We start from the raw sequence: 55,226 nt of genomic DNA, 5'->3' as shown, positions 1-55,226 counted from the left end.
GCCGAGAGCGGGGCCCGCGGGGCCGGCAGGCCCGGACCCACCGGCCCGCCGGCCCCGCCGGGGGCGGCGGCGGGCGGGACCCCGGTGATCTCCTTGCCCCACACCCACAGCACGAGGATCAGCACCGACCAGGCGGCGAAGGTCAGCAGCCGGCCCCCCGGGGAGGCCTTGGCCTCGCTCATTCGCCGTTGCGGCGGCGGCGCAGGGCCAGGGCCCGACCGGCGACCGCCAGGCTGGCGGCCGCGGCCAGCACGGCGCCGATCACGGTCTGCGACAGTCCGGGCCCGTCCCCGCCGTGGCTCTTCTTGGTGGCCGCGGCGAGCCGGGTGGTCTCGGCGACCTGGGCGGCCATCCCACCGCCGCCCGCGTGGACGGGCCAGACCGGCGAGTGGTGGGGGTCGGGACGGTGGTCGCGCTCGCGGATCTGGATGGAGCCGCGCAGTCCGTCGTCGCGACCGCCGTCCCGGCCCCCGTCACGGCCGTCGCCGTCACGGCCGTCGCGGCCCGCGCACTTCACCTTGATCTCGTGCCAGCCGGGCCGCGCGTGCGAGCTGATCATCGTCTCGCCGTACAGCGCGCGGCGGTCGTCGCGGCCCCCCGTCAGGTGGGCCTCGGAGACGAAGACCGGGGAGAGGGCGATCGCCCGGTCGCCGTCACAGCCACGGACGCGGATCTTGACCTGCGTCCCCGGTTCGGCCGGATTCGGGTCCGCCGAGACGCCGCCGCGGTCCCACTCGTTCGCGAGCGCGGCGGGGACGGTCACGGCGGTGCTCGCCGTCAGGACGACGGCCACCCCGGCGACACGGAGTGCGATCAGAGAACTGCGCATGGTGAACCTCCTCGACAAGGAGATTCACGCGCGACGCGCCGCTCCGCATCCGGAGCGGCGCTCTCTTGGCCCGTATGTGTCAGCCGTTCGCACCAACGGACCGCCCGGCGGGCCCTAGACCAGGTCCACCAGGTCGGCGATGGAGTTCACCGTCTTCGTCGGGCGGTACGGGAACTTCTCGGTGTCCTCGACCGAGGTCAGGCCGGTCAGCACGAGGAAGGTCTGCATGCCCGCCTCCAGCCCGGCCAGGACGTCGGTGTCCATCCGGTCGCCGATCATCGCGCTGCTCTCGGAGTGCGCGCCGATGGCGTTCAGGCCCGTGCGCATCATCAGGGGGTTGGGCTTGCCCGCGAAGTACGGCTGCTTGCCGGTCGCCTTGGTGATCAGCGCGGCGACCGCGCCCGTGGCCGGGAGCGGGCCCTCGGTGGAGGGGCCGGTCTCGTCGGGGTTGGTGCAGATGAAGCGGGCGCCGGCGTTGATCAGCCGGACGGCCTTGGTCATGGCCTCGAAGCTGTACGTGCGGGTCTCGCCGAGGACCACGTAGTCGGGCTGGTGGTCGGTGAGGATGTAGCCGATGTCGTGCAGCGCGGTGGTCAGGCCCGCCTCGCCGATGACGTACGCCGTACCGCCCGGCCGCTGGTCGTCGAGGAACTTGGCGGTGGCCAGCGCCGAGGTCCAGATGTTCTCGACGGGCACGTCCAGACCCATGCGGCTCAGCCGGGCCTGGAGGTCGCGCGGGGTGTAGATGGAGTTGTTGGTCAGCACCAGGAAGGGCTTGCCCGACTCGCGCAGCCGCTTGATGAAGGCATCCGCGCCGGGGATCGGGGTGCCCTCGTGGATGAGGACCCCGTCCATGTCGGTGAGCCAGGATTCGATCGGCTTGCGCTCTGCCACGGGACTGTTCTCCGCTCTGCGGGGCCTCTGACCTCGGGGGCCTCTGGTCTGTACCACCCTAGCGGCCGGGGGCCGTGGACGCGGAGGGCGTCCACGGCCCGGACGGCCGTCCCGCGGCGCGGGCCGGGCGGGTCAGCCCAGGGTGACGTCGTCGACGGTCCAGAACCAGTTGTTGGTGCCGCTGTAGCGGAAGCGGACCTGGACGTCGGTGGCGCCGGCCGGGACCTGGAGGGCGATGGACTCGCCCTTGGCCACGGCGTCGGCGGTGTAGTTCTTCACGACGGTCGCGGCGCCGCCGTTGTAGGAGACCAGGACCTGCGCGGTCTGGCCGGCCTCGTGACGGTAGTGCGTCTGGAAGGCGAGGGTGCGCGTGGTGCCGCCGGTGACCGCCCACTTGGGGGTGACGAGGGTGGAGTCGAAGGTGCCGGTGTGGCTCTTGTCGTCCCACTCGTCGGAGTCGGCGACGGCGAAGACGTCACGGGAGCGGACGTTCAGCTCGCGCCACTGGTCGCGCTGCGACTGGCTCCAGAACTCGTCGGTGGCGAAGGCCCATCCGGCCCACTCGGTGACACCGCCGGTGCCCATCTTCGAGTTGTCGATCGACCAGCCGGCGGGCGGGGTGTGCGTGAAGCCCTTGGTGGTGGCCGGGATGCCGGTCTCGTCCACGCGGGCCTGGAGGTTCGGGCGCAGGGTGTCGAAGGGGTCGTTGCCGGGGGTCGTCAGTGGGACGCCGTCGGTCCCGGCGGCGCTGACCCCGACCTGGGCGAGCGCGGTGGCGGCGACGTCGACGAGCTTGACGTCGGTGCGGACCGAACCGGCGGGGATCCCGGCGCCCTTGGCGATGACGAAGGTGCCGCGTTCCTGGATCGTGGAGCCGCCGTGGCCGCCCGCGTCGGTGTGGCCGTGGTCGGTGGTGACCAGGACCTTCCAGTTCTCCTGGGCGTAGGTCGGGCGGTTCTGGACGGCGGTGAGGAGCTTGCCGACCAGGGCGTCCACGCGGCCGATGGCGTTCAGGTACTCCTGGCTGGCGGCGCCGGAGGTGTGGCCCGCGTGGTCGATCTCGCCGAGGTAGACGAAGGCGGCGTCCGGGTTCTGGTTCTGGAGCTCGGCGGCGGCAGCGGCAGCGATCTTCGGGTCCTCGCTGCCGTAGCCGTCGCGGTCTCCCTTGAGGCTGAGGCGCTTGTCGACCTTGGCGGAGAAGATCGGGCCGTTCTGGTCGGTTGAGGTGATGGGTTCCCAGTCGGCGGCGGCGTAGGTGTTGAGCGCCGGCTTGGCGTTCTCGATGCGGGTCAGGAAGTCCGGGTAGGCGCCGTAGTTCTTGCCGGTGAAGGAGTTGTCCTTGACGCCGTGCTTGTCGGGCCAGACGCCGGTGGCGATGGTGGACCAGCCGGGGCCGGAGGAGGTGGCGGCCATCGGGCTCGCGTAGAGGGTGCTGCGGGCGGTGAGGCCCTGGGCCATCAGCCCTTGCAGGTTGGGGGCGTTGGCGGCCTTGACGCGGTCGAGGACCGTGCCGTCGATGCCGATCACGAGCACCTTGTCGGTGGTGGCGGCGGCCTTGGGGGCTGCGGCGGCGTCGGCGGCGGCGGCCTCGGCCGCGGCCCTGGGGGTGGCGGGGGGCTGGGGGGCGGCGAGGGCGGTGGTGGCGCCGAGTGCGGTGGCGAGCAGGGCCGTGGCGGTGGCGGCCACGGCGAGGGTCCGTCCGGACAGGACAGGGGACACGTACTCCTCCAGGAGCAAGTGGGCAGACGGGGGCGCGGAGCGTGGCGCGGGGCGGTGCGGTGGCGTTGCGCGGCGCGGCGGTGACGGGTGGTGCGGTGTGCCGCGCGGTGCGGTGCGCAGGTCGCGGTGGTGCGTGGTGCGAATACGCGGGTGCGGTGCAGCGCGGTGGTGCGGGTGCGCGGGTGCGGTGTCAGCGGTGCGGTGCAGCGCGGTGGTGCGGTGGTGCGTGGTGCGGGTGCGGTGTCAGCGGTGCGGTGGTGCGCGGGAGGCGACGGCGCCGCCGCTCGGTGGTGCGGAGGGGCGGGCGTGCGGAGGGTCCGGGCCGAGGGGCCTCGTGGGCGCCTTCGGTCCAGACCCGTTACGCACTCGTCACTCTCGCGGTCGTGGGTGACCGGGAGGTGTCGGATCAGCTGCCGGTCGCCGACTTCCACGCGTCGACGTAGGCGGTGAGGTTCTTGTCGATGTCGGCCCAGTCCGGCTCGAAGACCTCGACCCCGCCCATGATCTTGGTGAGTTCGACGGCGTTGGCGTCGGTCGGCTTGACGTCCGTACGGGCCGGGAAGCCGCCGCCGACCTCGCTGACCAGCTTCTGGGCGTCCTCGGAGAGCAGGTAGTCGAGGAGCTTCTTGCCGTTCTCGGTGTGCGGGGCCTTGTCGACGAGGCCGGCCGCGTACGGGAGGGCGAAGGTGGTGGGCTTGCCGCCGTCCTTGGCGGGGAACCAGATGCCGAGGTTCGGCATGGCCTTGGACTGCGCGAAGTTCATCTGGACGTCGCCGTTGGCGACGAGCAGCTCGCCCTTGTCGGTCTTGGGCGCGAGCTTGCTGGTGGAGGAGGACGGGCCGACGTTGTTGGCCTGGAGCTTCTTGAGGTACTCCATCGCCGGCTCCTTGCCGCCGAAGTCGTGCATGGCCTTGATCAGCACGGCCGTGCCGTCGCCCGCGACGCCCGGGGTGGAGTACTGGAGCTTGCCCTTGTACTTGCCGTCGAGCAGCTCCTCCCAGGTCTTGGGGGCCGCGGTCAGCTCCTTCTTGTTGTAGACGAACCCGAAGTAGTTGTTGACGACGGAGGTCCACTTGCCGTCGGCGGACTTGTCCCCGCCGTTGACCTTGTCGGAGCCCTGCGGCTGGTACGCCTGGAGGAGGCCCTTGCCGTCGGCCTGCTGGATGAAGGGGGGCAGGGTGACGAGCACGTCGGCCTGGGTGTTGGTCTTCTCGCGGACGGCGCGCTGCACCATCTCGCCGGATCCGCCTTCGACGTACTTGACCTCGATGCCGGTCTTCTTGGTGAAGTCGGCGAAGACCTTGTCGTACCAGCCGTCGCCCTTGTCGCTCTTGAGTCCGTCGGCGCTGTAGACGGTGACGACCTTCTCGCCGCCCTGGGAGCCGGCGGTCGCGGCGCCGCCGCAGGCGGTGAGGGAGACGGCGAGGGCGAGGCTGCCGGCGGTGGAGGCGGTGGCGCGGAGCAGGAGCTTGCTGGGCATGGAACTTCCTTACGGGGAAAGGGAGTCGGCGGGGGTGGGGGTGGGGCGGGGATCAGCGGTAGGAGGCCCTGGTGCGGATGCGGGAGACGGCCAGCAGCACCAGGAGGGTGGTCGCCATCAGCACCACGGCCACGGCGGAACCGCCGAAGAGCGAGCCGCGGTCGGTGGCGGTGAACACCCGGACCGGGAGGGGCATCCAGTCCGGCGGGTAGAGCATCATCGTGGCGCTCAGCTCGCCCATGGAGAGGGCGAAGCAGAGCCCGGCGGCCGCGGTGAGGGACGGCAGCAGGAGCGGGAGCCTGACCCGCCACAGCACGTGGGCGGGGCGGGCCCCGAGGGAGGCCGCAGCCTGTTCGTACGCGGGGTCGAGACGAACGATGGCGGCCGAAACCGACTGGTAGGCGAACGCCGTGACAAGGATCGTGTGCGCCAGGATGACGATGGAGCCGGTGCCGTTGAGGAGCACCGGCGGCCGGCTGAAGGCGACGAGCACGGCGAGGCCGACCACCACGGAGGGCACGGCGACCGGCAGCATGAACAGGGCGTCCAGGCAGCGCTTCCCGCGCTTGTTCAGCCCGGCGGCGGCCAGCGCGGCCCAGGTGCCGACGGTGAGCGCGAGCAGGCTCGCGGTCACTGCGGTGACCAGGGAGGTGGTGAGGGCCTGGAGGGATTCGCCCCGGACGGCGGACGCGTAGTTCGCGGTGGTCGGGCCGGAGGGGAAGGCGCCGGACCAGTGGGTGGCGAAGGAGGCGGCCACCACCACGAGGAGGGGCAGGGCGAAGAGGGGCAGGAAGAGGAGGCCGAACAGGCCCCACGCGGCCCAGCGGCCGCCCTTGCTATGCACCAGCACGCTTGCCCACCACCCGGTAGAGGCCGAACAGGCCGACGGAAATCGCGATGTTGACGACGGCGACCACGCAGGCGGCCGCGTAGTCGGATTCGAGGATCGCCTTGCCGTAGATGAGCATCGGCAGGGTCGTGACGTCCTTGGCTCCGGTGAACAGGACGATCCCGAACTCGTTGAGGCACATGACGAGGACGAGGCTGCCGCCCGCCGCGAGGGCGGGGAGGGACTCGGGGAGGATCACCTGCCGGACGATCCGGGCGGGGCGGGCGCCGAGGCCGGCGGCCACCTCCAGCTGTGCGGTGTCCAGTTGGGAGAAGGCGGCGAGCAGCGGGCGCATCACGAAGGGCGTGAAGTACGTGATCTCCGCGAGCAGGACGCCCCAGGGGGTGCCGAGGAAGTGGAAGGGGCCGTCGGCGACGCCGAAGAGGTCCGTCCAGACCCCGTTGGCCATGCCGACCGTTCCGTAGATGAAGAGGAGGGCGAGAGTGATGAGGAAGGAGGGGAAGGAGAGGAAGACGTCGATGAACTTGGCGACGCCCTTGGCTCCGGGGAAGGGGACGAAGGCGATGATCAGCGCGAGCGTGAAGCCGAGCAGGAGGCAGCCGGCGGTGGCGCCGACGGCCAGCCAGACGGTGGTGCCGAGCGCTTCGCGGAACGACGCGGAGGCGAAGACGGAGGCGTACGCGTCGAAGGCGCCGCCGCCGTTCTCGGGGGTGAAGGACTGCTGCACGACCAGCGCGAGGGGGTAGAGGAACACCAGCGCGAGCACGGCCACGGGAGGCAACGCCCACAGCGCACGCCGGGCCCCCTGGGGGGTGGCTTCCCGGAGCCCCCGCGGCGCCGGTCCCCCGGCGGCGGGGGCCCCGCCGGTCCGGCGGCCGGAGGTCCCACCGGCGTACGGGGCGGGCGCGGGCGGCCCGGCAGGAGCGGGAATCCCCGCAGCGGCCGACTGCCCGGCAGGGGCGGGAATCCCGGTAGCGGCCGACTGCCCGGCAGGGGCGGGAATCCCCGGAGCGGCTGGCTGCCCCGCAGGGGCGGTCGTAGCGGCCGACTGCCCCTCAGGGGCGGGGTTTCGGGTGGCGGCTCGCCGCGAGGCGTCAGGCATCCGACACCCCGGCGGCCAGCAGCACCCCGTCGCGGGGTTCGAAGTGCAGGGTCACCTCGTCGCCCAGCGCCGGGGTCTCGCGCAGTTCGGGGAGGTCCGCCTTGACGCGGTGGCCGTCCACGTCGACGTAGAGCCGGTGCGTCGAGCCCCGCCACTGCACCTCGGCGATCGTGCCGCGCAGGGCGTTCGGCCCTTCGCCGAGCCCGAGCAGGTGCGGGCGTACGCACAGGGTGGCCGTGGAGCCCGGCGCGGCGCGGCCCGGGTCGAGGGCCAGCGGGCGGCCCGCGAAGACCGCGCCGCCGTCGGCCACCGTCACCGGGAGCAGGTTCGCGTTGCCGACGAAGGACGCCGTGAACTCGGTGCGCGGCGCCCGGTACAGCTGCTGCGGGGTGCCGCAGTCCTGGAGCCGGGCCCGGTCCATGACGGCGATCCGGTCGGCCAGGGTGAGCGCCTCGACCTGGTCGTGGGTGACGTAGAGGATGGACACCTCGGGCAGTTCGCGGTGCAGCCGGGCCAGTTCCGCCAGCATCCCGGAGCGCAGCTGGGCGTCGAGGGCGGAGAGCGGCTCGTCCAGGAGGAGGACCCCGGGGCGGATGGCGAGGGCGCGGGCGATGGCCACGCGCTGCTGCTGCCCGCCGGAGAGTTCCCGGGGGTAGCGCTTGGCGTAGGCGCCCATCCCGGTCATTTCCAGGGCCTCGGCGACCCGGGCGGGGATCTCGGCCCGGGGGGCCTTCTGGGCTCGCAGGCCGAAGGCCACGTTGTCCTCGACCCGCATGTGCGGGAAGAGGGCGTACTGCTGGACGACCATGCCGATGCCACGCTTGTGCGGCGGCAGGGCGGTGACGTCCCGGCCGCCGATCAGGACCCGCCCGGAGAGCGGCCGTACGAAGCCGGCGACCGCGCGCAGCGCCGTGGTCTTGCCGGAGCCGGAGGGGCCCAGCAGGGCCATGACCTCGCCCGGTTCGACGGTCAGGTCGAGGGAGTCCAGGACGGTGGTGCCGTTGTAGGCGACCGAGACGGAGTCGAAGCGGATGCCGCTCACACCGGCTCCGCGTCGTGCGGCGCGAGCAGGGCGGGCAGTTCGGCGACGGAGCCGAGGACGTGGGTGGCGCCGGCTCCGGTCAGCGCGGCGCGGTCGTGGGCGCCGGTGAGGACGCCGGCCACGATGCCCGCTCCGGCGCGGTTGCCGCTGAGCACGTCGTAGGCGGTGTCCCCGGCGACGACGGTGTGGCGTACGTCGGCCACCGCGCCGGTGCGCAGGAAGGCGGTCAGCACCATGTCCGGGTAGGGGCGGCCGCGGCCGCCCGCGTCGGCGGGGCAGAGGGTGAGGTCGGCGAGGTCCCGCCAGCCGAGGGCGTCGAGGATGGCGTCCTGGGTGACGCGGGCGAAGCCGGTGGTCAGGACGACGGTGCGGCCGTCGGCGCGGAGCTCCTCGATGGTCTCGCGGGCGCCGGGGAGCGGGGCGACGAGGCCGCCGTCGACGAGTTCTCCGTAGGCCTGCTCGAAGGCGGAGTTGGCGCGCCGGGCGAGTTCCTCCGTGCCGAAGAGGTGGCGGAAGACGGAGATCTTCGACTCGCCCATGGTGTCGCGTACGTACTGGAGCTTCGCGGCGTGGTCGGCGCTGCCGGGCTCGACGCCGAGCCGGCCGGCGGCGTGCTCGAAGGCGCGCTCGACGAGGCCGCCGTCGGCAACGGTGGTGCCGGCCATGTCGAGGACGATCAGGTTCTTGGCGGGGGTGCGGTCGGTCATGGTGTTCACCAGCCCAGTTCGTTCGCGGTGGTCTCGGCTATGGCGGGCGAGCAGGTCATGCCGCGTCCGCCGGGTCCGGTCACCAGCCAGACGCCGTCACCCACCTGCTGGCGGTGGACGACGCGGCTCGTGTCGGTGCACTGCGCGTACACGCCCGCCCAGCGGTGCCTGATCTTCGGCAGCGGGCGGCCCAGGAAGGCTTCGACCACCCCGGTGAGGTGCTCGTAGGGGTCTTCGAGGGTGTCGAACGCGAACGGGTGCTCGTACTCGTGGGTGTCGCCGATGGTCAGTCCGCCGTCCAGGCGCTGGACCATGAGCAGTTGCATCTTGTGCGCGGCGGCGACCGGCGCCTGTTCCTGTTCGGCGTTGAGGGCGTCGAGGGCGGGGGACGCGTAGGCCGGGTAGTAGCGGAAACTGTCGGCGTCCGCGACGGAGGTGGTGAGCCGCTCGCCGAGCGGGGCGGTCTGCATCATCTGGAGGCGGACGCGGCGGACGGGCAGGTCGGGGGCGAGTTCGCGGACCAGGCCGGACAGCCAGGCGCCGGTGGCGAGGACGACGGCGTCGCCCCGGTGGACGTCGCCGTGGTCGTCGCGGACGGCGCCGGGGCCGGTGACCTCGCGGACCTCCCGTCCGGGGAGGAAGGTGTAGCGGCCGGAGGCGCGCAGGGCCTCGCGCAGGTGGAGCTGGGCGGTGCGCGGTTCGACGGCCGCGTCGCGCTCGCACCACAGGGCGGCCTCGAAGTCGCCGCGCAGGGCCGGGTTGATCTCCCGGGCCTCGGCGGCGGTGACCAGTTTGTAGCCGCGGGCGGCGGCGTCGGGGCGGGCCACGGCAGCCTCGGCGACGGCGTGCTCGCGGGCATTGCGCACGGGGGTGAGGGAGCCGATGGCGCGGAAGCCCAGGCCGGGTACCTCCGCGCCGATCCGCTCCCAGAGCTCGCGGGCCCGCAGGGCGGTGTCGAGCTCCTCGCCCCCGGCCCGGCCGCTGACCCAGATCTGGCCGAAATTGCGTAGTGACGCGCCGCGAGCCTCGGCCTCGCGCTCGATCTGGACGACCTCGTGGCCGCGTTGGACTGCTTGCCAGGCGTGCATGGTGCCGACCACGCCGCCTCCGACGACTATGACTCTCACGTCGACCAAGGTGGTGGGGGCCCGTGTCCCGGGGAGGTCCGTCCGGCGACGGGCCGGTGAACAGCCCTCGACGCTTGGACTAGACCCGTTATCGTTCCGTGATCTAAATAGGTCCTGTTTGGGGCTTTTGAGGTGACCCCTCAGGGGCTATTCGGGCCGCAGGCGGGTCGTGAAGCTGAACCGGTCACCACGGTAGAGCGAACGCACCCGCTCCAGCGGACGCCCGTCCCGGTCCCGCGAGAAGCGGTGGATGAGCAGCATCGGCAGCGCGGGCGGGGTGCCGATGAGCAGGGCCTCGCGGGGGGTGGCGAGCACCGTCTCCAACTTCTCGTCGGCGTCCCCGAAGGCGATGCCGAGGCGGTCGTGGAGGTATCCGTAGAAGGAGGAGTCCGGCTGGAAATCGACGTCGAGGCGGGGTGCGCGCGAGACCCGGACGTACGTGCTCTCCAGCCCGACGCGCTCGTCGTCGGCGAGCAGCACGCGCTCCAGGTGCCAGACGGGCTCACCGGCTTCGGCGCCGATCCCGCGGGTGAGTTCGGGCGGGCAGGGGAAACGCTCCAGGCCGATCAGGCTGCGCCCGGGACGGCGGCCCTGGCGGCGCACGCCCTCGGTGTAGCTGGCGAGCGAGAGGGGCTGCTCCAGCTTGGGTCCGGCGACCACGGTGCCACGCCCGGAACGGCGGAGCCGGCCCTCCAGCAGCAGCTCGCGCAGGGCCTGGCGGACCGTCTCCCGGGACACCTCGTAGCGCTCGGCGAGATCGCGCTCGGTGGGGAGGGTCCCGCCTTCGCCGAGCTCGTCGAGCAGCTCGGCGACCCGGGCCTTGACGGCGTAGTACTTGGGGACGCGGCCGTGCTCGGGGATGCCGGAGCGGACGGGCGAGCCGGGGCGGTGGGCCGGGTACGGGGTCTGTTCTTCCACGGTCGGACTGTACGTGGGGCAGGTGTACGGGGATCGGCGCGCGGGGGGTGCGGGCTGCTCAGCGGTCCCGGCGTTCCCTGGATTCGGGAGCGTCGGTCGGCACGTGGGTGGCGGGCGTCCCGTGGGGGGCGCGCAGACGGCGGGGTTCACGGGGGGCGCGCAGACGGCGCGCGCCGAGCAGGAGTCCGGCTCCGGCGAGGAGCGCGGCGACGGCCCCGGCACCGTAGATCCACTCCCGGGGGCCGGTGTGCGCGAGGGAGCCCGCCTCGACGGCGTCCTCGTCCTGCGGCCCCTGCACCGAGAAGCGGTACCCGCCGGCCTCGCCGACCCAGTCGCCGTCGTCGCCGTGCTCGCCCTTGCGCTGGACCAGGGCGGCGTCGGCGAGGACGTCGCCGTGGGGGGCGTCGGGGGCGAAGGAGAGCCGGACCTTGACGGTGGTGGTGCCGCCCGCCGGGACGGAGAAGCCGGCGAACGCGTCGCCGCCGCCGTCGAAGACGGCGATGGTCTCGTCGCGGTCGCTGCGCTCCAGGCTGACGGGGTGGGTGCCGCCGGGCGCGTCGAACTCCATCCGCAGGTGGGCGGGGCGCAGGGCCCGGGCGGTGTCCGTGAACACGATGACGGGATGGATGGAGGTGCACACGCCGCCCGTGCTGTTGGTCAGGTCCAGCAGCCAGGTCTGCGGCTCGGCGCCGGCCCGGTAGACGGCCGGGCCGCCGCGGATGCGGGCGCCGATGGGGAAGGCGCTGCTCTTGCCGTCCCCGCAGCTGGCCTGGATGCGGGAGGGCGGCGCGGGCGCGGGGCGGGCGGGGCTGCCGCCTCCGGTGTCGGCGGCGGCGGTGGGCGCGCCGGCGGCGAGGAGCAGGGCGGTCATGGCGGTGACGGCCGCCACGGCGGTCTTGGCACCCGGGGGGAGGGCCGTACGCAGTCGCTGTCCCATGGAAGACCTTCGCGGCTAGCCGGACGGGATGATGATCGGACGAGGCGACAATCACCCCGGCCCTGCCCGCACCCTCCCACGCGCGCGAAATCCCCTTCACACCGCCGCGCCCGAGCCCTCCCGGTTTACGCCCGAACGGCGGCCCCGGTCAACCCACCCCCACCCCACCCGAACCACCCCGGCCCGCCCTACCGGGACCTGCGCCGCAAACCCCGGCAGGCGGGGGGCGGGTACGGGGGTCGGCAGGCCGGGGGGTACGGGGGCCGACAGGCCGGGGGGGTAAGGGGGCCTACATACCCGGGGCGAGGGCGAGAGCCCGGCAAGCCCGAGGGCGGGGACGAGGGCCCGCCGCCGGGGGCAGGTAAGGGCCCACCAGGCCGGGGGCGGGGACGGGGTGGGGTGTTGGCCGGGACGTAAAACGTGATTTGTTGGCGCGCGGTACCCAGTACGACTGGAGGCTCGGACAGGGCGCCATAAATCATGCAGTCCCGGACGACACCCCACCCCGGCACCGACCCCGGCCACCCCCGACCCCGCCCGGCCCCGCCCCGCCCGGGCAGGGCAGGGCAGGGCAGGGCAGGGCAACGGCCCGGCCAGGGCAAGAGCCCGGCCAGGGTCACCCCGAGACCCCGAAAGCCCCCCGCAGGGGTCAGGCGTGGCCGAAGAGCGGCCCCAGCGCCAGCGCCGCCGCCCCCTCCGCCACCCCCACCACCGCACGTTCGACCGGCGGCAGATCACCCGTCACCGACCGCCGGGCCGCCAGGACGGCCCGGACCCCCTCCACGAACACGTCCGGATCGGCGGCCACCACCCGGCCGCCCAGCAGCACCCGGTCCACGTCCAGCAGCGCCACCAGGTTCGCGGCCCCCTCCCCCAGCAGCCGCGCGGCCCCCGCGAGGTCCCCGCGGGCCACCGCGTCCAGGCAGAGCACCTCCAGGCAGCCCCGCCCCCCGCACCGGCACGGCGGCCCGTCCAGCCGCAGCACCTGATGGCCGAACTCCCCCGCCGCCGAGCGCGCCCCCCGGTACACCGCGCCGTCGAGCCGCAGTCCCGCTCCGAGCCCGGTCCCGACGTGCAGGTACACGCAGGAGCCGGTCCCACCGGGCCCCCCGGCCGCCGCGACCGCCGCGACCGCCGCATTGGTGTCCTTGTCCAGCACCACCGGCAGCCCCAACCGCACCTCCAACACCTCCCGCAGCGGGTACCCCGCCCAGCCCGGGAACCCCGTCACCGGGCCCAGGACCCCGCTCCGCCAGTCCAGCGGACCCGGCGCGGCCACCCCGACCCCGACCGGCGGCGCGGCCGGCCCGCGCGCGCGGACCCGTACGACCGCCGCCAGGACCGCCTCCACCACGAGGTCCGGGCCCGCCCCGAAGTCCAGGGGTCCGCTCCACTCGTCGACGACGCCGCCCGCGAGGTCGACCCGTACCGCCCGGATCCGGTCGCGGTCCAGGTGGACCCCCACCGCGTACCGGGCCTGTGGAACGAGCCGCAGCAGCGTGCGGGGCTTGCCGCCGGTGGAGGCGCCGCGGCCGGCCTCGGCCACCAGGCCCTCCGCCGCGAGGCGAGCGGTGATCTTGCTGACGGCCTGCGGGGTGAGGCCCGTACGGGCGGCGAGTTCGGCGCGGCCCAGGCCCGGCGCCCCCGCCGAACGCAGCAGGTCCAGCAGCAGCGCGTCGTTGTGCCCGCGCAGGGCCGGCAGGTTCGCCCCACCACGCCCGCCCCCGCCGCCGCTGACGTTGCCCCTGCCCTTGCCCCTGTTCACCCGCCCATTGTCCACCCTCCTTGCACTTACGCAACGCTGTTGCCAAAGTGGAGCCATGAACACCGCCCCCACCAGCCCCACCACCCCCACCGCCCCACTACGGGTCGCACTCATCGGATACGGACTCGCCGGCTCCGTCTTCCACGCCCCGCTGGTGTCCGCGACCGAGGGCCTCGTCCTCGACACGGTCGTCACCTCCGACCCCGGCCGTCGGGCCCAGGTCCGCGAGGCCTACCCCGACGTCCGTGTCGCGGCCTCCGCCACCGAGCTGTGGGACCGCACCGGCGAGGACTCCCCCGCCCCCGGCCTGGTCGTGATCGCCTCCCCCAACAAGACCCACGTCCCGCTGGCCACGGCCGCGCTCACCGCCGGCATCCCGGTGGTCGTGGACAAGCCGCTCGCGGCCACCGCCGCCGAGGCCCGGGAGCTCGCCGCGCTGGCCGACCGGACCGGCACCTTCCTGTCCGTCTTCCAGAACCGCCGCTGGGACAACGACTTCCTGACCGTGCGCCGGCTCCTCGCCGACGGCGAACTCGGCGAGGTCCAGCGCTTCGAGTCCCGCTTCGAGCGCTGGCGCCCGCAGCTCAAGGGCGGCTGGCGCGAATCCGGCGCCCCGGAGGAGATCGGCGGGCTGCTGTACGACCTCGGCAGCCACGTCGTGGACCAGGCGCTGGTGCTGTTCGGCCCGGCCGTACGCGTCTACGCGGAGGCCGACCTGCGCCGCCCGGGTGCCGAGACCGACGACGACACGTTCATCGCGATCACCCACGCGAACGGCGTCCGCTCGCACCTCTACGTCAGCGCGACCGCCGCCCAGCTCGGCCCGCGCTTCCGCGTCCTCGGCTCCCGGGCCGGCTACGTGAAGTACGGCCTGGACCCGCAGGAGGCCGCCCTGCGCGAGGGCATGCGCCCCGACCGCGCCACCGACGGCACGCTGTGGGGCGAGGAACCGCCGCACCTGTGGGGGCGGCTCGGCTCCGGCGAGTCCCCGCTGACCGGCGGCGGGATCTCGGTGCCGACGGAGCACGGCGACTACCCGGCGTACTACGCGGCGGTCGCGCGGGCCCTGCGCACGGGCGGCCCGGCACCGGTCACGGCGCACGAGGCGGCCCGGTGCCTGGAGGTGCTGGAGGCGGCGCGCAGGTCCTCCCGCGACGGGGTGGCGGTGGACATCGCCGCCTGACGACCCACGGGCCCAGGCCCAGGCCCGCCACGCCAAAACGCGGAAGGGGCGGGTCCGCCATCGGCGGCCCCGCCCCTCGTCCCCCCGTCGGCGCTACGCGCCCTTGAACTCCTGGCGCTGGCGCCCGAGGCCCTCGATCTCCACCTCCACGACGTCACCGGCCCGCAGGAACGGCTTCGGCTCCGGCTGGCCCGCGGCCACACCGGCCGGCGTGCCGGTGACGATCACGTCGCCCGGGTACAGGGTCATGAAGTGGCTCAGGTACCGCACGACCTCGCCGACCGGGAAGATCTGGTCCGAGGTGTGACCGTCCTGCTTGAGCTCGCCGTTCACCCACAGCCGTACGTCCAGCGCCTGCGGGTCCGCGACCTCGTCGGCGGTGACCAGCCAGGGGCCGAGCGGGGTGAAGGTCTCGCAGTTCTTGCCCTTGTCCCAGGTGCCGCCCCGCTCGTTCTGGAAGGCGCGCTCGGTGACGTCGTTCGCCAGCACGTAGCCACCGACGTGCGCGAGGCCCTCCTCGGCGGAGTCCAGGTAGCGGGCCGTGGCGCCGATGACGACGCCGAGCTCGGCCTCCCAGTCGGTCTTCACGCTGCCGCGCGGGATCAGCACGGTGTCGTCCGGGCCGACCACGGTGTCCGGGGACTTGAGGAAGACGATGGGCTCCGGCGGAGCCTGCGCCCCGACCTCGGCCGCGTGCCCGTGGTAGTTCAGCCCGATGCCCACGATCTTGCCGATCCGGCCGACGGGAGAGCCGACGCGCAGCCCTTCCGCGTCCAGGACCGCGAGCTCGCCGGCCGCCGCGGCGTCCCGTACGCGGGACAGTACGGAGTCGTCGGCGAGCAGGGCCCCGTCCACATCCGTGATCAGGCCGGACAGGTCGCGCAGGGTCCCGTCCTGGTCGAGCAGCGCGGGGCGCTCCGATCCGGCAGGTCCGACACGCAGCAGCTTCATGGACATTCTCCCGTGGTCGAGGGTGGTCGGCCCATGGGCATGCCCCGGGCCGGACGATGGGTTGCGGCCATCGGAGGATTGGTCGATCCTCCAAGATGACCGACCAATCCGCAAGACCCTGTTCACAGACTGGAACGCACCCCTCCAGCACCCGCCCCGGACCACCGGCAGGACGGCCGCCCCGCGACCAAACCTGCCGCCACCTACTGTCCGGCCGGTTGGACGGCCCGGTCCTTGCGGCGCTGCAGCCAGGCCCGCTCCGCGACGGACCACGCCGTGGTGGTCAGCAGGTACAGCCCGGCCGCCAGCGGCACCACGGCAGCGGTGATCAGCGTCCCGAACGACAGCAGGGGCAGTACGCCGCCCAGCTTGCGCATCGCGGCCTGCTGCTCGGCACTCAACGCGGCCGGCACCCCGGCACGACCCACGCCGCCCCCCTCCTTCGCCCCACGCGAACCACCCTTCGCCCAACCCTTCGCCCCGCCCTTCGCCCCGCGCGGACCGCGCTCCCCCTGACCGGACACGGCCTTGCCCCCGCGCGAACCGGCCACCGGCAGGACCGGCGTGACCGGCCCGACCGGCACCGCGGGCGCGGCCGCGGCGGCCCGCCGCCCGCGCACCGCGCTCCACGCGGCCACCACCCCGACGGCGGCGAACAGCCCCAGGAACACCAGCCCCTGCGGCCCGAACGGCCCGCCCTCCCCGAGGGCGTCGGCCCACCGGGATCCGAGCGGAGCGGCGAACAGCCGGTGCCCCAGCAGCTCGTTGGCCGCACCGGCCACCTCCGGGGAGGAGAACGCCCGGTACATCACGAAGAACACCGGCAGCTGCAGCAGCGTCGGCAGGCAGCCGGCCACGGGCGTCGCCCCGCGGAAGGCGGCACGGCTCAGGGGGTGCAGGGCGAGCCGTACGAGCACGGTGAACAGCACGATCGCGGCAGCGGTCGCGGACTCGGCCAGTACCGGCTCCATGAGCCGGCCCAGCTCGGCAACAAGATGGGTGAAAACGGACACGCGGGCCCTCCGAGGGGTCTCGTCGAACGTCGAAAAAAGGTGCATTTCGGCGCGACGACCCGCGAGGGGCGACGACAGTGATCAATAAGCAGAAGGCGAGGAGAGTACTGCGCGCCCCTACGCGGCCGTCAGGACGGGACGGCCCGGAGCCCTGGGCCGCGACCGGCCCGAGGCGTCGGGATCGCGCTGCGGCAGGAAGGCCGTGCGCTGCTCGCGATCACGGATCGCGGTGCGTATTCGGTGCGGCGGCACGGACCGCACGAGGGAGGCCGCCAGCACGGCGGCTCCGAAGGCGACGGCCGCGGTCAGCGCCACCACGGCCGCGGCCAGGGCGTTCTCCCCCGACATCAGGCCGAGGATCCCGCCGAACACCAGCAGGGCGGCCAGCAGGGCACCCGCCCGCGAGTAGACCAGGAAGGACAACAGGGGCCGCGCGTCGCCTCGTCGAGACATCCGGACCGCCCCCTCCCCTTCCACGAGCCCCGAACCTCCGTACGAGATCGGGTACTCACGACCGATAATAACGGGCCCCACCGACAACGGCCCGGCCCCTAGGACTTGAGGGTGCCCCAGACCACCAGCCGGTACCTGGAGGTGTACTCGGGCGTGCACGTCGTCAGCGTGATGTACGAACCGGCCTCCGCGTAACCGGCGTCGGGGCGGACCGTGCTGTGCGGCACGGGGGCGATCACCCCGGTGTCCCGCTCGGTGGTCTCGTTCAGCACCTTGCCCACCACGTACGTGTACCGCCGCCCCCGGACGTCGACGAACAGCTCGTCGCCCGCCCGGAGCCGGTTGATGTAGCGGAAGGGCTCCCCGTGCGTATTGCGGTGCCCGGCCAGCGCGAAGTTCCCCGGCGCCCCGGGCTGCGCCGTCCCCGGGTAGTGGCCGGCGTAGCCCTTGTCCAGCACGGTCCGCTTGTCGACGCCCTGGGCGACGGGCACGGTCAGGCCGAGGCGCGGAACGCGCAGCACCGCGTACGCCTCCTCGCGCGCCGGCGCAGCAGCCGGCACGGGCCGCTCGCCGCCCCCCGCGGAACCCCCGGGCGCCGGAGCACTCCCGCGCCCCGCACCGGGCCCGGTACCGGGCCCGCTCGACGCCCCCTCGACCACGGGCACGTCCGGCTCGCCCCCACCACCTCCGCCGACCTCCGCCCCACCACCCCCGCCGGCATCCGCCCCACCCCCCGGGCCGGGCTGCCGCCCTCCCCCCGCACCCCAGGCGTGCTCCAGCTCCCGCACCTGCTCCCGGGCGGCGGCGACGGCCTGCCGGTTCGTCCACCACACCTGGTGCACCACCAGCAACGCCACCACCACGCCCACCGTGGTGATCGCCTCGGCACCCACCCACAACAGCCGCGCGAGAGCGCCCCGGCGCCCGCGCCGGCCGCCCCGCTGCACCACCACACGCACGCGATCCCGCACGGCCCGCACCTTAAGACCTCCCCCCTCAACTGACCAGCGGCAGTACGGTGTGAACCATGCGCCCCGACACGCCTGCCGAGCACATCGCCGAAGCCGAGCGCCTCATCCGCACGGCGACCCGCTATCCCGAGGACCAGGAGCCCTTGCTCCTCCAGGCCGCGGCCCACCTCGAACTGGGCGACGCACGCGAGCGGGCGAGCACCCTTTACGACCAACTCCTGGCCGACGCGCCCGCGAACCCGCACCTCATCAAGGCCCTGCAGGCCGCGAACCTCTGGGAGTACGGCCACGAGGCCGAGGCCCGCGCCCTGATCTCGGGCATCCGCGCCGCCGCCCCCGCGGACCCGGCGCCCTGGGAGGTGATCGCGGAAGCCCTTGAGTCCCACGACGAGCTGGAGGCCTCGCACGAGTGCTTCACCGAGGCGGCCACCCTCCTCACCTCCGAGGACACCCCCCTCACCCGCTCCACCGCGGCCCTCCTCACCGGCCGCCACCGCGTTCGCCGCCTCCTCGGTCTCCCGCACGACGACTGGGACATGGTCGCCGACACCCGCCACTCGGGACCGATCCCCCTCGACGAACTCCACGACCCGAAGCGCATCTGGGCCCTGGGCTCCGACGACCCGGCGGAACTGCGCGCCGAGATCGCCCGCCTGCGCGCCGAACTGGGCGACCGCCGCGCCGCCCTCTCGCGCCCCTTCCCGGTGGCGATCCTCCACTGGCCCCAGCGCGAGCTCGCGGAACTCGTCGCCTCCTACCCCACGCTCGCGGCGGAGTACCCGTCCCACGCGGCCCACCTCGCCGCCACCGAGGCCTCGCTGCGCGCCCTGGCCGCCTCGGGCACCACCAACCTCGGCATCGTCACGGGCAGCGTCCCCTCCTACGAGGCCTTCGCCGCCTCGGAGAAGACCTCCCCGGCCTCCCCCTCCCTCCTGGCGGAATACGCCACCACCCTCGCGGCCCGCGGCAAGGCCACCCCCTGGCCCCCCACCCCCACCACCCCCTGCTGGTGCACCTCGGGCAAGCCCTACGCGGAATGCCACGGCACCAACAGTTAGGCGAACCGGCCACTCCTCGTCTGAAATCGGATCCTCTCGGTCACTGCTGCGTCACATCCGAGCAGATGCTGTCCGTCCCCCTTGGTACAAACGAGGCTGCGATGATCCATCTGACGAGGAGATTCCGTGGCGTCTGGACCCCACCCGAACACCCCGAAGCCGGTTGCCGGCCTTCACGAGACGCTGATCACCAGCGCGCTCGAAAAGCAGCTGCAGGAGCTGATCACCGCCGGGTCCCTCGTCATAGAGGCCCCGGTGGGCAGCGAGTCCTCACAGCACGTCCTCACCCGACACGTGGCGCACGCGGTCAGTGAGGTCCTGAAGAGGCTGCCGCCGGGTGATCGGGTGGACGCCACGAACGAGATCCTCCGCTCGCTCAGCGCCTTCGAGGGTGCCCGGGGACAGGTGGAACCCATCGCCGAGGGACCGCGCCAGCTCCTGGCCGTAGACGGGCCGACCCATTCGGGTGCGTACACCACCCGTCCCTCTACCCCGCTGTCCGAGACCGCGCTGATCACCAATTCCCCGGAGGATCCGAGCCTCGGTTCCGAGCTCCGCGCCGAATTGGCGACGGCCGATCGCATCGACCTGTTGTGTGCCTTCGTGAAGTGGCACGGGCTCCGCGTACTGGAGCAGCCGTTGAAGGCGGCGGCCGCACGAGGCGTACCCATTCGTGTCATCACCACGACCTACATCGGCGCCACCGAGCGCCGCGCCCTGGATCGACTCGTGCGTGAGTTCAACGCCGAGGTGAAGGTCAACTACGAGCTGCGCTCGACCCGGCTCCACGCGAAGGCCTGGCTCTTCCGACGTGATTCGGGCTTCGATACGGCTTATGTCGGCAGCTCCAACCTCTCCAAGGCGGCCCTCCTCGACGGGCTGGAGTGGAACGTCCGCCTCTCTGGCATCGCGACGCCCGACGTCTTGAGGAAGTTCGAGGCGACCTTCGACTCCTATTGGAGCGAGCGCGCCTTCGAGTCCTACGACCCGGAGCGTGACGCACAGAGGCTGGACGAAGCCCTCAGGACCGCCGGCAACTCTGGAGGTGTGGCCGCCGCGCGGGTCATCAGCCTGTCGGGCCTGGAGGTTCGGCCGTACCCTCATCAGCGGGACATGCTGGAGCGCCTCGAAGTCGAACGTTCCGTGCACGACCGACACCGGAACCTGCTGGTGGCAGCGACCGGTACGGGCAAGACCGTCATGGCGGCCCTCGACTTCAAGCAGCTCCAGCAGAAGATGGGACGCAAGCTCCGCCTGCTGTTCGTCGCTCACCGCAAGGAAATCTTGGACCAGTCCTTGCGGACCTATCAGGACGTGCTGGTCGACGCGAACTTCGGCGAGCAGCTCTGCGAGGGAAAGACTCCCCAGTCCTGGGATAGCGTCTTCGCCAGCGTTCAATCACTGAACTCGCGCGCCTTGGACCAGCTCCCTCCGGACCACTTCGACGTGGTCGTCATCGACGAGTTCCACCACGGCACCTCCCCGACCTACCGCAAAATCATCGATCACTTCGCCCCGCACGAAATGCTGGGCCTTACGGCCACGCCGGAGCGGATGGACGGGCTCAACGTTCAGGACGAGTTCTTCGACGGTCGTATCGCTGCCGAGATGCGACTGTGGGAAGCCCTGGAGAACGAGCTGCTCTGCCCCTTCCACTACTTCGGGATCACCGACACCACGGACATGACAGCCGTCGCGTGGAAGCGGGGAGCCTATGACACCACCGCACTGAGTGAGGTCTTCACGGGCAATGAGGCCCGGGCCCGCCTCGTCGTTCGGGCGCTTCAGGAAAAGCACGGGAACCCCGAAAGCATGCGCGCCTTGGGGTTCTGCGTATCGGTGGCCCATGCCCAGTTCATGGCGGACTTCTTCACACGGGCGGGGTTCCACGCCGTCGCACTATCGGGCGAAACGGCCCGTACTGACCGTAAAGCCGCACTCGATGCCCTGCGGGCGGGGCAACTCAACGTCATCTTCTCTGTGGACCTGTTCAACGAAGGACTGGACGTCCCCGACGTCGACACACTCCTGCTCCTGCGTCCCACCTCCAGCGCCACCGTCTTCCTCCAGCAATTGGGCCGAGGGCTACGACGGAGCGAGAACAAGCCGGTCCTCACCGTCCTCGACTTCATTGGACAGCACCGCAAGGAGTTCCGCTTCGAAGAGCAGTTCCGTGCACTCACCAACCTGACCCGCAACCGCCTCCTCAACAACATCGAACATGATTTTCCGCAGCTTCCCTCCGGCTGCCAGATCATCCTTGAGGCCAAGGCCAAGGACCTGATCATCGAGAACATCCGCAACCAAATGAACGTCAACGTCACACAGCTCGCGCGCGAGGTCGCGGCGTACGCCGAACCAAGGCTCTCGAACTATCTGCGGGAAAGCGGACGGGACATCCAGGAGCTGTACCGCGGGAACGGGAACTCCTGGACCGGCCTCCTGCGCCGGTCCAAGCTGCTCACGACCGCCGTTCCCCTGGGGGAGGAAGCACTTCTCAAGCGCGTCTCCGCCTTCCTGCACGTCGACGACCCGGCGCGCGTGGGCGCTTATACGGCCCTGCTCGAAGACGACCCGACAGCGTACGAAGCCCTCGACGCCCACGGGCAGGCGTACGCCCGGATGCTCTTCTTCTCCCTCTGGCCGAAGGGAGAAGGACTCTCCAGCTACCAGGAGGGGCTCGACTCCCTTCGGGACCAGCGCCCCTTCCGTGACGAAGTTCGCCAGGTCCTGGCCCACAACCTGGAACGGACCGACCACATCCCCGTTCCCCTGACGGGAGACCACTCCGAGCTCCCGATGACAGTCCACGCCTCGTACAGTCGAGAAGAAATCCTGCCGGCCCTCGGCGAGTCCGCCGTGGGCGGCTCCGTGCCTGGGAACTTCCGCGAGGGGGTGAGGTGGTGCCCCAATATCCAGACGGATGCGCTCTTCATCACGCTGGAGAAGGATGAGAAGGACTTTTCTCCGCAAACGCGGTACAAGGACTACGCGATGAGCGAGTTCCGATTCCACTGGGAGTCTCAGAACCGGATCTCGGAGACCTCCCCGACGGGCGTGCGCTACCAGACCCACGCGGACAAGGGATCGCACGTCCTCCTGTTCGTACGCCGCTACAAGGAGACGGACATAGGTGGCCCCCAGGCATGGATGCTGCTCGGTCCGGCGGAGTACGTACGCCACAAGGGCAGCAAGCCGATGGGTATCGAATGGCAGCTGCACCACGAGATCCCCGCGGACGTGTGGTCCTACTCCGCCATCGCGAGCTAGCGTCGCTGCTCGGGCCGGCTGGATGCGGTGCGGCGTGCGAAACAACTCTGAGCAATGGCGGAACCGATCGAACTAAGCTCCCAGCATGTCTGGTCCGACGTTGGTGATCGAGTTGGCGGAGCCGCTGTCTCCAGCTGTGCTAGGGGAGTTCCGCGCGTTGATGGTGGGGCTCTCCTCCCACTTCGAAGAGAAACGGCCCGGTTTCTTCGACGTCAATGTGCCCGCAGAACGACTGGGGGTCGAGGATGGACGAGACGGGGACTGGCGAAAGCCGTTCCCGCTCTCGCTCCTCGGTAGCGCTTCCGCGGACGAGGGGCTCGCAGCCCTCGTGGGATTCAATCCGCAGCGCGAGGACTGGCGTAGGCCCTTCTATGTCTACTTGATGGGCCCGGGAGTCGGCGACGAGGGCATCTTCGAAGCTGAGCACGCCGACGAGCCCGAGGTGGTGGCTGTCCTCGGCTTCAGCCCGACCCATGCCGTCAACGTCAGCGCCGGCTGCAATCGCGCCATCGACCACATGTCCACGGCCCTGCTGACCGCCGCGGTCATGGATGTCATCGGAGGTGTGGCCAAAGCCGAACTGCTGGACGGACAAGCGTCGGTCGTCGCGTCCCTTCCGGGGGTGCTGGGGATCACGGACGGCGACGGAATGGTTCTGGGAACGGCGGAGTTCCTACGCGGCTGGGTCGAGCACCCCGCCTTCCGGCTGCTCAAGTAGCTACCCCCGATCCGCCCACCAAGAGCCGGCGGTCGGATGGACGCCCCACACCGATCGGACGTGAGCCATCACGTCCAACCAGCGTGGGGCCGCTCCACACCAACCCGTTGATCGCATCCGGTCGCCGCACTAGCCACCCGAGGCTTGGGAGAACAGCGGCAGGGCCAGCTGTTGGTGGCCGCGGGCCTGGGCTGTGGGTGGGGTTCGGCGGGGGGTGGTGAGGGTGAGGAGGGTTCGGAGGGCTGCGATGACTTCCGCGGGGGTGTCGCGGATCATCGACGGGGTCGCGCTGACCACCAGGACTCCGTGGGCTTCCAGGCGCAGCCGGCGCCGGAGCGTGGCGTGCCAGGCGTCGCGGGTGTAGTGGTACTCCGCCGAGTCGATCTCCAGGGCCACGCCCTCGTCGGGCCAGTAGGCGTCCGGGGTGGCCAGGAAGGTGCCGTCCGGGGTGTGGAGGCGGGCGTTCCACAGGGGTGTGGGGAGGTCGGTCCCGGTGAGGACGTCGCGGGCGCGGGCCTCGGCCACCGAGCGGACCCCCGCGAGGAGTTCCGTCGCCGCCGCGCGGATCTCGGGGCGGGCCAGGAGGCGGGCGGCGCGGAGTTCGGCGTGCAGGTCGTGCGGGTGGCACCAGCCGGCCTGGACGACCTGGGCCAGTACCGAGCGGATCCGGTCGGGGTGGGCAGCGCGGGCGGCGAAGTCGGCGGCGGCCCGGACCGGGCGGGTGCTGGGGATGCCGGACACCGTGAGGGTGCGGGGCCAGCGGCTGGTGGGCCGGGGACGGACCTGCGGGAGCGCGGCGAGCCGGCGCGGGGCGCGGATCACGACGTCGGCGGGGACGTCCGGGGCGTCCCGGATGCCGAGGAGCGCGAGGGCGGCGGCGCCGGTGAGGGCGGCCGTGTCGCCGGAGAGGGGGTCCGCGGCGGGCTCGGCGGCGTACAGGACCGCGGCCAGGGCCCGTTGACGGTGGTCCGGCGGGCCGGTCTGGAGGAGGTAGACCCGGGGCAGCAGGCGTTGCCAGGGGCCGCCGGGGCGGGTGCGGGAGGTGAGGGTGGCGCCGGGGACTCCGGCGGTGGTGGTGAGCTGGTGGCGGGTGGCGAGGCCGAGCTGGCGGCGGGCCACGGGTACGGGCTCCCTGAGCGTGATCATGGCCCCGGTATGCCCGTGCGGGCGGCGGTCTACCTGTCGCGGCCCGGGTGATCGGGGGACAGGAAGACGACCACACCGCTCTCGGTGCCCGGCAGGGCGGACACCTCGTGCCAGCCCAGGCGGCGGTACGTGGCCACCGTGTCGGTGGCCAGCCGTGAGGTCAGCAGCCAGGCCCGGCGCTGCGGGGCGTCCGCGGTGATCTCGGTGAGCAGGGCCCGGCCGGTGCCGTGGCCGCGCGCGTAGGCGCGTACGGCGAGTTCGTCTATCTCCAGCGCGCCGACGAGGAGTTCCCCGACGCGTTCCGCGCCGAGCTGGGCGGCGACCTGCGGGTAGGCGCGGGTGCGCGGGAAGGGGGCGCCGGTCAGCCAGCCGGTGGCGAACCCGTCGATGCCGGTCTCGGACTGGGCGAAGGCCGTACGGAATCCGGGGCGCCGGACGTCCGCCTGGAGGCGCGTCGAGAACTGGCGAATGGTTTCTTCGCCTTCGTTCCAGGGTGGGGCGGAGAAGACGTCCGCGTAGGCGTCGACCAGCTCGTCCGCGAGGTCGAGGACGGCCCGTCCGTAAGAGATCACGCTGTCGGCTCCTGGGGGAGGGGTGGAGGTGGGGGTGGGGAGGGTGGTGAGTTGAGGGGGTTTCCTCCTGGAAGACCGAATCTACGCCCAGGAAGTTCCCGCTTCCGTGGGTGCGCAGAAACGGCGAGTGTGCGACAAATCGGCCGCGCGGCGTCCGTGTCGCGGATGAGGGTGGGGCGTTGAGCAGCCCGTGGACAGACTGCTGCGGGCGGCGGGCCGGTGCGCGCTCGCGTTCCTCCTCGTCCTCGGGATCGTGGCGCTGCTGCCGCGCGCGGTGCGGGAGGCGGTGCCGGACGGCGTGGTCGGCGGGGCCGTGCTCCTGCTCGGGGCGGTGGGTGTCCGGCGGGCGTCGAGGGGCCCGCGTTAGCCTCGTAGGCGACCTATCGCATCATCGAATGATCGAATCGGCAGACAAGAAGAACGAGGGAGTTCGACATGGCGCGGGTACCGAGTTCCGTGGTGGCGGCGGCCGGCCTGGTCGGCGGCTACGCCGTCGCCCGCTGGACCAAGAAGCGGCCCCTGGGCGGCGTCGTGCTCGGCGCGGCCGGGCTCGTGGCCGGACGGGAATGGCACCGTCGGGGCGGCACCCCGGCGGCGGCCGGGCTGGGGGCGCTCTACCTGGCCGGCTTCGCGGGGGCGCACCCGCTGGCGAAGAAGGTCGGCGCCTGGCCGGCGGTCATCGGCGCGGCCGGGGTCGTCGCGGCGACGTCCTGGGCGGTCGCCGACCGCGGCTGACCGTGTGTACGGGTGTCGGCCGTGGCCGGCCTGCGTACGGTCTGCCGTGGCCGGCTCGCGTACGGGTCTGCCATGGCCGGCCTGCGTACGGGCCGTCTGCGGCCTGCCTCATGGCGCGGGCGGCGACCGGCAGGCCGGGTGCACGGGGCGGTCGTCCGGACCGCCCGCGCGGGCCACACCTGCAGGCCGGTCGTGCGCGCCTCCCCTGTGGGCCCGTCGCGCAGACCGTGCGCGCGGGTCATGACTGCAGGGCATTGACGCAGGCTGGTCGGGCAGGCCAGGGCCGTTGGCCGGCGATGCATGAGCCGCGCGTGCGGGCCGGGTGCGCGGACCAGTGACGCAAGCCGGTCCGGCAGGCCAGGGCCGTTGGCCGGGCGCACGCCGAGCGAATAGGCCGCCTGCGTAGGCCGGGCAGGCCGCGTGGGCCCGGGGGGTGGGCCGCGTCGGTGGCTGGGGCGGGTGAGCCGCTCAGGTGGACCGCGCCCGGCGGCCAGGGTGGGTGAGCCGCTCAGGTGGGCCCGGCGGGTGAGCCGTTCAGGTGGGCCCGGCGGGTGAGCCGTTCAGGTGGGCCCGGCGGGTGAGCCGTTCAGGTGGGCCGCGTCCGCTGGCCCGGCGGGTGGGGTGCAGGTGTGGGTCCGACCCCGCCGGTGGACACGGGGGACGGTGGGGCCGGGCCGCCACCGGGGCCCCTGGGCCGGAGGAGCCCGGGAGGGGTCAGGCGCCGAAGGCCCGGGAGGGGCCCAGGGCCGGTGGCGGCCGGAGGAGCCCAGGGCCGAAAGGCTCCGGAGGGCCCGGGGCCGAAGGCGCGGGAGGGCCCGGGGCCGAAGGCGCGGGAGGCCCGGGAGGGCCCGGGGCCGAAGGCCCCGGAGGGGTCAGGCGCCGAAGGCTTGGGAGATCGTGTAGATCAGGAGGCCCGCCAGGGCTCCGACCACCGTGCCGTTGATGCGGATGAACTGGAGGTCGCGGCCGATGTGGGCCTCGATCTTGCGGGAGGTGTGCTCCGCGTCCCAGCCCGCCACCGTGTCGGTGATCAGCGAGGTGATCTCGGCGCGGTACGTCGTGACCACGTACACCACCGCCCCCTCGATCCAGCCCTCCAGCTTGTCCTGGAGCCGGCCGTCGGTGGCCAGCCGTGCCCCCAGGGCCATCAGCGACGACCGCACCCGCAGCCGCAGCTCGCTCCGCTCGTCCTCCGCCGCCGAGATCATCATCGACCGGATCGCCGTCCACGCGGAGGCGATCACGTCCTGCACCTCGCCCCGCGCCAGGATCTCGGACTTGAGCCGCTCCACCCGCGCCCGCGTCGCGGTGTCGGACTGGAGGTCGGCCGCGAAGTCCGTCAGGAAGCGGTCCACCGCCCCCCGCGCCGGGTGGTTCGGCATGTCCCGCATCTCCGTGACGAAGCGCAGCAGCTCCTTGTACACGCGGTCGCCGATCTTGCGGTCCACGAACCGCGGGGTCCAGCCGGGGGCGCCGCCCTGGACGGCGTCCATCACCGAGTCCCCGTGGGTGACGAGCCAGTCGTGGGCCTTCGCGCAGACGAGGTCGACGGCCCGGTGGTGGCCGCCGTCGGCGACGACCCGTTCCAGGGTCTTGCCGAGGCCCGGCGCGATCTCGGCGGTCTCGGCCCGCCGCGTGATCGCCTCCCCCACGACGGCCTGCACATCGGAGTCCCGCAGCACCGTCAGGGCCCCGCGCAGCGCCGTGGCGAGCTCGGCCGTGACCCGGTCGGCGTGCTCCGGCTCGGCCAGCCAGGAACCGAGCCGGCCGCCGATCCCGAGCGCGTGCAGCCGGGCGCGCACCACGTCTGCGGAGAGGAAGTTCTCCCCGACGAACTCCCCGAGGGAGACGCCGAGCTGGTCCTTCTTGGTCGGGATGATCGCGGTGTGCGGGATCGGCAGGCCGAGGGGCCGCCGGAACAGCGCCGTGACCGCGAACCAGTCGGCGAGGGCACCGACCATGCCGGCCTCGGCGGCGGCCGCGACGTACCCGGCCCAGCCGCCCGCGCCCCACGCGTGCTGGGCGTACTTCGCCAGCACGTACACCAGCGCGACCAGGAGCAGCAGCCCCGTCGCGGTGGCCTTCATCCGGCGTACGCCGTGCCGCCGCTCCTCGTCCGAGGCGTTGAAGACGAACGCGCCGCGGGCCGGTGGGGGCGCGGCGCGCGCCCTCGTACGGACGCCGCCCGCGGTGTCACCCGCGCCGCCGTCACCGCCGCCGCCGCCGTCGTCACTGCCGCCGTCGCCGCTCTTCACGATGTCCACGTGCTCCTGCCTTCCCCCGGTGGCCGGTTTTGTCTGCATAGCATCCGACTCCCGGGAGGCCCGGGGAGTTCCCGGCGCGCCGTACGACGGCGGGTGCGGCACGTACGACGGCTAGAGCTCCTTGCGCGGCTTGCCGCCGTCCAGCGGCTTCGAGCCCTTGGGCGCCTTGGTGCGGACCTCCACCCCGCCCCAGAAGGCCAGGCCGTTCACGATCACCCGCGGGGCGCCCGGCTGCGGCACGGTCTGGGCGCCGCTGTGGTCGAAGGCCCCCATGACGCCGATGCCCCGTACGTCGACCTGCACGCCCGGCGGGACCGTGATCTGGATGCCGCCCATGATCGCCACACAGGTGATGACCACCTCGGGCTCCGCGAAGTCCGCCTCGCGCAGGTCGAGCTCACCGCCGCCCCAGACGGCCACCGCGTTGAAGCGCGCCGGGACGACCCAGCGGCCCTTGCGCTGGAAGCCCGACATGACGGCGACGGCCGTGGAGGAGGTCCCGGAGCCGCCGATCCGGCCCGGCCAGGCGGCCGCACCCGGCGCCGGCGCGGCCGCGGGAGCGGGGGCGGCGCCGAGCGGCGCCGAGCCGGGTACGGGCGGCAGGTCCCGGGTCAGCGGTTCGAGCTCCACGTACGTCCGGGACTTGTACGCCGCCTCCAGCCGCTCCCCGAACTCCTCCATGTCCAGCCGGCCCTCGGCGACGGCGTCCCGCAGCCGCTCCACCACCCGTTCGCGGTCGGCGTCGGACGCCCTCATCGCGGGCACCGCCGCCTCCGACCGCGCGGGCGCCATCTCGGGCGCCGCCGCCTCGGGCGTCGCCTTCTCCAAAGAAGGCTTCTCCAACGAAGGCCTCTCCGGCGAAGGCCCGTCCAGCGCCACCTTCTCCGCCGAGGGCTTGTCCAGCGATGGCTTCTCCGGCCGCTCGTCACTCATGTGGGCCACCCTATGCAGAGACGCGGCCCAGTTGAATGCCCCACCCGCCCCCGGCTCCGCCCCACCGGCCGCTCACCCCCGCCCCGCGTAGATCCGCGCGATCACGTCCTCGATGTCCGGCTCCCGCACCGACAGGTCCAGCAGCGGGTACCGCCCCGCCACCTCCGCCACCAGCGGCGCCGCCGACACCCCCGCGGGGAACGCCAGCCACTGCCGGGCCCCCTCGACCTTCACCACCCGCGCCCCCGGCACCTCGACCGGCGCGAGCTCCCGCTCCAGGTCGACCACCAGCGTCCGCTCGCCCTCCCCCATCGCGTGCAGCCCGCCCAGCGCCCCGTCGTACATCAGGCGCCCGTGGTCGATCACCATCACCCGCTCGCACAGCTGCTCGATGTCCTGGAGGTCGTGCGTGGTCAGCAGCACCGTGGTCCCGAGCTCCTCGTTCAGCTGCCGCAGGAAGCCCCGTACCTTCGCCTTGCTGACCACGTCCAGCCCGATCGTCGGCTCGTCCAGGTACAGCACCTCCGGATCGTGCAGCAGCGCCGCCGCGATGTCCCCGCGCATCCGCTGCCCGAGCGACAGCTGACGCACCGGCACGTCCAGCAGCGCGGCCAGGTCCAGCTGCTCGACGCAGCGCTCCATGTTCCGCGCGAACCGCGCCTGCGGGATCCGGTACATCCGCCGCATCAGCCCGTACGAGTCCTTCAGCGGCAGGTCCCACCACAGCGTGGTGCGCTGACCGAACACCACCCCGATCCGGTGCGCGAGCCTCACCCGCTCCCGCGCCGGGTCGATGCCCGCGACGCGCAGCCGGCCGCCGCTCGGGGTGAGGATGCCCGTCAGCATCTTGATGGTGGTGGACTTCCCCGCGCCGTTGGGCCCGATGTAGCCGACCACCTCACCCCGGGCGACCTCGAAGCTGATCCCGTCGACGGCCCTGACCTGCCGTTTCTCCCTCCGCATCAGCCCCACCCGACGGCGTACGTCGAAAACCTTCTCGATCCCGTCCAACGAGATCAGCGGATCCGCCACGACTAGCTCCCCGTGCTTCGGTACGAACGGACTCCCGCGCGCCACGCCAGCGACGCGGGCAGGAACAGCAGGAAGGCCACCAGCGGACTCAGGAACGCGGTCCACTGCGGCAGCCCCAGCGGAACGGGCCGCCCCAGCACGTACAGCGCGGGCAGCCAGTTGACGAAGGCGAGCGGCACGACGAAGGTCACCCCGCGCAGCAGGTCCCGCCCGAACACCGTCGGCGGGTACTGGAGCATGGTGCAGCCCCCGTAGGTGAAGGAGTTCTGCACCTCCGCCGCGTCCCCCGCGATGAACTGGAACGCCGCCCCGGCCACCAGCACCGCCGCGAAGATCCCCGTCCCGGCCACCACCATCACCGGGACCAGCAGCACCTTTCCGGCCGTCCAGTCCACCTCCAGCACGGAGATCCCCCAGGTCATCACCGCCAGCCCCTGCGTGATCCGCCCCAGCCGGCGCAGCGCGAAGCGGTCGGCCGCGACCTGCGCGAGGACCGGTACGGGGCGCACCAGCATGGTGTCGAGGGAGCCGTCGCGGATCCGGACGCCGATCCGGTCGGTGTTGCCGAGGAACAGGTCGGCGAGGCCGAGGGAGGCCGAGCAGGTCCCGTAGAGCAGGGCGATCTCGGGCAGCGTGAAACCGCCGAGGGCGTCGATGTGGGAGAACATGACGGCGATCGCGACGAAGTCGAGCAGGGAGCTCACCGCGTTGCCGAAGGTGGCGAGGAGGAAGGACGCCCGGTACGCCATCGTCGACCGGATCCACATCGCCACGATCAGCCGGTAGCCGCGCAGCCCCTCACGGGCCCGTCCGCGCCACGAGACCACGTCCCGCACGTCCCGGGCGTCCCGGGCGTCCCGGGCGTCCCGCATGCCCGGCACACCCCGCACGTCCCGCACATCCCCCGCGTCCCGCACATCCCCCGCGCCACCGGCCCCGACCACCTCACCCGGTACCCCCACGGCGTCAGCCACCCTGGATCACCACCTTCCGCGTCGCCGCCGACTGCACCAGCCGACCCGCGCCCAGCAGTACGAGCGCCCACCCGGCCTGGAACCCCAGCGCCCGCACCGCGCCGCCCGCCCCCGCGTGCGTACCGAGCAGCACGTCCAGCGGGACCTGGAGCATCGCCGACCACGGCATCAGCCGCACCAACTCGCCGAAGCCGCCCGGGAACACCGTCAGCGGCAGCAGCATCCCCGAGAAGAAGATCGTCACGACGGAGGCCATCATGTTGATCCCTGCGCCGTCCATCAGCCAGAAGGCCGCCAGCCCCAGCAGGTAGCGCACCGCGAAGCTGACGGTGAGGGCGAGGGCGACGGACACCGCGAACAGCAGCCAGCGCGCCGGATCGGCCGGCAGCGCCAGCCGGAAGGCGAGCGCGCCCGCCAGCAGGGGCAACACCCCCCGCCCCAGCAACTGGAAGGCGGCCCGCCCGAGATCGGCCGCCAGCCACCACAGCTGGAGGTCCACCGGACGGTAGAGGTCGACGGCGATGTCACCCGTACGGATCCGTTCCTGCACCTCTTCCTGGAAGCCGCCGCCGAGCAACGAGGCGGCCGCCAGCATGGCCTGGCTGACCCAGACGAAGGTGAGCGCCTGCGCCTGGTCGTACCCGCCGAGGCCGGGACGCTCGTCCCACAGGGCGATGTACGTGTACGCGACGATGAAGCCGAAGACGGTGTTGGTGAAGACCCCGGCGGCCGTGGCCGTGCCGTAGGTGGCGTAACGCCGGAACCCGCCCGCCGCCACGGCCGCGTAGAGCCACGGCCTGTGCCCTCCGCGACCGCCGCCGGGACCCCCGTCCGAGACCCCGCCGGAGCCCCCGTCCAAGCTCCCGTCCAAGGCCCCGTCCAAGCCCCCGCCGGGGCCCTCCCGGACGCCCTCGCGCCGGGCCCCGCCGTGCCCCGCTCTCTGCCGCACCGTATCCCTCCGTTTCCCCCGTCGTTCCTACGTCGGCCAAAGCGCGCGAGCTTAGTGCGGAGGGGCGAGCCACGCGACCGTTTTATGCCCGTCCGGAGCGGAATCAACGGCCATCGGGTAGACACACCATGAGGTACGGAAGTGGATGTTTCGCACGGTCACGAGGAGTCCCGGCGATGAGCGACCAGTCACCACCCCCGGGCTGGCCCCCTCGCGACCCGGACACCCCGCAGGAGCCTCCCGGCGACGGCGCCCGGGACGGCGCGCCCGGCGCGCCCGGCGCGCCCGGCGCCCCGCCACCCCCGGGCCGACGACCGACCGCGCCGGCGAACGGCCGTCGCCGGCGCACCGGATGGCGCCGCGCCCTGCCCACCTGGCGCATGCTCCTGGGCGGCCTCCTGCTGCTCGCCCTGCTCGTCGGCGGCGCCCTCGTGGCCGGCTACCTGCTGGTCGACATCCCGCCCGCCAACGCCGCCGCCACCGCGCAGTCCAACGTCTACCTCTACTCCGACGGCTCCCAGATCGCCCGGGACGGCGAGGTCAACCGCGTCAACGTCCCGCTCTCGCAGGTCCCCCGGAGCGTCCAGGAGGCCGTACTCGCCGCGGAGGACCGCGACTTCTACTCCGAACGGGCCGTGGACCCCAAGGCGATGCTGCGCGCCGCCTGGAACACCGCGACCGGCAAGGGCACCCAGTCCGGATCGACCATCACCCAGCAGTACGTGAAGAACTACTACCTGGGCCAGGAACAGACGTTGAAGCGCAAGGCCAAGGAGTTCTTCATCGCGATCAAACTCGGTCGTGAGAAGTCCAAGGACTACATCCTCGAGGGGTACCTGAACACCAGTTACTTCGGGCGCAACGCCTACGGCATCCAGGCCGCCGCCCAGGCCTACTACGGCAAGGACGTCACCAGACTGACCGCCGCCGAGGGCGCCTACCTCGCCACCCTCCTCAACTCCCCCAGCGCCTTCGACGTCGTCTCGCACCCCCAGAGCCGCGACCGCGCCGTCGCCCGCTGGAACTACGTGCTCGACGGCATGGTCAAGAAGAAGTGGATGTCCCCCGCCGAGCGCGCCGCCGTCCGCTTCCCCGAGCCCGGGAAGGTCCGTCCGGCCGCCGGGCTGTCCGGACAGCGCGGCTACCTCGTGGAGGCCGTCAGGGACTACATCACCGAGCACGGCATCCTCGACGACAAGACCCTCGCCGAGGGCGGCTACCGGATTACCACCACCATCGACAAGCGGCGCCAGGGCGAGTTCGTCGACGCCGTCCAGAAGCAGATGGTCGACAAGCTCGACCCGGCGGCCCGGCCCGCGGACCGCCTGGTGCGCGCGGGCGGGGCCTCCATCGACCCGGCCACCGGCAAGGTCGTCGCCCTCTACGGCGGCATCGACTACACGAAGCAGTACGTCAACAACGCGACCCGGCGCGACTACCAGGTGGCCTCCACCTTCAAGCCGTTCGTCTTCGCCTCCGCCGTCGAGAACGAGTCCCGCACCCAGGACGGCCGCCGCATCACCCCGAACACCGTCTACAACGGCGACAACAAACGCCCCGTGGTCGGCGGCCGGATCCGCTTCGCGCCCGAGAACGAGGGGCAGGTGTCGTACGGCCCGATCACCGTCAACACCGCCACCGACCTCTCCGTCAACACCGTGTACGCGCAGATGGCCGTCGACGTGGGCGGGGCCAAGGTCAAGTCGACCGCCATCGCCTTGGGCGTCCCGGAGAACACCCCGAACTTCGACGCGGGCCCGGCCATCGCCCTGGGCACCATGCAGGCCAGCGTGCTCGACATGACGCAGGCGTACGCGACCCTCGCCGACCACGGGCGCCGCACCCCGTACACCTTCCTGGAGAAGATCACCAAGGGTGGCGAGAACATCCACCTGCCCGACCGCACCCCGACCCAGGCCATCAGCCGGGAGGCCGCCGACACGACCACCTCGATGCTGGTCAGCGTCGTGGACAACGGCACGGGCACGGCCGCCCTCGCGGCCGGCCATCCGGCCGCCGGAAAGACGGGCACGGCCGAGCAGGACCGCTCGGCCTGGTTCGCGGGGTACACCCCGGACCTCGTCACGGTGGTCTCGATGATGGGCCAGGACCCGGACACGGGCACCCTGCAGCCCCTCTACGGGGCCCTGGGCGAGGCCCGCATCGGGGGCGGCGGCTACCCGGCCCGGATCTGGGCGGCCTACACGAAGAAGGCCCTGGAGGCCACGGACCCGGTGGACTTCGACCTGGACCTCCAGCCGGGCGCGGCCCAGCCCCCGCCGCCCGTCGCGCCGACCACCCCGCAGCAGCCCCAGGGCAGCCGGCCGCCGTCCGAGCCGAGCCCGCCGACGGACGGCGAGACCCAGGGCGGCCGGGACCAGGGCGGGCAGACCCAGGGGGGCCAGGGCCAGGGAGGCCAGACGCAGGGCGGCCAGAACCAGGGAGGCCAGACGCAAGGGGGCCAGGACCAGGGAGGCCAGACGCAGGGCGGCCAGAACCAGGGAGGCCAGACCACCGGCGGCCAGACCCAAGGGGGCCAGACCACCGGAGGCCAGACCACCGGGGGCCAGAACCGGGGCGGCCAGACCACCGGAGGCGAGACGACCGGGGGCGACCCCACGGGCGGAGCGGGATTCCGCCGACGCCCCTCGGCCGATCTCCTGGAGTGACCCGGGTCAGTGCCCGGAGGTGGCCTTCAGCCCCACCACGGCGACCAGCAGCAGGCAGATGAAGAAGATCCGGGCGGCGGTGACGGGCTCCCCCAGCACCGCCATCCCGAGCACGGCCGCACCCGCGGCGCCGATGCCGACCCAGACTCCGTACGCCGTGCCGATGGGCAGCGTCTTGGCCGCGATGGACAGCAGCAGCATGCTGGCGACGATGCCGGCACCGGTGAACACGGACGGCCAGAGCCGGGTGAAGCCCTCGGTGAACTTCATCCCGATCGACCAGCCGACTTCGATGAGACCGGCGACGATCAGCAGAACCCATGCCATGACGAGGCACCTCCGGGACGAGAACGGAAAGGGGTGCGTCGTCTTTGCGTCCTTCAACCCGGTACGGCGCGTCTCGTCGGGGGGATTCCCCACCACCGTAACAAAAGGCATCGAAAAGGGCCGGTGACCTCGGTCACCGGCCCTTCAGGAGTGGATCAGCGGCTCAGAGGTAGAGCCCGGTGGAGTCCTTGGACCCCTCCAGCCGCTCCGCCGCCACGGCGTGCAGGTCCCGCTCGCGCATCAGCACGTACGTCGCCCCGCGCACCTCGACCTCGGCGCGGTCCTCGGGGTCGTACAGGACCCGGTCACCCGGCTCGACACTGCGTACGTTCTGCCCGACCGCGACCACCTCGGCCCAGGCGAGCCGCTTGCCCACCGCGGCCGTCGCCGGGATCAGGATGCCGCCGCCCGAGCGCCGCTCGCCCTCGGGCAGGTCGGACTTCACGAGCACGCGGTCGTGGAGCATCCGGATGGGCAGTTTGTCGTGGGTGGTGTTCTCGCTCACGCCCCGAACCTACCTGCCGCCGCACGCCCCGCACCCCGGAGGGTGCTCACCGCTTGCGCCGCGCCGTGGCGACGATCAGCCCGACGACGCCGGCCGCGAAGAGCGCCACGGGCACGATCCGGTCCACCCGCGGTGCGCCGTCCTCGTCGCGGAGGCTGTCCTTCACGTCCGTGACCAGCCGGTTGACGGCGGCGAAGGCGCGCCCGGCCGTGTGGTCCACGGCCCCGACCGCCTTGGCCTTCGCGTCCCCGATGATCGTCTTCGGGTGCACGCGCACGCCGATCTCGTCGAGCGTCTCGGCGAGCTGCTCGCGGCGGCGGACGATGTCCGCTTCGATCTGTGCGGGGGTCCTGGCTTCCGGCACCGCGCTGCCTCCGTCGTCGTGTCGTGCTCGTGGTCGTCTGGGGCGTACTCCGCCGTGGACAGTCTGTCAGCTTAGTCTCGTGGCGTACCGTTCCCCTCCCGAGGAGAAGACCTACCGATGAGCGAGCGACTCCAGCCGGGCGACACCGCCCCCGCCTTCACCCTGCCCGACGCGGACGGCAACGAGGTCTCGCTGGCCGCCCACAAGGGGCGCAAGGTGATCGTGTACTTCTACCCGGCGGCCCTGACCCCGGGCTGCACCAAGCAGGCCTGCGACTTCACCGACAACCTCTCCCTCCTGGCCGCCGCCGGCTACGACGTGATCGGCGTCTCCCCGGACAAGCCGGAGAAGCTCGCGAAGTTCCGCGAGCAGGAGCACCTGAAGGTCACCCTGGTCGGCGACCCCGAGAAGGAGACCCTGACGGCGTACGGCGCCTTCGGCGAGAAGAAGCTGTACGGCAAGACGGTGACCGGGGTCATCCGCTCCACGGTGGTCGTCGACGAGGAGGGCAAGGTCGAGCACGCCTTCTACAACGTCAAGGCGACGGGCCACGTAGCCAAGATCATCAAGGACCTGGGCATCTGACCCGCCCGGGCATCTGACCCACCCGGTCCGCCGCGCCCACCCCAACTGCCACTGACCGGCGGACGCATGGCGCCAGAACCGCCGCCCCGTAGACTGGGCGCAGCCCAACCGGACCTGATGTCCATTTTGGGTCAGATGTCGCGGTTGTGGTGGAATTGGCAGTCACGCTGGGTTTAGGTCCCAGTGGGGTAAAACCCGTGGGGGTTCGAGTCCCCCCAACCGCACGTTCACGACGAGGGCCCCGTACGCAGCCGCGCACGGGGCCCTCGTCGTACCGGCGCTCAGCCCAGGAGTTCGCGGACCACCGGGATCAGGGCGCGGAAGGCCTGGCCGCGGTGGGAGATGGCGTTCTTCTCGGCCGCCGTCAGTTCCGCGCAGGTGCGGGACTCGCCCAGGGGCTGGAGGACCGGGTCGTAGCCGAAGCCGCCGTCGCCCGCCGGGGCGTGGCGCAGGGTGCCGAGGAGGCGGCCCTCGACGACGCGTTCGGTGCCGTCCGGGAGGGCCAGGGCGGCCGCGCAGAAGAAGTGGGCCGCGCGGTGCTCGTCGGCGATGTCGCCGAGCTGGGCGAGGAGGAGGTCGAGGTTGGCCTTGTCGTCGCCGTGGGTGCCGGCCCAGCGGGCGGAGAAGATGCCGGGGGCGCCGTTCAGGACGTCCACGCAGAGCCCGGAGTCGTCGGCGACGGCCGGCAGGCCGGTGGCGCGGGCCAGGGCGTGGGCCTTGAGGAGGGCGTTCTCGGCGAAGGTGACGCCGGTTTCCTTCACGTCCGGGATCTCCGGGTACGCGTCGGCCCCGACCAGCTCGAAGGGGAGGCCGGCCTCGGACAGGATCGCGTGGAGCTCGGTGACCTTGCCGGGGTTGCGGGTGGCCAGGATCAGGCGGCGGGGCGGCTGGGGAGACGTGGGCGTGGAAGTCATGCCCCCATTATTTCCGGCGGCCGCCCGGCGCCGACCGTCGAGTCCGGCGCCGACCGCCGCGCCCGCCTCCCGCCCCGCCGACTCGCCCGGCGCCCGCCCCGCGCCCGCCCCGCTCAGCCCGGGGTGCAGACCTTGGAGATCTCCTTCGCGGCGTCCGCGACGGGCTGGACGTCGGGGGCGGTGTTGCCGTTCTCCACCGAGGTGCGCACGTTCTTGACGGCGGTGGTCATGGAGTCGACGGCCTTGGAGAGGTCGGCGTTGCCCGTCGAGTCCTTGATCTGCTTGAGGTTCGTCTCGATCTGGGTGAGCGCGTTCTGGGTGTCCTGGACGCTGTTCCCCGCCTGGGAGACGGCCTGCTGGAGCTGGTCCACGCTGTTGGCTATGGCCACCGCCGTGTTGGCGCAGTCCATGGCGGTGGAGATGGCGTCGCAGGAGGCCAGGGCCGGGACGGCCAGGACGGCGGTCAGCGCGACGGCGGCGAGGCGGTGCTTCGGCTTCATTTCGGGTCCCCCGGGGCTCGGATGCGTGGACGGGCGCACGGCTTCGACACCGTGCGCCCGTACCGGAGTGGACGCGTGCCCGCGTCCGGCGGTTCTACGGGAGCTGGAGCTCCAGGGCGCCGAGCTGGAGGGCCTCCAGGTCGGCGCAGCCGCCGGCGGCGAGGTCGAGGAGGGCGTTGAGCTCCTTGCGGTCGAAGGGCTCGCCCTCGGCGGTGCCCTGGACCTCGACGAAGCGGCCGTCGCCGGTGCAGACGACGTTCATGTCGGTCTCGGCGCGCACGTCCTCCTCGTAGCAGAGGTCGAGGAGCGGGACGCCGTCGACGATGCCGACGCTGACGGCGGCGACGGTGCCGGTGAGCGGCTTGCGGCCGGCCTTGATCAGCTTCTTCTTCTGGCCCCAGGCGATGGCGTCGGCGAGGGCGACGTAGGCGCCGGTGATGGCGGCGGTGCGGGTGCCGCCGTCGGCCTGGAGGACGTCGCAGTCCAGGACGATGGTGTTCTCGCCGAGGGCCTTGTAGTCGATGACGGCGCGCAGCGAGCGGCCGATGAGGCGGGAGATCTCGTGGGTGCGGCCGCCGATCTTGCCGCGGACGGATTCGCGGTCGCCGCGGGTGTTGGTGGAGCGGGGCAGCATCGAGTACTCGGAGGTGACCCAGCCCTCGCCGCTGCCCTTGCGCCAGCGCGGGACGCCTTCGGTGAAGGAGGCGGTGCAGAAGACCTTGGTGTCTCCGAAGGAGATGAGGACGGAGCCCTCGGCGTGCTTGCTCCATCCGCGTTCGATGGTGACCGGGCGGAGCTGTTCGGGCGTGCGGCCGTCGATGCGAGACATGCCTGTGAGCCTAGTCGGTGCGGGCGTACGCGAGGACCCCGTCCGCCGTGCGGTACGGGGTCCTCGCGGAGCCGTGTCGAGCCGGTGGGCTCAGCTCACATCATGTCTTCGATCTCGCCGGCGATCGGGTCGGCGTCGGTGCCGATGACGACCTGGACGGCGGTGCCCATCTTGACGACGCCGTGGGCGCCGGCGGCCTTCAGCGCGGCGTCGTCGACGAGGTCGGGGTTGACGACCTCGGTGCGCAGGCGGGTGATGCAGCCCTCGACCTCTTCGATGTTCTCGATACCGCCGAGCCCGGCGACGATCTTCTCAGCCTTGGTGGCCATGCGTTTCTCCCTGGGTGTTACGAAGAACGAGTCTCGGCGGCCGCGACCAACATCGTCCGCTTCGTCACGTTAGCTCACGGTTGGCCTATCCACGCGAGCACGAGCCGGACTTCTGCCGAATGATGACGATCAGCAGCAGCCTGCCCTCGACTGGTCTACACCAGTGTGCCGCAAGTGTTGCGACTGCCAAAACGGGCCGGGCCAGGGAGGACGCGATGAGCGCGAGCAGCGCCGCGGAAGCGCCGAGGAAGCAGTGGTGGAGCGGCCTGTACCCGGGTCTGCAGAAGATGGGGCGCAGCCTCCAGCTGCCGATCGCGGTCCTCCCGGCGGCCGGGCTCCTCAACGGGCTCGGGCAGCCCGGTGTGTTCGGCTCCGAGGGCCTGAACTGGACGATCGTGTCCAAGGTGATGGTGGCCGCGGGCGGCGCGCTGCTCAACGCGGACCTCGGCCTGCCGCTCCTGTTCTGCATCGGCGTCGCGATCGGCATGGCCAGGAAGGCGGACGGCTCGACGGCCCTCGCGGCGGTGGCGGGCTTCCTGGTCTACCGGGGCGTGCTGCACGCCTTCCCGAACGACTGCCCGGCCGGCACCAAGACCATCGGCGGCGGCTGCATCGGGCCGGACAACACGTTCGTGGAGTTCACGTACCAGAACCCGGGGGTGTTCGGGGGCATCATCATGGGCCTGCTGGCGGCCTGGTTCTGGCAGCGCTACCACCGGGTGAAGCTGGTCGACTGGCTGGGCTTCTTCAACGGCCGCCGGCTGGTCCCGATCATCATGTCGTTCGTGGCCATCGGCTTCGCGGCGCTGTGCCTGTGGGTGTGGCCGCCGGTCGGCAGCGCGCTGGAGAGCTTCTCGGACTGGCTGGTGGGGCTGGGCTCCTGGGGCGCCGGCATCTTCGGCGTCGCCAACCGCGCGCTGCTGGTGATCGGTCTCCACCAGTTCCTGAACGTGCCGGTGTGGTTCCAGTTCGGCAGCTACACCAAGCCGGACGGGACGACGGTGCACGGCGACATCAACATGTTCCTGGCGGGCGACCCGGACGCGGGGCAGTTCCTGAGCGGGTTCTTCCCGATCATGATGTTCGCGCTCCCGGCGGCGGCGCTGGCGATCACGCACTGCGCGAAGCCGCAGCGGCGCAAGGAGGTCGGCGGGCTGATGCTGTCGGTGGCGCTGACCTCGTTCGTCACGGGGATCACGGAGCCCCTGGAGTACTCCTTCCTCTTCGTCGCGCCGGTGCTGTACGTGATCCACGCGCTGCTGACGGGCGTCTCGATGGCGGTGACGTGGGGGCTGGGGGTGCACGACGGGTTCAGCTTCTCGGCCGGCCTGATCGACTACGTCATCAACTTCGGGCTGGCGACGAAGCCGCTGCTGATCATCCCGATCGGCCTGGCGTTCGCCGTCGTCTACTACGTCGTCTTCCGCTTCGTGATCACGAAGTTCGACGTCCCGACCCCGGGCCGGGAGTCGGACGAGGAGATCGCCGCGATGCAGGCGGAGAACACCAAGGCGTAAAACCCGGCACAATACGCAGGGGAAAGGTCTTCCGGGCCTTGACTCTCGCACCCACAGGTCCCTTGGATCCTTCGATCCGGGGGACCTTCGTCACGTGGTCGAGAGCACAGGAAATCGAAGGTTCCTTATCTAACCCCCACCGTGCTACAACTGGTCTACACCACCGAATGGTGTAGACCATGCGCCTGCCGAGCAGCCGTGGTCACTCTCTCTGAGACGTCGCCGTCCCCCTTTCTTCCGGTCCCCTGGCGACGCCTTGCCCAATGGAGGAAGTTGATGACTACGGCTACCGCCGCACCGGCCAAGAAGCCGGGTGCCGCGCTGCTGCAGGGCATGCAGAAGGTCGGCAAGGCCCTGCAGCTGCCCGTCGCCGTCCTGCCGGCCGCGGCGATCCTGCTGCGCCTCGGCCAGGACGACGTGTTCGGCAAGGACGGCCTCCACTGGGGCAAGGTCGCCACGGTGTTCGCCTCCGCCGGTGACGCCGTCTTCTCCAACCTGGCGCTGCTGTTCTGCGTCGGTGTGGCGATCGGCTACGCCAAGAAGGCCGACGGCTCCACCGCCCTCGCCGCCCTGGTCGGCTTCCTCGTCTACAAGAACGTGCTGACCGCGTTCCCCATGGACGGAAGCGTCACCGAACTGCTGCCCAAGGGCAAGCCGCAGGACCCGGGCGTGCTCGGCGGCATCATCATCGGTCTCGTCAGCGCGATGATCTGGCAGAAGTACCACAAGACCCGCCTGGTCGACTGGCTCGGCTTCTTCAACGGCCGCCGCCTGGTCCCGATCATCATGGCCTTCGTCGGCACCCTCTTCGGCGTCTTCTTCGGCCTGGCCTGGGGCCCGATCGGTGACGCGCTCGGCAGCTTCAGCGAGTGGCTGATCGGCCTCGGTTCCGTCGGCGCCGGCATCTACGGCGTGTTCAACCGCGGTCTGATCCCGGTCGGCATGCACCAGTTCCTCAACACCTTCTTCCAGCAGCAGGTCGGCTCCTTCACCAAGGCCGACGGCAGCATCGTCACCGGCGAGATCCCGCGCTTCTTCGCGGGCGACCCGACCGCCGGCCAGTTCATGTCCGGCTTCTTCCCGATCATGATGTTCGGCCTGCCGGCCGCCGCCATCGCCATCGCGCACTGCGCCCGCCCCGAGCGCCGCAAGGTCGTGATGGGCATGATGATCTCGCTGGCCCTGACCTCCTTCGTCACCGGTGTCACCGAGCCGATCGAGTTCACCTTCCTCTTCCTCGCGCCGCTGCTGTACGCGGTCCACGCCGTCCTGACCGGTATCTCCATGGCCGTCACCTGGGGCCTGGGCGTCCACGACGGCTTCGGCTTCTCGGCCGGCCTGATCGACTACCTGCTGAACTGGAAGCTCGCCACCAACCCGTGGATGATCATTCCGATCGGCCTGGCCTTCGGAGCGGTCTACTACGCGGTCTTCCGCTTCGCGATCACCAAGTGGAACCTCCCGACGCCGGGCCGCGAGTCCGACGAGGAGCTCGCCGAGCTGCTCAAGGCCGAGGCCAAGTAGGCCGCACGCCCCACCGCGCACAGGAGCCCCCGCTCTCCCCGAAGGGAGGGCGGGGGCTCCCGCGTTCCGCGTTCCGCGCGCCGCGCGCCCGCGCGTCAGACCTCGTGGACGGCGCCCGGCCGTGCGAGCTCCACGGGGCCGTCGTAGACCGCCCGCGCGTCGGCCAGGTTCCGCCCGGCGTCCGTCCACGGCGGGATGTGCGTCAGCACGAGCCGCCCCACGCCACCGCCGCGCGCGTACTCGCCGGCCTCGCGCCCGTTGAGGTGCAGGTCGGGCACGTCCTCCTTGCCGTCCGTGAAGGAGGCCTCGCACAGGAACAGGTCGGCGCCCTCGGCCAGCGCCGCCAGCTCCGGGCAGGCACCGGTGTCCCCGGAGTAGACCAGCGAGCGCCCGCCGTGCTCCACCCGGATGCCGTACGACTCCACGGGGTGGCGGACCCGCTCGGTGCGCACCGTGAACGGGCCGATCTCGAAGCCGCCGGACTTCAGGGTGCGGAAGTCGAAGACCTCGCTCATCGAGCGCTCGTCGGGGACGTCCTCGTAGGCCGTGGTCAGCCGCTGCTCGGTGCCCTCGGGCCCGTAGACGGGGAGGGCTCCGCAGCGGCCGCCCTCGTGCCGGTAGTAGCGGGCGACGAAGTACGCGCACATGTCGATGCAGTGATCGGCGTGCAGGTGGCTCAGGAAGATCGCGTCGAGGTCGTAGAGACCGCAGTGGCGCTGGAGCGCGCCGAGGGAGCCGTTGCCCATGTCGAGGAGCAGCCGGAAGCCGTCGGCCTCGACGAGATAGCTCGAACATGCCGAATCCGCGGACGGGAAGGACCCCGAACAGCCGACGACGGTGAGCTTCATGGAGCGTGAACCTCCGTGGACGGTCCGTGGACGGAATGCGGGCCGTGCGTGGGTCGAGCGTAAGGCGCGAAACCTCCGGTCGCTCCTCCGCGGCAGGCCGTTGTGGGGGGAATCACCTGCGCTGTCACCCGGGGGAGCGACAGGGGGGACGGGCGTTGCCGCGCCGGGGCCCCCGGGCGCGGCTACGGTCGGAATATGGACACGTCCTGGTGGCCCGCCGTGCTGGCGGCGGTCGCCGTGGCGGTGGTGGTGCTGATCCCACGGCGGGCGCGGCCGGTCCGCCGGGCCCCGGGCGGCCCCCACGGGCCGGGGCCGCCGCCGTCCGTACACGCCGGTGAGCTGTGGTGTCTGGCCGACGGCCGGCCGTGCCTGGTGCTGTCGGTGCCCCGGCACGGGGAACGGGCGCGGGTCGCGTGGATCACCGGGAAGTACGACGACCGGCGCCCCGGGGTGATCCCGCTGCCGCCGGGGGTCGTGGGATCCCAGGGCCGCGTCTCCTTCCTGGAGGCGGACCGGCCGGAGGAGGTGTCGCTGTGGGAGTTCGGGACGCGGACGGGGACGGTGGACCCGGTGGTGTGGGACGAGGCCAAGGGGCTGGGCGGCGGGGCCGGGTGATCCGGCTGCGGCGCGTCTACGATCCCCCCGAGCCGGGGGCGGACGGGGTGCGGGTGCTGGTGGACCGGCTGTGGCCGCGGGGGCTGTCGAAGGAGGCGGCCGCGGTGGACGAGTGGCCGCGGGCGCTGACGCCGTCGGCGGAGCTGCGCAAGTGGTTCCACGCGGGTGGCGGCGCCGGGGAGTTCCGGCGGCGCTACGAGGCGGAGCTGGCGGAGCCGGAGGCGGTGGCGGAGCTGGAGCGGCTGCGGAGCCTGGCCGGGCCCCTGACGCTGCTGACCGCGGTCAAGGACCCGGGGTCCGGCCACGCGGCGATCCTGGCGGAGCACCTCGCGGGGTGAGGGCCGTGGCGCTGCGTGCCGCTGCGCGGGGCCGACTCCCCGCCCCGCCCTTCGCCCGTTCCCCGGGGCTCCGCCCCCGGGCCCCGGCGGGTCCGGGGCTTGCCCCGGGGAACGGTCGAAGGGCGGGTAGGGGACCTCGCCCCGCGCGGCGCGGGCCGGGAGGGCTACGCCCAGAGCTGGCCCTGGAGGACCTCGATGGCCTCTTCGGTCGTGGCCGCCGTGTAGACGCCCGTCGACAGGTACTTCCAGCCGCCGTCGGCCACGACGAACACGATGTCCGCCGTCTCGCCGGCCGCCGCCGCCTTGCGGCCGACGCCGATCGCCGCGTGCAGGGCCGCGCCCGTGGAGACGCCCGCGAAGATGCCCTCCTCGCGGAGCAGGTCGCGGGTGCGGGTGACCGCGTCCGCGGAGCCGACCGAGTAACGGGTCGTCAGGACCGAGGCGTCGTAGAGCTCCGGGACGAAGCCCTCGTCGAGGTTGCGCAGGCCGTAGACGAGGTCGTCGTAGCGCGGCTCGGCGGCGACGATCTTCACGCCCGGGACGTGCTCGCGCAGGTAGCGGCCGACGCCCATCAGGGTGCCGGTCGTACCGAGGCCCGCCACGAAGTGGGTGATGGAGGGCAGGTCGGCGAGGATCTCGGGGCCCGTCGTCGCGTAGTGGGCGCCCGCGTTGTCCGGGTTGCCGTACTGGTAGAGCATCACCCAGTCGGGGTGCTCGGCCGCCAGTTCCTTGGCCACCCGCACGGCGGTGTTGGAGCCGCCCGCCGCCGGCGACGAGACGATCTCGGCTCCCCACATCGCGAGAAGGTCCCGGCGCTCCTGCGAGGTGTTCTCCGGCATCACGCACACGATCCGGTAGCCCTTGAGCTTCGCGGCCATGGCGAGCGAGATGCCCGTGTTGCCGGAGGTGGGTTCCAGGATGGTGCAGCCGGGGAAGAGGCGGCCGTCCTTCTCCGCCTGCTCGACCATGTGGAGCGCGGGGCGGTCCTTGATCGAGCCGGTCGGGTTGCGGTCCTCCAGCTTGGCCCAGATGCGGACGTCCGCCGAGGGCGACAGTCGCGGCAGCCGGACCAGCGGGGTGTTGCCGACCGCCGCGAGCGGGGAGTCGTAGCGCATTACTTCGAGCCGCCGGCCACGGCCGGGAGGATGGTGACGCTGTCGCCGTCCTTGAGGGCGGTGGAGATGCCGTCGAGGAAGCGGACGTCCTCGTCGTTGAGGTAGACGTTCACGAAGCGGCGCAGCTGGCCGCCGTCGACGATGCGCTCCTCGATGCCCTTGTGGCGGGTTTCCAGGTCGGCGAGCAGGTCGGCGAGGGTCGCGCCTTCGCCGTTCACGGCCTTCTCGCCGTCGGTGTAGGTGCGGAGGATGGTGGGGATGCGGACCTCGATGGCCATGGCAGCGGGCTCCAGTGTCGGGAGGGCGTGAAGGGAAGTGCGGGCGCGCGGCTCTTGCGGCCCCGCACGGGGGGCCGGGGTGCTCAGGCGGCAGGACAGATGGCGCTGGCGAGGCGGCACAGGTCGACGTGCAGCCGCGCCACGAGCAGCAGCCTGCCGGGCGTCTCGATGCTCACGTCGTGGGAAACCATGCGGTCATGTTAACGATTCCCGGTCCCCCGTTTGGAGTGTGATCCCGCATCGTGGACCACATCCGCTCGCATACTGGTCAGTAGCCCTCGACGACCTGCACTTCTTCCTCCGTGATCACTCCGTCGACGATCCGGTAGGACCGGAACTGGAATTCGCCGAGGCCGTCCTGGTCGGCCGTGGAGACCAGGACGTAGTGCGCTCCGGGCTCGTTGGCGTACGTGATGTCGGTGCGCGAGGGGTAGGCCTCGGTCGCGGTGTGGGAGTGGTAGACGATCACCGGCTCCTCGTCGCGGTCGTCGAGTTCGCGGTAGAGCTTGAGCAGATCCTTCGAGTCGAACTCGTAGAACGTGGGCGAGCGGGCCGCGTTGAGCATGGGGACGAACCGCTCGGGGCGCCCGGTGCCCGCCGGGCCGGCCACGATGCCGCACGCCTCGTCGGGGTGGTCCTTGCGGGCGTGCTCCACGATCCGGTCGTACAGGTCCTGGGTGAGGGTCAGCATGAGCGACAGGATAAGCAGACGGGCCCTCCCGTACCGAGGAGCGGTACGGGAGGGCCCGAATGATGGACACGAGGCTTCCGGGGGCGTGTTTCCCGGCCGCGGCAGGCGGCCGGGACCCACGGTCCGGGGGGGCGGTGCTCAGGCCGACTGCGAGGCCCTCTCGACCTTGTTGAAGGCCGCGCCGCTCGGGTTGCGCTTCTTGAGGACGAGGTAGGAGGCGCCGAGGATCAGGCCCCACAGCGGCGCGCAGTACAGCGAGACGCGGGAGTCCTTGTCGACGCCCATCATCACGATGACCATGCCGATGAAGAGCAGGGCGAACCAGCTGGTCCAGGGGGCGCCGGGGGCGCGGAAGGAGGACTGCGGCAGCTCGCCGCGGTCGGCCTTGGCGCGGTAGCGGATCTGGCAGACCAGGATCATGATCCAGGCCCACATGCCGGAGATGGTGGCGAAGGAGACGACGTAGTCGAAGGCCTTGCCCGGGGCGACGTAGTTGATCCAGACGCCCACCAGCATCAGCGCGGCGGAGAAGGTGGTGCCGACGAGCGGGGTGCCGCTCTTGGTGAGCTTGGTGAAGAACTTCGGGCCCTGGCCGTTGAGCGCGAGGTCGCGCAGCATGCGGCCGGTGGAGTACATGCCCGAGTTGCAGGAGGACAGCGCGGCGGTCAGCACGACGAAGTTCACGATCGCGGCGCCGATGCCGAGACCCATCTTCTCGAAGGCCAGCACGAAGGGGCTCTCGCCGGCCTTGAAGTTCGACCACGGGATGACCGACATGATCATGATGAGGGCGCCGACGTAGAAGACGGCGATGCGCCACGGCACGGTGTTGATGGCCTTGGGCAGGGTCTTCTCGGGGTCCTTGGACTCGCCGGCGGTGACGCCGACCAGCTCGACCGCGAGGAAGGCGAACATCACGATCTGCAGGGTCATCAGCGTCTCGCCGATGCCGTTCGGGAAGAAGCCGCCGTTGTTCCACAGGTTGGAGACGGAGGCGGTGTCCGCGGCGTCGGAGAAGCCGATGGTGAGGATGCCGGCGCAGATCAGGATCATGCCGACGATGGCGGTGACCTTGACCATGGAGAACCAGAACTCCAGCTCACCGAAGAGCTTCACGGAGATCAGGTTGGCCAGGTAGAGGATGACCGTGAAGATCAGCGCGTAGGCCCACTGCGGGAAGCTGTCGTGGGTCCAGTACGACATGTACTTGGCCGCCGCGGTGACCTCGACGATGCCGGTGACCACCCAGAACAGCCAGTACGTCCAGCCGGTCGCGTACCCCCAGAACGGGCCCAGGAACTCGCGGGCGTAGTCCGAGAAGGAACCGGACACGGGGCGGTACATGAGCAGCTCGCCCAGCGCCCGCATGATGAAGAAGATGACCAGGCCGGCGATGGCGTAGGCCAGGATCAGGCTCGGTCCCGCCTTGGAGATCGCCTTGCCGGCGCCCATGAACAGGCCGGTGCCGATGGCTCCGCCGATGGCGATCATCTGGATCTGGCGGGCTCCGAGTGCGCGGTGGTAGCCCTCGCCCTCGCCCTGCGCGCCCTCACCGGGCGTCTTGTCGTGCTGCTCGACCTGCACAGAGGTCATGTCTTGGTGCGCCTTTCTCCACGCCGACCCGCGCCTTCACTGGCTGCGGATCGGGTCCTCGATCCCCCCGGATACGGATGGAGTTGCACGCCGGCGGTCAGCCGGTTCAAGCGGGCCGGGGGACATGGGTGGCGTCCCGTCGGCGGTCGTGAAGATTTATCACGTGCTTACGGGTGGCCGAGGGGGCGAAATGTGACGCGCGCCATAAAGAAATCCGGACATAGGGCATGGAACAGATCAGATCACCACATGGTGGTGATCTGATCGTTATCCGGATTTGAGCGTCCGCTGAGCGAACCTCGCGTGGCCGTTGCGCGGCCGATGCGCGGCTAAAGGGTCTCGATGAGCGTTTCCTGCAGGCCGCCGAGCCAGAGGTAGGCCATCACCATCGGCTTGCGCGGATCGTCGTCCGGAAGGCGGAAGAGCACCGCGCTCTCGTCGTCCTCGGTGATGTCCAGGCGCGCCGCGATGGTCAGCCGCAGGTCGTTGAGGGCCCCGAGCCAGCGCAGCGGCAGCTCGTCGGTCAGCTCCAGCAGCGCCGCGCCCTCGCCGTCCGGGGCGAGGGCGTCGAGGCTGCGCACGACGGCCAGCGCGTCCTCCCGCTTTCGGGTGCGCAGGTCGTTCTCGGTGAAGCGGCGGAACTCCGCCGAGCGCGCCCGCAGCTCCTCCTCGCTCTGCCCCCCGTTCGCGCCGGGGCCCCCGTAGGCGTCGGGGAAGAGCCGGGCCAGCGCCGGGTCGGAGGGGGGTTCGGTGGGGCCGTCGGAGGCGAAGAGCACGGCCAGCGGGTCGGCGTCCGCCGCGGGCTCCGGCTCGCCGGGGCCGATCAGCTCCAGCAGCTGCACGGCGAGGGAGCGCAGGATCGAGATCTCGATCCCGTCCAGGGCCAGGGTGGCGCCGCCGCCGTCGCGGGTCTCGAACACGCCGCCCATCAGAAGCGGTCCTGCGAGAGGGTCGCCCAGAGCCCGTAGCCGTGCATGGCCTGCACGTCCCGTTCCATCTCCTCGCGGGTGCCGCTGGAGACGACCGCCCGGCCCTTGTGGTGGACGTCCATCATCAGCCGGGTCGCCTTGTCCTTGGGGTAGCCGAAGTACGCCTGGAACACGTACGTCACGTAGCTCATGAGGTTGACCGGGTCGTTGTGCACCAGGGTCACCCACGGGACGTCGGGTTCGGGGACCGCGAAGGTCTCTTCGGCCGATTCGGTGCGTTCGATCTCAATGGGAGCAACACTCACTTGTCCCATGCTGCCACTGCCGGGGGCCCGTCGCACAAACGGGCCCCTACATCTCGTCACTTTGACGAAATGTGCGCTAGCATCCGTGACATGAACCCTGCGGACCTGGGCCTGCCGGTGGACGTGCCGTCGACAGCGCTCTTCACGGACCATTACGAGCTCACGATGCTGCAGGCCGCGCTGGCCAACGGCACCGCCGACCGGCGCTCGGTCTTCGAGGTCTTCACCCGGCGGCTGCCCGAGGGCCGGCGCTACGGAGTCGTCGCCGGCACCGGGCGCGTGCTGGACGCCGTCGAGAACTTCCGCTTCGACGGTGCGGTGCTGGAGTTCCTGCGGGAACGGGCCGTCGTCGACATGCGGACGCTGGACTGGCTGGCCTCGTACCGCTTCTCGGGTGACATCTGGGGCTACCCGGAGGGGGAGGTCTACTTCCCCGGATCGCCGCTCCTGCGGGTCGAGGGCAGCTTCGCCGAGTGCGTGCTGCTGGAGACCGTGATCCTGTCGATCCTCAACCACGACTCCGCCATCGCGGCCGCCGCCTCCCGGATGGCCTCCGCCGCCGGCGGGCGGCCGCTGATCGAGATGGGCGCGCGGCGCACCCACGAGCTGGCCGCCGTCGCCTCGGCGCGGGCCGCGTACGTGGGCGGCTTCGCCTCCACCTCCGACCTGGCGGCCGGCTTCCGGTACGGCATCCCTACGGTCGGCACCAGCGCGCACGCCTTCACCCTCGTGCACGACAGCGAGCGGGACGCGTTCACCGCCCAGGTGGCCTCGCTGGGCCGGGGCACCACCCTGCTGGTGGACACCTACGACGTGGCCGAGGCCGTCCGCACCGCCGTGGAGGTGGCGGGCACCGACCTGGGCGCCGTCCGGATCGACTCGGGCGACCTGCTGCTGGTCGCGCACCGGGTGCGCCAGCAGCTGGACGAGCTGGGCGCGGTGAACACGCGGATCGTGGTCACCTCGGACCTGGACGAGTACGCCATCGCCTCGCTGGCGGCGGCGCCGGTGGACGCGTACGGCGTCGGCACCCAGCTGGTGACGGGCAGCGGGCACCCGACGTGCTCGATGGTCTACAAGCTGGTCGCGCGGGCGGTCTCCGGCGACCCGAAGGCCGCCCTGGCCCCGGTCGCGAAGAAGTCCACCGGCGGCAAGACCTCCATCGGCGGGCGCAAGTGGGCCGCGCGCCGCGTGGACGCGGAGGGGATCGCCGAGGCGGAGGTCGTCGGCACCGGCCCGGTGCCGGCCGCGCTGGCCGACCACCAGCTGCTGACCCAGCTCGTCAAGGCGGGCGAGGTGGTGGCCCGCGAGCCCCTGGAGGCCGCCCGCGAGCGCCACCTGGCGGCCCGCGCCGCGCTGCCCCTCTCGGCGACGCAGCTCTCCCGCGGCGAGGCCGTGATCCCGACGGAATACCTCTGAGCCGCGTGACGGAGCGGGCGGGGGCCCGTTTCGGGTAGGGGCGGGGCGGGGGAAGAGCCCCCGCAGGGTCCGCCGCACACCAACCAGCCGAAAGGCACGTGACATGCACCGCGCACTGATCGTCGTCGACGTACAGAACGACTTCTGCGAGGGCGGCAGCCTCGCCGTCACCGGTGGGGCCGACGTCGCAGCCGCGATCACCGAGCTGATCGGGCAGAGCACCGCCGGCTACCGGCACGTGGTCGCCACCCGGGACCACCACGTCGACCCCGGTCCGCACTTCGCGCGGCCCCCGGCCGAGCCCGACTTCGAGACCTCCTGGCCGGTGCACTGCGTCGCCGGGACCGAGGGCGTCGGCTTCCACCCGAACTTCGCCCCGGCCGTCGCCTCCGGCGCGGTCGCCGCCGTCTTCGACAAGGGCGCGTACGACGCCGCGTACAGCGGTTTCGAGGGGGCCGACGAGAACGGCGTGACGCTCGCCGAGTGGCTGCGCGAGCGGGAGGTGAGCGAGGTCGACGTGGTCGGCATCGCCACCGACCACTGCGTGAAGGCCACCGCCCTGGACGCGGCCCGCGCCGGGTTCACCACCCGCGTCCTGCTGGACCTCACGGCCGCCGTGGCCCCGCACACCACCACCCGCGCCCTGGACGAGCTGCACACGGCGGGCGTGACCCTGGTGGGCGCCGCCCCGAACCGCCACTGACCCGAACCGGCGGGGCCGGTCCGCCGCCGACCCGGGCCGGCTGACCCGCACCGCCTGGGCGGGGCCGCCTGACACGGACCGCCTGGGCCGGACCGTCTGGGCCGGGCCGCCTCGGCCGGGCCGCCTGGGCCGGGCCGCCTGGGCCGGGCGCCTTACGCGGACCGCCAGGGCCGGCCGCCTTACGCCGGTCGCCAGGGCCGGGCTGCCTTACGCGGACCGCCAGGGCCGGGCCTCCTTACGCGGACCGCCCGGGCCCGGCACCGGGGCCGGGCGGCCGCCGGAAGCCGCAGCCCCGCTGCGGAGCCCGCCCGGACGCGGCCGAGGTCCTGCGCAGGGCCCCGGCCGGCGGGCGCGTGCGGCGCCCGGGCGGCCGGGACGCCCCGGGCCGCTCCCGGGGGCCACAGCCGCGCTCCAGGCCCCCTCCGCGGACGCGGCTACGCGTTGCCCAGGAGGGCGCGGATCGGGTGCCAGAGTTCCGTCGCGCGGTCCGGCGCGCAGCGCCACAGCAGGCCGTCGGGGTGGTGGAGGACGGCCGTGACCTCGTCCGGGGTCGGCGGCTGGGCGTTGCCGCGCAGGTAGACGGCCCGCATGCCGAGGTTCCGCAGCCTGGTCAGGGCGCGGGCCCGGTTCGCGGCGTGCACCAGCACGCGGACGTTACCGCCCTCTCCCGCCTCTCCGGTCGGCCGCGGCAGCGTCAGCGCGACCACCACGCTGCCGCCCGGCAGTCTGACGAAACCTCCACCTGGCATGATCTTCAGCTCCCCCGTCAATAAGAAAACTCGCACCCGCATCTAAACGCGATCGGCCGCCGCCCGCTAGAGGGCGACGGCCGATCATGCTTTGACCTGCAGTTTTACCGAGTTACTTGGTGGCGGGGCCGACCTCGACCGTCATCTGGAGGCCGTCGTAGGTCTCCTTCGCGATCTTGATCTTGGTGTTGGTGTCAGTGACCTTCACCGAACCGGTCGGGTTCTCCTCGTACCAGTACTTGCCCTTGTGGTCGTCGAAGACCAGCTGGGCCGGCTTCGGCTTGACGAAGAGCGCCTCACCGTTCTTGTGCAGGGTGAACGCGTCCGTCGAGTAGGCGCTGAACGGGGCGTCGTACGGCTGGATCTTGTTCCGCAGCAGGGTGCCGTCCGACCACTTCATCGGCTTGGCGTTGGCGTCGATCGGCAGGATCAGACCGGAGCCCGGGTGCTGGCTGGTGTTGTTGTCCTTCTGGGAGGTGTCCCAGAGCCACAGCAGCAGGCCGTCCTGGTACGGGTAGTGCTCGACCCAGCCCGGCTTGGTGTTGGCGAAGCCGAAGTTGTACGGGCCGACCTTGAGGGTCGAGTCGTACGAGACGTAGCGGCGGTTCTCGGCCAGGTAGTACTGCGCGTACTCCTTGGTGAAGCCGGCGCCCTGGCGGGAGAAGCCCTTGGCCGTCCAGCCGTTGTCGCCGTTCTCGGCGCCGTCGGCGAAGACGGTGGCACCGTCCGCGGTCAGGTTGAGGGCGTCGGCGGCGAAGCCCTTGCCGCCCGCGCCGCCGTCCGTCTGGTAGCGGAAGCGGAGGTCGACCTTCTTGCCCGCGTAGGCGTCGAGCGGGAAGTTCAGGGACTTCCAGGCGCCGGAGACACCGGTCAGCGACGGGCTGCCGGAGGCGTCGGACGGGATGGCCGCGCCGTCGGCGGTGCCGTGCAGCGCCGTCCAGGTGGCGCCGCCGTCCGTGGACACCTCGGTGTAGAGGAAGTCGTAGTCCTGCTCGATGTCCCACCAGCCCTTGAGGGAAAGGGCGGCGGACTTCTTGCCCGTCAGGTCGACGGAGCGGGTGAGGGTGTTCTTCAGGTCGTCACCCATGTTGCTCCACCACTGCGAGGAACCCTCGGCGGGAGCGACGATGTCGGTCTTGACCTGCTTCTTCGGCAGCTCGACGAGCAGCGCCTGCTTGTCCTTGGTGTTGTACGCCGACACACCCAGCTTGTGGGTGGACTTCGTCGCGGCCTTGGCCTTGTCGAAGTTCAGCCAGCCCAGCTGCAGCTTGTCCCAGGCGGTCATGTCGCCGGGGACGTTGCCTATGGACTCCTTGCCGTCGCCGAGCCAGGAGCCGGCCGACATCAGGGACCAGAAGCCGACGGAGTTGTCGCCGCCGCCGGAGGTGTCGTAGAGGTCCGGCAGACCGAGGTCGTGGCCGTACTCGTGCGCGAAGACGCCGAGGCCGCCGTTCTCCGGCTGCATCGTGTAGTCGCCGACCCAGATGCCGGTGTCACCGATCTGGGTACCGCCGGCCTTGTTGTTCGCCGGGCCGGTCTTGCCCGCGTCGGTGCCGTACGCGTACCAGCGGTGCGCCCACAGCGCGTTGGTGCCCTGCACGCCGCCGCCGGCCGACTCGTCCTCGCCCGCGTGGACGATCTGGAAGTGGTCGATGTAGCCGTCGGGCTCGTTGAAGTTGCCGTCGCCGTCGTAGTCGTTGCGGTCCCACTGGTCGTACTGCGCCAGCGTGGCCTTGATCTCGGCGTCGGTCTTGCCGGCCTTCTTCTGGGCCTCCACCCACGCGTTGACGCCGTCCTTGACGGTGTCCCACACGTTGGAGCAGTTGGTCTGGCCGCAGTAGTTCGAGCCGTAACGGGCCTCGTTGTACGGGATCTTGACCCAGTCGGCGACCTGGCCGTCGACGGAGTAGCGGCCCGAGGAGGTCTTCTCGTAGTAGGTCTTCAGCGAGTCCTTGCCCTGACCGGTACCGAAGTACAGGTCCTGGAAGTGCTGGCGGCTGTAGTCCTTCTGCCAGGCCGTGCTGTTGTTGTTCGCGCGGTCCGGCTGCGCGATCTGGTTGTGCAGCGGGCCGGGGGTGCCGCCGTACTTCGGCACGGGCGGCTTCGGGCCGTCGGGGCCGTCCGGGTCGAACATGGTCGTGTTGTCGACCTGGTCGCCGAACTCGACGAGGATCGTGAAGATCTTGTCGGTCTTCTCGCGGCCCAGCTCGACGTACTTCTTGTCGTCCAGCTTGACGACCTTCGAGGCGCCGCGCTGCTCGACGTCCTTCTTGCCGCTCAGCACCTGCTCCAGGGCGGCCTTCTTCTGCTTCGCCTGCTGCTCGCTGAACGGCCCCTTGAGGTCGTGGTCGACGAGCTTGGCAGGAGCGGTCGGGTCCTGCCGGTCGGAAGCGGAGACGCCGGGGCCCTTGTCCTCCGCCTGGGCGGCGGTGACGGTGAAGAAGGTGGCGCTGGTCGCGCAGGCGGCCATGGTCACACCGATGGCCAGGGTGCGCACGGTGCGTCGTCTGACGGAATTGCCGGTCACTTGATGTCGTTCCCCTCCCGCGGCCGCAACGTAGGTCGGAACGTCTCCATAGGAGCGGGGGGTTCCGCGCGGCGCGCGTCTCAAGTGACGACATTTGACCGGAGAGTCTAAAGAAAAGACAGACCTTGACTTCTTCCTTACAACTGCACTATGCGGTCAAGGAGTTCCGCTATTCGGACGTTCCGCCGCCAACGGGGGTCTTCCAGGGCGAAGGGCGCTCCGCAGGGGGCCGGTGACGGCGCATCACGTGATCCCGTGCGCCCCCCGTGCTGCCACACCGTGGGTAAGGTCACGCTTACTTCCGGTGCGGCTCGGGCATCCCGTTCTGGAGTCACTTGACGCGCGACCGGTCGAGCCGGCTCCCCCTCCCCGCCTTGAGGACGGAACACGCCATGCCGCGTCCGACTGCCGCACAGCTCGCCTACGGCTCCGCCACCGTCATCGTGTCGACGATCGCCATGCTGCTGCTCTCGCAGACGAGCACGGGACTCGGAGTGGCCGTCATCTCCGCGGCCGCGCTCGCCCTCGGGCTGCTGGTCGCCCTCACCGTGCCGCAGCCGCGCCGTCGCGGCCGGCACGCCGCGGGGCGGACGGGGCAGGCGACCGCCACCGCCCCGGCCACCGCCCCCGCCCCGGACGGCCACCGGGTGCCCGAACCGCGAACGGCCCCCGCCGAGCACACCGTCCGCCTCTGAGCGGACACACCGGAGCGGACGGAGCGGGAACACCGGAGCGGGCGGCCACCCCCGGAGGGACGGCCGCCCGCGCGGACCCGTGCGCCTACGCGTTCGCGTTCGCGCCTAAGTCGTCTTGACCACCACGGTCTTGCCCACCTTGTCGTGCAGGCCCTGCCGGTACGGTTTGTCGACGAGCATCGACACGATCAGGGCGAGCGGCCACAGGCAGAAGCAGCACACCAGGGTCGGGATCCAGAGCACGGCGGCCCGGCCGAGCGAGGGGTTCGACGGGGGCACGCTGCCGTCGTTCAGCATCGCGACGCGCAGGCCCAAGGCCTTCTTGCCGACCGTTTGGCCGCTCTGCTTGGTGAGCCACCAGTCGTAGCCGACGTACGCGAGGATCGAGACGAGCGTCCACAGCAGGCCCGAGCCGTTGTACGACTTCGTGATGACCTCGCTGACGTCCTCCCCCTTGTTCGTGTCGACCATGTACCGGTTCCTGCCGAACGGCAGCTGGATGAGGAACAGCGGCACCCCGACGATGAGCACGTCGATGACGCGCGCCGCGAGCCGCCTGCCGAAGTCGGCGAGCGGGGGCATCCCCGCGAGCGGGTCGGGCATGCCGTAGCCGCCTCCCCCGCCGTACGGGTCCCCGCCGCCGCCGTACGGGGGCGGGGGCGGCGGTCCCGCCGCCGGCATGGCCGTGCTCTCGGAGGCCTACACACGGCTCGGCGGTGCGGAGGCGCGCCTGCGCGCCGCCTGTACCGGGCTGAGGGGGCGGCCC

57 protein-coding genes, 1 tRNA gene and 1 riboswitch (1 of these 59 running past the window's edge) are annotated in these 55,226 nt (G+C 71.9%); of the genes, 16 read left to right on the top strand and 42 right to left on the bottom strand.

What is annotated here, in order from left to right; all coding sequences use genetic code 11:
- The 13 genes from ABZW32_RS20165 to ABZW32_RS20105 form a co-directional block, all read right to left on the bottom strand.
- Nucleotides 1-182, bottom strand: the beginning of a protein-coding gene (locus ABZW32_RS20165; protein WP_356217679.1) for a class F sortase. Its footprint begins 481 nt before the window's first position; the window shows 182 of its 663 coding nt (coding positions 1-182); it begins with the start codon at nt 180-182; the stop codon falls past the left edge of the window.
- Nucleotides 179-829: a hypothetical protein gene (locus tag ABZW32_RS20160; protein ID WP_356217677.1), complete on the bottom strand. Its 651-nt coding sequence runs from the start codon at nt 827-829 to the stop codon at nt 179-181. The genes ABZW32_RS20165 and ABZW32_RS20160 overlap by 4 nt, the downstream gene beginning before the upstream one ends.
- Before the next feature lie 114 nt (nt 830-943).
- Nucleotides 944-1,723 carry an HAD-IIA family hydrolase gene (locus ABZW32_RS20155; RefSeq protein ID WP_030229401.1) on the bottom strand — a complete coding sequence of 260 codons (780 nt, stop codon included), beginning with the start codon at nt 1,721-1,723 and terminating at the stop codon, nt 944-946.
- 132 nt (nt 1,724-1,855) lie between these two features.
- Nucleotides 1,856-3,442, bottom strand: a complete 1,587-nt coding sequence (locus ABZW32_RS20150) for an alkaline phosphatase family protein (protein WP_356217675.1) — start codon at nt 3,440-3,442, stop codon at nt 1,856-1,858.
- A 406-nt stretch (nt 3,443-3,848) separates the two neighbouring features.
- The gene (locus tag ABZW32_RS20145; protein WP_356217674.1) at nt 3,849-4,922 is read right to left on the bottom strand and encodes a 2-aminoethylphosphonate ABC transporter substrate-binding protein; all 1,074 of its coding nucleotides are present in this window, start codon (nt 4,920-4,922) and stop codon (nt 3,849-3,851) included.
- A 52-nt stretch (nt 4,923-4,974) separates the two neighbouring features.
- Entirely contained in the window at nt 4,975-5,772 is a 798-nt protein-coding gene (locus tag ABZW32_RS20140) for an ABC transporter permease subunit (protein WP_356217672.1), read from the bottom strand.
- Nucleotides 5,759-6,703 (bottom strand): 2-aminoethylphosphonate ABC transporter permease subunit, encoded by a 945-nt coding sequence (locus ABZW32_RS20135; protein WP_356217709.1) that lies wholly within the window; start codon nt 6,701-6,703, stop codon nt 5,759-5,761. Before ABZW32_RS20135 ends, ABZW32_RS20140 begins: the two co-directional genes overlap by 14 nt.
- Before the next feature lie 163 nt (nt 6,704-6,866).
- Nucleotides 6,867-7,916 (bottom strand): ABC transporter ATP-binding protein, encoded by a 1,050-nt coding sequence (locus ABZW32_RS20130; protein ID WP_356217671.1) that lies wholly within the window; start codon nt 7,914-7,916, stop codon nt 6,867-6,869.
- The gene (locus tag ABZW32_RS20125) at nt 7,913-8,623 is read right to left on the bottom strand and encodes a phosphonatase-like hydrolase (RefSeq protein ID WP_356217670.1); all 711 of its coding nucleotides are present in this window, start codon (nt 8,621-8,623) and stop codon (nt 7,913-7,915) included. The genes ABZW32_RS20130 and ABZW32_RS20125 overlap by 4 nt, the downstream gene beginning before the upstream one ends.
- 5 nt (nt 8,624-8,628) lie before the next feature.
- A complete protein-coding gene (locus ABZW32_RS20120) occupies nt 8,629-9,750 on the bottom strand; it encodes a TIGR03364 family FAD-dependent oxidoreductase (RefSeq protein ID WP_356217668.1) in 1,122 nt (373 codons plus the stop codon).
- 147 nt (nt 9,751-9,897) lie between these two features.
- Complete coding sequence (locus ABZW32_RS20115) at nt 9,898-10,668, bottom strand: GntR family transcriptional regulator (protein WP_356217666.1); 771 nt, start codon at nt 10,666-10,668, stop codon at nt 9,898-9,900.
- A 58-nt stretch (nt 10,669-10,726) separates the two neighbouring features.
- The gene (locus tag ABZW32_RS20110) at nt 10,727-11,605 is read right to left on the bottom strand and encodes a hypothetical protein (RefSeq protein WP_356217664.1); all 879 of its coding nucleotides are present in this window, start codon (nt 11,603-11,605) and stop codon (nt 10,727-10,729) included.
- A gap of 649 nt (nt 11,606-12,254) precedes the next feature.
- Entirely contained in the window at nt 12,255-13,370 is a 1,116-nt protein-coding gene (locus ABZW32_RS20105) for an ROK family transcriptional regulator (protein ID WP_356217662.1), read from the bottom strand.
- A gap of 55 nt (nt 13,371-13,425) precedes the next feature.
- Between ABZW32_RS20105 and ABZW32_RS20100 the strand changes: the two genes are divergently transcribed.
- Nucleotides 13,426-14,553 carry a Gfo/Idh/MocA family oxidoreductase gene (locus ABZW32_RS20100; protein ID WP_356217660.1) on the top strand — a complete coding sequence of 376 codons (1,128 nt, stop codon included), beginning with the start codon at nt 13,426-13,428 and terminating at the stop codon, nt 14,551-14,553.
- 93 nt (nt 14,554-14,646) lie between these two features.
- Here ABZW32_RS20100 and ABZW32_RS20095 read toward each other — a convergent pair whose 3' ends face one another.
- The 4 genes from ABZW32_RS20095 to ABZW32_RS20080 all read right to left on the bottom strand — a co-directional run bounded on the left by ABZW32_RS20095 (nt 14,647) and on the right by ABZW32_RS20080 (nt 17,941).
- A complete protein-coding gene (locus ABZW32_RS20095; protein ID WP_356217658.1) occupies nt 14,647-15,504 on the bottom strand; it encodes a fumarylacetoacetate hydrolase family protein in 858 nt (285 codons plus the stop codon).
- A gap of 203 nt (nt 15,505-15,707) precedes the next feature.
- Nucleotides 15,708-16,517, bottom strand: a complete 810-nt coding sequence (locus tag ABZW32_RS20090) for a hypothetical protein (protein WP_356217657.1) — start codon at nt 16,515-16,517, stop codon at nt 15,708-15,710.
- 117 nt (nt 16,518-16,634) lie between these two features.
- Nucleotides 16,635-16,970: a DUF6412 domain-containing protein gene (locus ABZW32_RS20085; RefSeq protein WP_356217655.1), complete on the bottom strand. Its 336-nt coding sequence runs from the start codon at nt 16,968-16,970 to the stop codon at nt 16,635-16,637.
- Nucleotides 16,971-17,068: 98 nt separating this feature from the next.
- A complete protein-coding gene (locus ABZW32_RS20080; RefSeq protein ID WP_356217654.1) occupies nt 17,069-17,941 on the bottom strand; it encodes a class E sortase in 873 nt (290 codons plus the stop codon).
- A gap of 56 nt (nt 17,942-17,997) precedes the next feature.
- Between ABZW32_RS20080 and ABZW32_RS20075 the strand changes: the two genes are divergently transcribed.
- The 3 genes from ABZW32_RS20075 to ABZW32_RS20065 all read left to right on the top strand — a co-directional run bounded on the left by ABZW32_RS20075 (nt 17,998) and on the right by ABZW32_RS20065 (nt 22,987).
- Nucleotides 17,998-18,999, top strand: a complete 1,002-nt coding sequence (locus ABZW32_RS20075; protein ID WP_356217652.1) for an SEC-C metal-binding domain-containing protein — start codon at nt 17,998-18,000, stop codon at nt 18,997-18,999.
- Nucleotides 19,000-19,125: 126 nt separating this feature from the next.
- On the top strand, nt 19,126-22,269 hold the full coding sequence (locus ABZW32_RS20070) for a DUF3427 domain-containing protein (RefSeq protein ID WP_356217651.1): 3,144 nt from the start codon (nt 19,126-19,128) through the stop codon (nt 22,267-22,269).
- Between the two features lie 85 nt (nt 22,270-22,354).
- Nucleotides 22,355-22,987: a DUF6368 family protein gene (locus tag ABZW32_RS20065; RefSeq protein ID WP_356217650.1), complete on the top strand. Its 633-nt coding sequence runs from the start codon at nt 22,355-22,357 to the stop codon at nt 22,985-22,987.
- A gap of 129 nt (nt 22,988-23,116) precedes the next feature.
- Here ABZW32_RS20065 and ABZW32_RS20060 read toward each other — a convergent pair whose 3' ends face one another.
- Complete coding sequence (locus ABZW32_RS20060) at nt 23,117-24,133, bottom strand: hypothetical protein (RefSeq protein ID WP_356217648.1); 1,017 nt, start codon at nt 24,131-24,133, stop codon at nt 23,117-23,119.
- 29 nt (nt 24,134-24,162) lie between these two features.
- On the bottom strand, nt 24,163-24,705 hold the full coding sequence (locus ABZW32_RS20055) for a GNAT family N-acetyltransferase (protein WP_356217646.1): 543 nt from the start codon (nt 24,703-24,705) through the stop codon (nt 24,163-24,165).
- 190 nt (nt 24,706-24,895) lie between these two features.
- On the opposite strand from ABZW32_RS20055, the gene ABZW32_RS20050 reads away from it, so the two are divergent.
- Both ABZW32_RS20050 and ABZW32_RS20045 read left to right on the top strand, forming a co-directional pair.
- Complete coding sequence (locus ABZW32_RS20050; protein WP_356217644.1) at nt 24,896-25,072, top strand: hypothetical protein; 177 nt, start codon at nt 24,896-24,898, stop codon at nt 25,070-25,072.
- A 68-nt stretch (nt 25,073-25,140) separates the two neighbouring features.
- The gene (locus tag ABZW32_RS20045) at nt 25,141-25,440 is read left to right on the top strand and encodes a hypothetical protein (protein ID WP_266839246.1); all 300 of its coding nucleotides are present in this window, start codon (nt 25,141-25,143) and stop codon (nt 25,438-25,440) included.
- A gap of 872 nt (nt 25,441-26,312) precedes the next feature.
- Here ABZW32_RS20045 and ABZW32_RS20040 read toward each other — a convergent pair.
- The 5 genes from ABZW32_RS20040 to ABZW32_RS20020 all read right to left on the bottom strand — a co-directional run bounded on the left by ABZW32_RS20040 (nt 26,313) and on the right by ABZW32_RS20020 (nt 31,421).
- Nucleotides 26,313-27,743 (bottom strand): DUF445 domain-containing protein, encoded by a 1,431-nt coding sequence (locus ABZW32_RS20040; protein WP_356217642.1) that lies wholly within the window; start codon nt 27,741-27,743, stop codon nt 26,313-26,315.
- 72 nt (nt 27,744-27,815) lie between these two features.
- Nucleotides 27,816-28,496, bottom strand: coding sequence for a DUF1707 domain-containing protein (locus tag ABZW32_RS20035; protein ID WP_356217708.1), 681 nt, complete (start codon nt 28,494-28,496; stop codon nt 27,816-27,818).
- 213 nt (nt 28,497-28,709) lie between these two features.
- Nucleotides 28,710-29,669, bottom strand: coding sequence for an ATP-binding cassette domain-containing protein (locus ABZW32_RS20030; protein ID WP_356217640.1), 960 nt, complete (start codon nt 29,667-29,669; stop codon nt 28,710-28,712).
- A 2-nt stretch (nt 29,670-29,671) separates the two neighbouring features.
- A complete protein-coding gene (locus tag ABZW32_RS20025) occupies nt 29,672-30,541 on the bottom strand; it encodes an ABC transporter permease (protein ID WP_356217638.1) in 870 nt (289 codons plus the stop codon).
- A gap of 94 nt (nt 30,542-30,635) precedes the next feature.
- Nucleotides 30,636-31,421 (bottom strand): ABC-2 family transporter protein, encoded by a 786-nt coding sequence (locus tag ABZW32_RS20020; protein WP_356217706.1) that lies wholly within the window; start codon nt 31,419-31,421, stop codon nt 30,636-30,638.
- Nucleotides 31,422-31,768: 347 nt separating this feature from the next.
- On the opposite strand from ABZW32_RS20020, the gene ABZW32_RS20015 reads away from it, so the two are divergent.
- Nucleotides 31,769-34,261 (top strand): transglycosylase domain-containing protein, encoded by a 2,493-nt coding sequence (locus ABZW32_RS20015; protein ID WP_356217636.1) that lies wholly within the window; start codon nt 31,769-31,771, stop codon nt 34,259-34,261.
- A gap of 6 nt (nt 34,262-34,267) precedes the next feature.
- Here ABZW32_RS20015 and ABZW32_RS20010 read toward each other — a convergent pair whose 3' ends face one another.
- The 3 genes from ABZW32_RS20010 to ABZW32_RS20000 all read right to left on the bottom strand — a co-directional run bounded on the left by ABZW32_RS20010 (nt 34,268) and on the right by ABZW32_RS20000 (nt 35,457).
- Nucleotides 34,268-34,588: a multidrug efflux SMR transporter gene (locus ABZW32_RS20010; protein WP_356217635.1), complete on the bottom strand. Its 321-nt coding sequence runs from the start codon at nt 34,586-34,588 to the stop codon at nt 34,268-34,270.
- 32 nt (nt 34,589-34,620) lie between these two features.
- Nucleotides 34,621-34,687, bottom strand: a riboswitch (guanidine-III (ykkC-III) riboswitch).
- 64 nt (nt 34,688-34,751) lie between these two features.
- On the bottom strand, nt 34,752-35,093 hold the full coding sequence (locus tag ABZW32_RS20005; RefSeq protein ID WP_030239046.1) for a co-chaperone GroES: 342 nt from the start codon (nt 35,091-35,093) through the stop codon (nt 34,752-34,754).
- 46 nt (nt 35,094-35,139) lie between these two features.
- Entirely contained in the window at nt 35,140-35,457 is a 318-nt protein-coding gene (locus ABZW32_RS20000; RefSeq protein ID WP_356217633.1) for a DUF3618 domain-containing protein, read from the bottom strand.
- A gap of 117 nt (nt 35,458-35,574) precedes the next feature.
- On the opposite strand from ABZW32_RS20000, the gene bcp reads away from it, so the two are divergent.
- Together bcp and ABZW32_RS19990 are read left to right on the top strand one after the other, a co-directional pair.
- Nucleotides 35,575-36,042, top strand: coding sequence for a thioredoxin-dependent thiol peroxidase (bcp, locus tag ABZW32_RS19995; RefSeq protein WP_030239052.1), 468 nt, complete (start codon nt 35,575-35,577; stop codon nt 36,040-36,042).
- Between the two features lie 140 nt (nt 36,043-36,182).
- A tRNA-Leu gene (locus tag ABZW32_RS19990) sits at nt 36,183-36,266 on the top strand.
- Nucleotides 36,267-36,323: 57 nt separating this feature from the next.
- Here ABZW32_RS19990 and rdgB read toward each other — a convergent pair.
- From rdgB to ABZW32_RS19970, 4 genes are all read right to left on the bottom strand, one after another.
- Nucleotides 36,324-36,956 carry an RdgB/HAM1 family non-canonical purine NTP pyrophosphatase gene (gene rdgB, locus ABZW32_RS19985; protein WP_356217631.1) on the bottom strand — a complete coding sequence of 211 codons (633 nt, stop codon included), beginning with the start codon at nt 36,954-36,956 and terminating at the stop codon, nt 36,324-36,326.
- A gap of 113 nt (nt 36,957-37,069) precedes the next feature.
- Nucleotides 37,070-37,456: a hypothetical protein gene (locus ABZW32_RS19980; protein ID WP_356217629.1), complete on the bottom strand. Its 387-nt coding sequence runs from the start codon at nt 37,454-37,456 to the stop codon at nt 37,070-37,072.
- 94 nt (nt 37,457-37,550) lie between these two features.
- Nucleotides 37,551-38,285: a ribonuclease PH gene (gene rph / locus ABZW32_RS19975; protein WP_266839260.1), complete on the bottom strand. Its 735-nt coding sequence runs from the start codon at nt 38,283-38,285 to the stop codon at nt 37,551-37,553.
- Nucleotides 38,286-38,380: 95 nt separating this feature from the next.
- Nucleotides 38,381-38,614, bottom strand: coding sequence for a PTS glucose/sucrose transporter subunit IIB (locus tag ABZW32_RS19970; protein ID WP_266839262.1), 234 nt, complete (start codon nt 38,612-38,614; stop codon nt 38,381-38,383).
- Nucleotides 38,615-38,829: 215 nt separating this feature from the next.
- On the opposite strand from ABZW32_RS19970, the gene ABZW32_RS19965 reads away from it, so the two are divergent.
- A complete protein-coding gene (locus tag ABZW32_RS19965; protein ID WP_356217627.1) occupies nt 38,830-40,131 on the top strand; it encodes a PTS transporter subunit EIIC in 1,302 nt (433 codons plus the stop codon).
- Between the two features lie 276 nt (nt 40,132-40,407).
- Nucleotides 40,408-41,655, top strand: a complete 1,248-nt coding sequence (locus ABZW32_RS19960) for a PTS transporter subunit EIIC (RefSeq protein WP_356217625.1) — start codon at nt 40,408-40,410, stop codon at nt 41,653-41,655.
- 95 nt (nt 41,656-41,750) lie between these two features.
- Here ABZW32_RS19960 and ABZW32_RS19955 read toward each other — a convergent pair whose 3' ends face one another.
- Nucleotides 41,751-42,503 (bottom strand): MBL fold metallo-hydrolase, encoded by a 753-nt coding sequence (locus ABZW32_RS19955; RefSeq protein ID WP_356217623.1) that lies wholly within the window; start codon nt 42,501-42,503, stop codon nt 41,751-41,753.
- Nucleotides 42,504-42,698: 195 nt separating this feature from the next.
- Between ABZW32_RS19955 and ABZW32_RS19950 the strand changes: the two genes are divergently transcribed.
- Together ABZW32_RS19950 and ABZW32_RS19945 are read left to right on the top strand one after the other, a co-directional pair.
- Entirely contained in the window at nt 42,699-43,118 is a 420-nt protein-coding gene (locus tag ABZW32_RS19950; protein WP_356217621.1) for a hypothetical protein, read from the top strand.
- Entirely contained in the window at nt 43,115-43,456 is a 342-nt protein-coding gene (locus ABZW32_RS19945; RefSeq protein WP_356217619.1) for a DUF488 family protein, read from the top strand. Before ABZW32_RS19950 ends, ABZW32_RS19945 begins: the two co-directional genes overlap by 4 nt.
- Nucleotides 43,457-43,620: 164 nt before the next feature.
- Here ABZW32_RS19945 and ABZW32_RS19940 read toward each other — a convergent pair whose 3' ends face one another.
- From ABZW32_RS19940 to clpS, 7 genes are all read right to left on the bottom strand, one after another.
- Nucleotides 43,621-44,571: a cysteine synthase gene (locus tag ABZW32_RS19940; RefSeq protein ID WP_356217618.1), complete on the bottom strand. Its 951-nt coding sequence runs from the start codon at nt 44,569-44,571 to the stop codon at nt 43,621-43,623.
- Entirely contained in the window at nt 44,571-44,849 is a 279-nt protein-coding gene (locus tag ABZW32_RS19935; protein WP_356217617.1) for a MoaD/ThiS family protein, read from the bottom strand. Before ABZW32_RS19935 ends, ABZW32_RS19940 begins: the two co-directional genes overlap by 1 nt.
- Before the next feature lie 83 nt (nt 44,850-44,932).
- The gene (locus tag ABZW32_RS19930; protein ID WP_311736929.1) at nt 44,933-45,040 is read right to left on the bottom strand and encodes a putative leader peptide; all 108 of its coding nucleotides are present in this window, start codon (nt 45,038-45,040) and stop codon (nt 44,933-44,935) included.
- A 77-nt stretch (nt 45,041-45,117) separates the two neighbouring features.
- Nucleotides 45,118-45,540 carry a M67 family metallopeptidase gene (locus tag ABZW32_RS19925; RefSeq protein WP_356217615.1) on the bottom strand — a complete coding sequence of 141 codons (423 nt, stop codon included), beginning with the start codon at nt 45,538-45,540 and terminating at the stop codon, nt 45,118-45,120.
- 138 nt (nt 45,541-45,678) lie between these two features.
- Nucleotides 45,679-47,133, bottom strand: a complete 1,455-nt coding sequence (locus ABZW32_RS19920; RefSeq protein WP_356217613.1) for an amino acid permease — start codon at nt 47,131-47,133, stop codon at nt 45,679-45,681.
- A 329-nt stretch (nt 47,134-47,462) separates the two neighbouring features.
- The gene (locus ABZW32_RS19915; RefSeq protein ID WP_356217611.1) at nt 47,463-48,062 is read right to left on the bottom strand and encodes a DUF2017 domain-containing protein; all 600 of its coding nucleotides are present in this window, start codon (nt 48,060-48,062) and stop codon (nt 47,463-47,465) included.
- Nucleotides 48,062-48,376 carry an ATP-dependent Clp protease adapter ClpS gene (gene clpS, locus ABZW32_RS19910; protein WP_030239090.1) on the bottom strand — a complete coding sequence of 105 codons (315 nt, stop codon included), beginning with the start codon at nt 48,374-48,376 and terminating at the stop codon, nt 48,062-48,064. Before clpS ends, ABZW32_RS19915 begins: the two co-directional genes overlap by 1 nt.
- An 81-nt stretch (nt 48,377-48,457) precedes the next feature.
- On the opposite strand from clpS, the gene ABZW32_RS19905 reads away from it, so the two are divergent.
- Entirely contained in the window at nt 48,458-49,786 is a 1,329-nt protein-coding gene (locus ABZW32_RS19905; protein ID WP_356217609.1) for a nicotinate phosphoribosyltransferase, read from the top strand.
- Nucleotides 49,787-49,889: 103 nt separating this feature from the next.
- On the top strand, nt 49,890-50,489 hold the full coding sequence (locus tag ABZW32_RS19900; RefSeq protein ID WP_356217608.1) for a nicotinamidase: 600 nt from the start codon (nt 49,890-49,892) through the stop codon (nt 50,487-50,489).
- Between the two features lie 434 nt (nt 50,490-50,923).
- Here ABZW32_RS19900 and ABZW32_RS19895 read toward each other — a convergent pair whose 3' ends face one another.
- Both ABZW32_RS19895 and ABZW32_RS19890 read right to left on the bottom strand, forming a co-directional pair.
- Nucleotides 50,924-51,238, bottom strand: coding sequence for a hypothetical protein (locus ABZW32_RS19895; protein WP_356217606.1), 315 nt, complete (start codon nt 51,236-51,238; stop codon nt 50,924-50,926).
- A 112-nt stretch (nt 51,239-51,350) separates the two neighbouring features.
- Entirely contained in the window at nt 51,351-53,708 is a 2,358-nt protein-coding gene (locus tag ABZW32_RS19890; RefSeq protein ID WP_356217704.1) for an immune inhibitor A domain-containing protein, read from the bottom strand.
- Nucleotides 53,709-54,157: 449 nt separating this feature from the next.
- Here ABZW32_RS19890 and ABZW32_RS19885 point away from each other — a divergent pair, with 449 nt between their 5' ends.
- A complete protein-coding gene (locus ABZW32_RS19885) occupies nt 54,158-54,460 on the top strand; it encodes a hypothetical protein (RefSeq protein ID WP_356217604.1) in 303 nt (100 codons plus the stop codon).
- Nucleotides 54,461-54,565: 105 nt separating this feature from the next.
- Here ABZW32_RS19885 and ABZW32_RS19880 read toward each other — a convergent pair whose 3' ends face one another.
- Entirely contained in the window at nt 54,566-55,141 is a 576-nt protein-coding gene (locus ABZW32_RS19880; protein ID WP_356217603.1) for an RDD family protein, read from the bottom strand.
- Nucleotides 55,142-55,226 lie beyond the last annotated feature (85 nt).

It is taken from the genome of Streptomyces sp. NPDC004667, assembly GCF_040609475.1.
Taxonomy (GTDB): Bacteria; Actinomycetota; Actinomycetes; order Streptomycetales; family Streptomycetaceae; genus Streptomyces.
This window is presented reverse-complemented; position numbering and strand designations above follow the sequence as displayed.

Coding starts and splice junctions, on each gene's coding strand:
- ABZW32_RS20160 (WP_356217677.1), bottom strand. CDS start 829: ATGCGCAGTTCTCTGATCGCACTCCGTGTCGCCGGGGTGGCCGTCGTC.
- ABZW32_RS20145 (WP_356217674.1), bottom strand. CDS start 4,922: ATGCCCAGCAAGCTCCTGCTCCGCGCCACCGCCTCCACCGCCGGCAGC.
- ABZW32_RS20125 (WP_356217670.1), bottom strand. CDS start 8,623: ATGACCGACCGCACCCCCGCCAAGAACCTGATCGTCCTCGACATGGCC.
- ABZW32_RS20110 (WP_356217664.1), bottom strand. CDS start 11,605: ATGGGACAGCGACTGCGTACGGCCCTCCCCCCGGGTGCCAAGACCGCC.
- ABZW32_RS20100 (WP_356217660.1), top strand. CDS start 13,426: ATGAACACCGCCCCCACCAGCCCCACCACCCCCACCGCCCCACTACGG.
- ABZW32_RS20095 (WP_356217658.1), bottom strand. CDS start 15,504: ATGAAGCTGCTGCGTGTCGGACCTGCCGGATCGGAGCGCCCCGCGCTG.
- ABZW32_RS20085 (WP_356217655.1), bottom strand. CDS start 16,970: ATGTCTCGACGAGGCGACGCGCGGCCCCTGTTGTCCTTCCTGGTCTAC.
- ABZW32_RS20075 (WP_356217652.1), top strand. CDS start 17,998: ATGCGCCCCGACACGCCTGCCGAGCACATCGCCGAAGCCGAGCGCCTC.
- ABZW32_RS20065 (WP_356217650.1), top strand. CDS start 22,355: ATGTCTGGTCCGACGTTGGTGATCGAGTTGGCGGAGCCGCTGTCTCCA.
- ABZW32_RS20060 (WP_356217648.1), bottom strand. CDS start 24,133: ATGATCACGCTCAGGGAGCCCGTACCCGTGGCCCGCCGCCAGCTCGGC.
- ABZW32_RS20045 (WP_266839246.1), top strand. CDS start 25,141: ATGGCGCGGGTACCGAGTTCCGTGGTGGCGGCGGCCGGCCTGGTCGGC.
- ABZW32_RS20040 (WP_356217642.1), bottom strand. CDS start 27,743: ATGCAGACAAAACCGGCCACCGGGGGAAGGCAGGAGCACGTGGACATC.
- ABZW32_RS20035 (WP_356217708.1), bottom strand. CDS start 28,496: ATGGCGCCCGCGCGGTCGGAGGCGGCGGTGCCCGCGATGAGGGCGTCC.
- ABZW32_RS20025 (WP_356217638.1), bottom strand. CDS start 30,541: ATGCGGGACGCCCGGGACGCCCGGGACGCCCGGGACGTGCGGGACGTG.
- ABZW32_RS20015 (WP_356217636.1), top strand. CDS start 31,769: ATGAGCGACCAGTCACCACCCCCGGGCTGGCCCCCTCGCGACCCGGAC.
- ABZW32_RS20010 (WP_356217635.1), bottom strand. CDS start 34,588: ATGGCATGGGTTCTGCTGATCGTCGCCGGTCTCATCGAAGTCGGCTGG.
- bcp (WP_030239052.1), top strand. CDS start 35,575: ATGAGCGAGCGACTCCAGCCGGGCGACACCGCCCCCGCCTTCACCCTG.
- rdgB (WP_356217631.1), bottom strand. CDS start 36,956: ATGACTTCCACGCCCACGTCTCCCCAGCCGCCCCGCCGCCTGATCCTG.
- ABZW32_RS19980 (WP_356217629.1), bottom strand. CDS start 37,456: ATGAAGCCGAAGCACCGCCTCGCCGCCGTCGCGCTGACCGCCGTCCTG.
- rph (WP_266839260.1), bottom strand. CDS start 38,285: ATGTCTCGCATCGACGGCCGCACGCCCGAACAGCTCCGCCCGGTCACC.
- ABZW32_RS19970 (WP_266839262.1), bottom strand. CDS start 38,614: ATGGCCACCAAGGCTGAGAAGATCGTCGCCGGGCTCGGCGGTATCGAG.
- ABZW32_RS19965 (WP_356217627.1), top strand. CDS start 38,830: ATGAGCGCGAGCAGCGCCGCGGAAGCGCCGAGGAAGCAGTGGTGGAGC.
- ABZW32_RS19960 (WP_356217625.1), top strand. CDS start 40,408: ATGACTACGGCTACCGCCGCACCGGCCAAGAAGCCGGGTGCCGCGCTG.
- ABZW32_RS19955 (WP_356217623.1), bottom strand. CDS start 42,503: ATGAAGCTCACCGTCGTCGGCTGTTCGGGGTCCTTCCCGTCCGCGGAT.
- ABZW32_RS19950 (WP_356217621.1), top strand. CDS start 42,699: ATGGACACGTCCTGGTGGCCCGCCGTGCTGGCGGCGGTCGCCGTGGCG.
- ABZW32_RS19940 (WP_356217618.1), bottom strand. CDS start 44,571: ATGCGCTACGACTCCCCGCTCGCGGCGGTCGGCAACACCCCGCTGGTC.
- ABZW32_RS19935 (WP_356217617.1), bottom strand. CDS start 44,849: ATGGCCATCGAGGTCCGCATCCCCACCATCCTCCGCACCTACACCGAC.
- ABZW32_RS19930 (WP_311736929.1), bottom strand. CDS start 45,040: ATGGTTTCCCACGACGTGAGCATCGAGACGCCCGGCAGGCTGCTGCTC.
- ABZW32_RS19925 (WP_356217615.1), bottom strand. CDS start 45,540: ATGCTGACCCTCACCCAGGACCTGTACGACCGGATCGTGGAGCACGCC.
- ABZW32_RS19920 (WP_356217613.1), bottom strand. CDS start 47,133: ATGACCTCTGTGCAGGTCGAGCAGCACGACAAGACGCCCGGTGAGGGC.
- ABZW32_RS19915 (WP_356217611.1), bottom strand. CDS start 48,062: ATGGGCGGCGTGTTCGAGACCCGCGACGGCGGCGGCGCCACCCTGGCC.
- clpS (WP_030239090.1), bottom strand. CDS start 48,376: ATGGGACAAGTGAGTGTTGCTCCCATTGAGATCGAACGCACCGAATCG.
- ABZW32_RS19905 (WP_356217609.1), top strand. CDS start 48,458: ATGAACCCTGCGGACCTGGGCCTGCCGGTGGACGTGCCGTCGACAGCG.
- ABZW32_RS19900 (WP_356217608.1), top strand. CDS start 49,890: ATGCACCGCGCACTGATCGTCGTCGACGTACAGAACGACTTCTGCGAG.
- ABZW32_RS19895 (WP_356217606.1), bottom strand. CDS start 51,238: ATGCCAGGTGGAGGTTTCGTCAGACTGCCGGGCGGCAGCGTGGTGGTC.
- ABZW32_RS19890 (WP_356217704.1), bottom strand. CDS start 53,708: ATGGCCGCCTGCGCGACCAGCGCCACCTTCTTCACCGTCACCGCCGCC.
- ABZW32_RS19885 (WP_356217604.1), top strand. CDS start 54,158: ATGCCGCGTCCGACTGCCGCACAGCTCGCCTACGGCTCCGCCACCGTC.
- ABZW32_RS19880 (WP_356217603.1), bottom strand. CDS start 55,141: ATGCCGGCGGCGGGACCGCCGCCCCCGCCCCCGTACGGCGGCGGCGGG.